At 71.7% G+C, this 52,966-nt stretch carries 48 protein-coding genes, 7 tRNA genes and 2 pseudogenes (1 of these 57 running past the window's edge); 16 read left to right on the top strand and 41 right to left on the bottom strand.

Translation table 11 applies throughout. The features are described 5' to 3' along the window. Window positions 1-108: 108 nt before the first annotated feature. The 7 genes from ACWC2T_RS06660 to pgsA form a co-directional block, all read right to left on the bottom strand. A complete protein-coding gene (locus tag ACWC2T_RS06660) occupies window positions 109-861 on the bottom strand; it encodes a YebC/PmpR family DNA-binding transcriptional regulator (protein WP_228618861.1) in 753 nt (250 codons plus the stop codon). Between the two features lie 60 nt (window positions 862-921). Beyond that, on the bottom strand, window positions 922-1,518 hold the full coding sequence (gene pdxT / locus ACWC2T_RS06655; protein ID WP_450669344.1) for a pyridoxal 5'-phosphate synthase glutaminase subunit PdxT: 597 nt from the start codon (window positions 1,516-1,518) through the stop codon (window positions 922-924). 27 nt (window positions 1,519-1,545) lie between these two features. Continuing rightward, the gene (pdxS, locus tag ACWC2T_RS06650; RefSeq protein ID WP_450669343.1) at window positions 1,546-2,451 is read right to left on the bottom strand and encodes a pyridoxal 5'-phosphate synthase lyase subunit PdxS; all 906 of its coding nucleotides are present in this window, start codon (window positions 2,449-2,451) and stop codon (window positions 1,546-1,548) included. Between the two features lie 126 nt (window positions 2,452-2,577). After that, window positions 2,578-3,120, bottom strand: a complete 543-nt coding sequence (locus ACWC2T_RS06645; protein ID WP_450669342.1) for a hypothetical protein — start codon at window positions 3,118-3,120, stop codon at window positions 2,578-2,580. Window positions 3,121-3,457: 337 nt separating this feature from the next. Continuing rightward, entirely contained in the window at window positions 3,458-4,618 is a 1,161-nt protein-coding gene (locus ACWC2T_RS06640; RefSeq protein ID WP_450669341.1) for a glycosyltransferase family 4 protein, read from the bottom strand. Further along, window positions 4,615-5,523 (bottom strand): phosphatidylinositol mannoside acyltransferase, encoded by a 909-nt coding sequence (locus tag ACWC2T_RS06635; RefSeq protein WP_450669340.1) that lies wholly within the window; start codon window positions 5,521-5,523, stop codon window positions 4,615-4,617. The genes ACWC2T_RS06640 and ACWC2T_RS06635 overlap by 4 nt, the downstream gene beginning before the upstream one ends. Continuing rightward, complete coding sequence (pgsA, locus tag ACWC2T_RS06630) at window positions 5,520-6,236, bottom strand: phosphatidylinositol phosphate synthase (RefSeq protein ID WP_450669356.1); 717 nt, start codon at window positions 6,234-6,236, stop codon at window positions 5,520-5,522. Before pgsA ends, ACWC2T_RS06635 begins: the two co-directional genes overlap by 4 nt. A gap of 241 nt (window positions 6,237-6,477) precedes the next feature. Here pgsA and ACWC2T_RS06625 point away from each other — a divergent pair, with 241 nt between their 5' ends. Further along, a complete protein-coding gene (locus tag ACWC2T_RS06625; protein WP_450669339.1) occupies window positions 6,478-8,679 on the top strand; it encodes an elongation factor G-like protein EF-G2 in 2,202 nt (733 codons plus the stop codon). 212 nt (window positions 8,680-8,891) lie between these two features. Then, entirely contained in the window at window positions 8,892-10,538 is a 1,647-nt protein-coding gene (locus ACWC2T_RS06620; RefSeq protein WP_450669338.1) for a hypothetical protein, read from the top strand. A gap of 30 nt (window positions 10,539-10,568) precedes the next feature. Here the strand turns inward: ACWC2T_RS06620 and ACWC2T_RS06615 are convergent, their stop codons facing one another. Continuing rightward, window positions 10,569-11,126: an HIT family protein gene (locus tag ACWC2T_RS06615; protein ID WP_351211655.1), complete on the bottom strand. Its 558-nt coding sequence runs from the start codon at window positions 11,124-11,126 to the stop codon at window positions 10,569-10,571. A gap of 67 nt (window positions 11,127-11,193) precedes the next feature. Here ACWC2T_RS06615 and ACWC2T_RS06610 point away from each other — a divergent pair, with 67 nt between their 5' ends. After that, the gene (locus ACWC2T_RS06610) at window positions 11,194-11,850 is read left to right on the top strand and encodes a potassium channel family protein (RefSeq protein WP_450669337.1); all 657 of its coding nucleotides are present in this window, start codon (window positions 11,194-11,196) and stop codon (window positions 11,848-11,850) included. Between the two features lie 36 nt (window positions 11,851-11,886). Here the strand turns inward: ACWC2T_RS06610 and thrS are convergent, their stop codons facing one another. The 3 genes from thrS to ACWC2T_RS06595 all read right to left on the bottom strand — a co-directional run bounded on the left by thrS (window position 11,887) and on the right by ACWC2T_RS06595 (window position 15,770). After that, entirely contained in the window at window positions 11,887-13,863 is a 1,977-nt protein-coding gene (gene thrS, locus ACWC2T_RS06605) for a threonine--tRNA ligase (RefSeq protein ID WP_450669336.1), read from the bottom strand. Between the two features lie 99 nt (window positions 13,864-13,962). Beyond that, entirely contained in the window at window positions 13,963-15,207 is a 1,245-nt protein-coding gene (locus ACWC2T_RS06600) for a hypothetical protein (protein ID WP_450669335.1), read from the bottom strand. Continuing rightward, window positions 15,204-15,770: a DUF4365 domain-containing protein gene (locus tag ACWC2T_RS06595; protein WP_450669334.1), complete on the bottom strand. Its 567-nt coding sequence runs from the start codon at window positions 15,768-15,770 to the stop codon at window positions 15,204-15,206. The genes ACWC2T_RS06600 and ACWC2T_RS06595 overlap by 4 nt, the downstream gene beginning before the upstream one ends. Before the next feature lie 168 nt (window positions 15,771-15,938). On the opposite strand from ACWC2T_RS06595, the gene ACWC2T_RS06590 reads away from it, so the two are divergent. Next, complete coding sequence (locus tag ACWC2T_RS06590; RefSeq protein WP_450669333.1) at window positions 15,939-16,664, top strand: exonuclease domain-containing protein; 726 nt, start codon at window positions 15,939-15,941, stop codon at window positions 16,662-16,664. A 200-nt stretch (window positions 16,665-16,864) separates the two neighbouring features. Here the strand turns inward: ACWC2T_RS06590 and ACWC2T_RS06585 are convergent. From ACWC2T_RS06585 to ACWC2T_RS06545, 9 genes and pseudogenes are all read right to left on the bottom strand, one after another. Continuing rightward, window positions 16,865-16,936 (bottom strand) — tRNA-Val (locus ACWC2T_RS06585). Window positions 16,937-16,975: 39 nt separating this feature from the next. Further along, window positions 16,976-17,422, bottom strand: a complete 447-nt coding sequence (locus tag ACWC2T_RS06580) for an SRPBCC family protein (protein ID WP_450669332.1) — start codon at window positions 17,420-17,422, stop codon at window positions 16,976-16,978. A gap of 124 nt (window positions 17,423-17,546) precedes the next feature. Then, window positions 17,547-20,279: pseudogene (locus tag ACWC2T_RS06575) on the bottom strand (exo-rhamnogalacturonan lyase family protein). Between the two features lie 90 nt (window positions 20,280-20,369). Beyond that, a complete protein-coding gene (locus ACWC2T_RS06570) occupies window positions 20,370-20,960 on the bottom strand; it encodes a hypothetical protein (RefSeq protein ID WP_450669331.1) in 591 nt (196 codons plus the stop codon). A 10-nt stretch (window positions 20,961-20,970) separates the two neighbouring features. Then, on the bottom strand, window positions 20,971-21,834 hold the full coding sequence (locus ACWC2T_RS06565; protein ID WP_450669330.1) for a carbohydrate ABC transporter permease: 864 nt from the start codon (window positions 21,832-21,834) through the stop codon (window positions 20,971-20,973). Window positions 21,835-21,875: 41 nt separating this feature from the next. Further along, window positions 21,876-22,820, bottom strand: a pseudogene (locus tag ACWC2T_RS06560) (ABC transporter substrate-binding protein); the annotation flags it as partial. A gap of 213 nt (window positions 22,821-23,033) precedes the next feature. After that, window positions 23,034-23,333, bottom strand: coding sequence for a hypothetical protein (locus ACWC2T_RS06555; protein WP_450669329.1), 300 nt, complete (start codon window positions 23,331-23,333; stop codon window positions 23,034-23,036). A 294-nt stretch (window positions 23,334-23,627) separates the two neighbouring features. Beyond that, a tRNA-Val gene (locus ACWC2T_RS06550) sits at window positions 23,628-23,699 on the bottom strand. An 84-nt stretch (window positions 23,700-23,783) separates the two neighbouring features. After that, window positions 23,784-24,260 carry a TIGR02611 family protein gene (locus ACWC2T_RS06545; protein WP_450669328.1) on the bottom strand — a complete coding sequence of 159 codons (477 nt, stop codon included), beginning with the start codon at window positions 24,258-24,260 and terminating at the stop codon, window positions 23,784-23,786. A gap of 191 nt (window positions 24,261-24,451) precedes the next feature. Between ACWC2T_RS06545 and ACWC2T_RS06540 the strand changes: the two genes are divergently transcribed. Both ACWC2T_RS06540 and ACWC2T_RS06535 read left to right on the top strand, forming a co-directional pair. Further along, window positions 24,452-24,865 (top strand): SsgA family sporulation/cell division regulator, encoded by a 414-nt coding sequence (locus ACWC2T_RS06540; RefSeq protein WP_004002642.1) that lies wholly within the window; start codon window positions 24,452-24,454, stop codon window positions 24,863-24,865. Window positions 24,866-25,168: 303 nt separating this feature from the next. Further along, entirely contained in the window at window positions 25,169-25,729 is a 561-nt protein-coding gene (locus tag ACWC2T_RS06535) for a CGNR zinc finger domain-containing protein (protein ID WP_450669327.1), read from the top strand. Between the two features lie 149 nt (window positions 25,730-25,878). On the opposite strand, the gene ACWC2T_RS06530 is transcribed toward ACWC2T_RS06535, so the two are convergent. Together ACWC2T_RS06530 and ACWC2T_RS06525 are read right to left on the bottom strand one after the other, a co-directional pair. Next, the gene (locus ACWC2T_RS06530; RefSeq protein ID WP_165289388.1) at window positions 25,879-26,031 is read right to left on the bottom strand and encodes a hypothetical protein; all 153 of its coding nucleotides are present in this window, start codon (window positions 26,029-26,031) and stop codon (window positions 25,879-25,881) included. Between the two features lie 177 nt (window positions 26,032-26,208). Next, entirely contained in the window at window positions 26,209-26,649 is a 441-nt protein-coding gene (locus ACWC2T_RS06525) for a hypothetical protein (RefSeq protein WP_450669326.1), read from the bottom strand. A 238-nt stretch (window positions 26,650-26,887) separates the two neighbouring features. On the opposite strand from ACWC2T_RS06525, the gene ACWC2T_RS06520 reads away from it, so the two are divergent. Continuing rightward, on the top strand, window positions 26,888-27,412 hold the full coding sequence (locus tag ACWC2T_RS06520; protein ID WP_450669325.1) for a DsbA family protein: 525 nt from the start codon (window positions 26,888-26,890) through the stop codon (window positions 27,410-27,412). 13 nt (window positions 27,413-27,425) lie between these two features. Here ACWC2T_RS06520 and ACWC2T_RS06515 read toward each other — a convergent pair whose 3' ends face one another. The 3 genes from ACWC2T_RS06515 to ACWC2T_RS06505 form a co-directional block, all read right to left on the bottom strand. Further along, a complete protein-coding gene (locus ACWC2T_RS06515; RefSeq protein WP_450669324.1) occupies window positions 27,426-28,250 on the bottom strand; it encodes a GNAT family N-acetyltransferase in 825 nt (274 codons plus the stop codon). 72 nt (window positions 28,251-28,322) lie between these two features. Further along, complete coding sequence (locus ACWC2T_RS06510; RefSeq protein ID WP_450669323.1) at window positions 28,323-29,144, bottom strand: aminotransferase class IV; 822 nt, start codon at window positions 29,142-29,144, stop codon at window positions 28,323-28,325. Then, complete coding sequence (locus ACWC2T_RS06505; RefSeq protein ID WP_450669322.1) at window positions 29,141-30,196, bottom strand: chorismate-binding protein; 1,056 nt, start codon at window positions 30,194-30,196, stop codon at window positions 29,141-29,143. The genes ACWC2T_RS06510 and ACWC2T_RS06505 overlap by 4 nt, the downstream gene beginning before the upstream one ends. A gap of 178 nt (window positions 30,197-30,374) precedes the next feature. Here ACWC2T_RS06505 and ACWC2T_RS06500 point away from each other — a divergent pair. From ACWC2T_RS06500 to ACWC2T_RS06480, 5 genes are all read left to right on the top strand, one after another. After that, window positions 30,375-30,447, top strand: a tRNA-Gly gene (locus tag ACWC2T_RS06500). Between the two features lie 35 nt (window positions 30,448-30,482). Further along, a tRNA-Cys gene (locus ACWC2T_RS06495) sits at window positions 30,483-30,556 on the top strand. 1 nt (window position 30,557) lies between these two features. Beyond that, window positions 30,558-30,629, top strand: a tRNA-Val gene (locus ACWC2T_RS06490). A 47-nt stretch (window positions 30,630-30,676) separates the two neighbouring features. Continuing rightward, window positions 30,677-30,748, top strand: a tRNA-Val gene (locus tag ACWC2T_RS06485). Window positions 30,749-30,777: 29 nt separating this feature from the next. Beyond that, a tRNA-Val gene (locus ACWC2T_RS06480) sits at window positions 30,778-30,849 on the top strand. A 47-nt stretch (window positions 30,850-30,896) separates the two neighbouring features. On the opposite strand, the gene ACWC2T_RS06475 is transcribed toward ACWC2T_RS06480, so the two are convergent. The 3 genes from ACWC2T_RS06475 to ACWC2T_RS06465 all read right to left on the bottom strand — a co-directional run bounded on the left by ACWC2T_RS06475 (window position 30,897) and on the right by ACWC2T_RS06465 (window position 32,708). Continuing rightward, complete coding sequence (locus ACWC2T_RS06475) at window positions 30,897-31,187, bottom strand: TFIIB-type zinc ribbon-containing protein (RefSeq protein ID WP_351211691.1); 291 nt, start codon at window positions 31,185-31,187, stop codon at window positions 30,897-30,899. Window positions 31,188-31,267: 80 nt separating this feature from the next. Next, window positions 31,268-32,233: a phosphotransferase family protein gene (locus tag ACWC2T_RS06470; protein ID WP_450669321.1), complete on the bottom strand. Its 966-nt coding sequence runs from the start codon at window positions 32,231-32,233 to the stop codon at window positions 31,268-31,270. Between the two features lie 298 nt (window positions 32,234-32,531). Next, entirely contained in the window at window positions 32,532-32,708 is a 177-nt protein-coding gene (locus tag ACWC2T_RS06465; RefSeq protein ID WP_450669320.1) for a hypothetical protein, read from the bottom strand. 602 nt (window positions 32,709-33,310) lie between these two features. Here ACWC2T_RS06465 and ACWC2T_RS06460 point away from each other — a divergent pair. Beyond that, window positions 33,311-34,723, top strand: coding sequence for a protein kinase domain-containing protein (locus tag ACWC2T_RS06460; protein ID WP_450669319.1), 1,413 nt, complete (start codon window positions 33,311-33,313; stop codon window positions 34,721-34,723). A 28-nt stretch (window positions 34,724-34,751) separates the two neighbouring features. Here the strand turns inward: ACWC2T_RS06460 and ACWC2T_RS06455 are convergent, their stop codons facing one another. From ACWC2T_RS06455 to ACWC2T_RS06415, 9 genes are all read right to left on the bottom strand, one after another. Next, window positions 34,752-35,570, bottom strand: coding sequence for a TrmH family RNA methyltransferase (locus ACWC2T_RS06455; RefSeq protein ID WP_450669318.1), 819 nt, complete (start codon window positions 35,568-35,570; stop codon window positions 34,752-34,754). Window positions 35,571-35,658: 88 nt separating this feature from the next. Then, on the bottom strand, window positions 35,659-36,891 hold the full coding sequence (cobA, locus tag ACWC2T_RS06450) for a uroporphyrinogen-III C-methyltransferase (protein ID WP_450669317.1): 1,233 nt from the start codon (window positions 36,889-36,891) through the stop codon (window positions 35,659-35,661). A 152-nt stretch (window positions 36,892-37,043) separates the two neighbouring features. Then, window positions 37,044-41,153 carry a nicotinate-nucleotide--dimethylbenzimidazole phosphoribosyltransferase gene (cobT, locus tag ACWC2T_RS06445; RefSeq protein WP_450669316.1) on the bottom strand — a complete coding sequence of 1,370 codons (4,110 nt, stop codon included), beginning with the start codon at window positions 41,151-41,153 and terminating at the stop codon, window positions 37,044-37,046. 345 nt (window positions 41,154-41,498) lie between these two features. Beyond that, complete coding sequence (gene cbiE / locus ACWC2T_RS06440) at window positions 41,499-42,722, bottom strand: precorrin-6y C5,15-methyltransferase (decarboxylating) subunit CbiE (RefSeq protein ID WP_450669315.1); 1,224 nt, start codon at window positions 42,720-42,722, stop codon at window positions 41,499-41,501. An 89-nt stretch (window positions 42,723-42,811) separates the two neighbouring features. Further along, the gene (locus ACWC2T_RS06435; RefSeq protein ID WP_450669314.1) at window positions 42,812-43,450 is read right to left on the bottom strand and encodes a GNAT family N-acetyltransferase; all 639 of its coding nucleotides are present in this window, start codon (window positions 43,448-43,450) and stop codon (window positions 42,812-42,814) included. A gap of 158 nt (window positions 43,451-43,608) precedes the next feature. Further along, window positions 43,609-44,439, bottom strand: a complete 831-nt coding sequence (locus ACWC2T_RS06430; protein WP_450669313.1) for a MetQ/NlpA family ABC transporter substrate-binding protein — start codon at window positions 44,437-44,439, stop codon at window positions 43,609-43,611. A gap of 72 nt (window positions 44,440-44,511) precedes the next feature. Further along, on the bottom strand, window positions 44,512-45,249 hold the full coding sequence (locus tag ACWC2T_RS06425; protein WP_450669312.1) for a methionine ABC transporter permease: 738 nt from the start codon (window positions 45,247-45,249) through the stop codon (window positions 44,512-44,514). Further along, window positions 45,246-46,289 carry a methionine ABC transporter ATP-binding protein gene (locus tag ACWC2T_RS06420; protein WP_450669311.1) on the bottom strand — a complete coding sequence of 348 codons (1,044 nt, stop codon included), beginning with the start codon at window positions 46,287-46,289 and terminating at the stop codon, window positions 45,246-45,248. The genes ACWC2T_RS06425 and ACWC2T_RS06420 overlap by 4 nt, the downstream gene beginning before the upstream one ends. Before the next feature lie 356 nt (window positions 46,290-46,645). Continuing rightward, window positions 46,646-47,296 carry an HAD family hydrolase gene (locus ACWC2T_RS06415; RefSeq protein WP_450669310.1) on the bottom strand — a complete coding sequence of 217 codons (651 nt, stop codon included), beginning with the start codon at window positions 47,294-47,296 and terminating at the stop codon, window positions 46,646-46,648. Window positions 47,297-47,384: 88 nt separating this feature from the next. On the opposite strand from ACWC2T_RS06415, the gene ACWC2T_RS06410 reads away from it, so the two are divergent. After that, window positions 47,385-47,744, top strand: a complete 360-nt coding sequence (locus tag ACWC2T_RS06410; protein WP_450669309.1) for a hypothetical protein — start codon at window positions 47,385-47,387, stop codon at window positions 47,742-47,744. Window positions 47,745-47,751: 7 nt separating this feature from the next. After that, window positions 47,752-48,171 (top strand): hypothetical protein, encoded by a 420-nt coding sequence (locus ACWC2T_RS06405; RefSeq protein WP_450669355.1) that lies wholly within the window; start codon window positions 47,752-47,754, stop codon window positions 48,169-48,171. Here ACWC2T_RS06405 and ACWC2T_RS06400 read toward each other — a convergent pair. The 3 genes from ACWC2T_RS06400 to ACWC2T_RS06390 all read right to left on the bottom strand — a co-directional run bounded on the left by ACWC2T_RS06400 (window position 48,161) and on the right by ACWC2T_RS06390 (window position 50,478). Continuing rightward, window positions 48,161-48,658, bottom strand: coding sequence for a GNAT family N-acetyltransferase (locus ACWC2T_RS06400; RefSeq protein ID WP_450669354.1), 498 nt, complete (start codon window positions 48,656-48,658; stop codon window positions 48,161-48,163). The two genes, ACWC2T_RS06405 and ACWC2T_RS06400, sit on opposite strands and share 11 nt — an antisense overlap. A 45-nt stretch (window positions 48,659-48,703) precedes the next feature. Continuing rightward, window positions 48,704-49,210, bottom strand: a complete 507-nt coding sequence (locus ACWC2T_RS06395) for a sigma-70 family RNA polymerase sigma factor (protein ID WP_450669308.1) — start codon at window positions 49,208-49,210, stop codon at window positions 48,704-48,706. A 92-nt stretch (window positions 49,211-49,302) separates the two neighbouring features. Further along, window positions 49,303-50,478, bottom strand: coding sequence for a glycerophosphodiester phosphodiesterase family protein (locus tag ACWC2T_RS06390; protein ID WP_450669307.1), 1,176 nt, complete (start codon window positions 50,476-50,478; stop codon window positions 49,303-49,305). 365 nt (window positions 50,479-50,843) lie between these two features. Here ACWC2T_RS06390 and ACWC2T_RS06385 point away from each other — a divergent pair, with 365 nt between their 5' ends. Next, the gene (locus ACWC2T_RS06385) at window positions 50,844-51,515 is read left to right on the top strand and encodes a lysophospholipid acyltransferase family protein (RefSeq protein WP_450669306.1); all 672 of its coding nucleotides are present in this window, start codon (window positions 50,844-50,846) and stop codon (window positions 51,513-51,515) included. Window positions 51,516-51,602: 87 nt separating this feature from the next. Here ACWC2T_RS06385 and ACWC2T_RS06380 read toward each other — a convergent pair whose 3' ends face one another. Beyond that, on the bottom strand, window positions 51,603-52,966 hold the 3' portion of the coding sequence (locus ACWC2T_RS06380; RefSeq protein ID WP_450669305.1) for an MFS transporter. 160 nt of this gene lie beyond the right edge of the window; the window shows 1,364 of its 1,524 coding nt (coding positions 161-1,524); the start codon falls outside the window, past its right edge; the stop codon is at window positions 51,603-51,605.

Raw genomic sequence — 52,966 nt, 5'->3', positions numbered from 1 at the left:
CCTGCACCGCCCGGCAGCCCTCCTCGCCCACCGTCTGACCGCGCAACTGCCTCCGCCGCCGCCCATCCGAACTCCGGCCCGCCGGAAATCCGCTGAACCCGCGGAGCGTTACGCGTCGACCTTCTCCATGATCTCGTCGCTCACGTCGAAGTTCGCGAAGACGTTCTGCACGTCGTCGCTGTCCTCGAGCGCGTCGATCAGCTTGAAGATCTTCTTGGCGCCCTCCTCGTCCAGCTCGACCTGCATGGTCGGGACGAAGTTGGCCTCGGCGGACTCGTAGTCGATGCCGGCCTCCTGGAGGGCGGTGCGGACCGCGACCAGGTCGGTGGCCTCGCTGATCACCTCGAAGTTCTCGCCGAGGTCGTTGACTTCCTCGGCACCGGCGTCCAGGACCGCGCCGAGCACGTCGTCCTCGGTCAGCTCGCCCTTGGGGACGATGACGACGCCCTTGCGGTTGAACAGGTAGGACACCGAGCCCGGGTCGGCCATGGAGCCGCCGTTGCGGGTCATGGCGACGCGTACGTCGGAGGCGGCGCGGTTGCGGTTGTCGGTGAGGCACTCGATGAGCACGGCGACACCGTTCGGGCCGTAGCCCTCGTACATGATCGTCTCGTAGTCGGCGCCGCCGGCCTCGAGGCCACCGCCGCGCTTGATCGCGGAGTCGATGTTCTTGTTCGGCACCGACTGCTTCTTGGCCTTCTGGACGGCGTCGTAGAGCGTCGGGTTGCCGTCGAGGTCGACGCCGCCCATACGCGCCGCGACCTCGATGTTCTTGATCAGCTTCGCGAAGAGCTTGCCGCGCTTGGCATCGATCACGGCCTTCTTGTGCTTCGTCGTGGCCCATTTAGAGTGGCCGGACATCTGCCTGTCTCCTTCGCGTAACCAATCTCTGTACGAACGTCAGAGATCCTACAAGGACTCTCACGCTCGGTTGGCGCGCACCATGTCGACGAACAGGGAGTGCACGCGGTGGTCACCGGTCAGCTCCGGGTGGAACGACGTGGCCAGCGCGTTGCCCTGGCGGACGGCGACGATGTGGCCGTCGTGCTCGGCGAGCACTTCGGCCTCGGCGCCCACGGACTCCACCCAGGGGGCGCGGATGAAGACGCCCTCCACAGGATCGCCCGTGATGCCCTTCACGTCGACCGCGGCCTCGAACGACTCGTTCTGCCGGCCGAAGGCGTTGCGGCGCACGATCATGTCGATGCCGCCGATGGTCTCCTGGCCCGAGCGCGGGTCGAGGATCTTGTCGGCAAGCATGATCATGCCCGCGCAGGTGCCGTAGACGGGCATGCCGTCGGCCACGCGCGCGCGGAGGGGCTCCATCACGCCGAAGAGGACGGCCAGCTTGGAGATGGTGGTGGACTCGCCGCCGGGCAGGACGAGGCCGTCGACCTCGGCGAGTTCCTCGGGGCGCCGCACCGGCCTGGCCACGGCGTCGGCCGCGGCCAGGGCGATGAGGTGCTCCCGTACGTCGCCCTGGAGGGCCAGGACGCCTATGACGGGTGCGTCAGTCATGTGTTTCGTGCAGTCCTCTGGGTGGGATTACCAGCCGCGGTTCGCGTAGCGCTCGGCCTCGGGAAGGGTGTCGCAGTTGATGCCGACCATGGCCTCGCCGAGGTTGCGGGACGCGTCCGCGATGATCTTCGGGTCGTCGTAGAAGGTGGTGGCCTTCACGATGGCGGCGGCGCGCTTGGCCGGGTCACCGGACTTGAAGATGCCCGAGCCGACGAAGACGCCCTCGGCGCCGAGCTGGCGCATCAGGGCCGCGTCGGCCGGGGTGGCCACGCCGCCGGCGGAGAACAGCACCACCGGGAGCTTGCCCAGCTCGGCGACCTCCTTGACCAGCTCGTACGGGGCGCGCAGCTCCTTGGCGGCGGCGTACAGCTCGTGGTTGTCGAAGCCGCGCAGGCGGGCGATCTCGTTCTTGATCTGGCGCAGGTGGCGGACGGCCTCGACGACGTTGCCGGTGCCGGCCTCGCCCTTGGAGCGGATCATCGCGGCGCCCTCGGCGATGCGGCGCAGGGCCTCGCCCAGGTTGGTGGCACCACACACGAACGGGGTGGTGAAGGCCCACTTGTCGGAGTGGTTGACCTCGTCGGCCGGGGTGAGGACCTCGGACTCGTCGATGTAGTCGACGCCGAGGGACTGCAGCACCTGGGCCTCGACGAAGTGGCCGATGCGGGACTTGGCCATGACCGGGATCGAGACGGCGTTGATGATGCCCTCGATCATGTCCGGGTCGGACATACGGGCCACGCCGCCGTCCTTGCGGATGTCGGCCGGGACCCGCTCCAGGGCCATGACGGCGACGGCGCCCGCGTCCTCGGCGATCTTCGCCTGCTCCGGCGTGACGACGTCCATGATCACGCCGCCCTTGAGCTGCTCGGCCATGCCGCGCTTCACGCGCGCGGTGCCGGTCTCGGGAGCCTGGTTCTCGATGGTGGACACGGGTGACCTCACTGATGGGAAAGAGGGTTTTCTGCACCGACGAGGAAACGCGAGCGGACCAGGCCACAGCAAGGGCCAATGGCAAGCCGGTGGATCCTTTTCGTCCAGGGAGGGTTCCCCCGGGGTTCAGGAGGCCCGCTCCACCAGGGCCGCGGGGGGCTCGTCGTCCATCTCGAAGGCCAGCGGGAACGGGGCGTGTCCGGCCAGCCGGAACCAGCGGACCTTGCGGTGTTCGCGGAGCCTGCGGGCGGCTCCCACGGCGTCGTTGTGGAAGCGCCGGGCCATCGGGACCCGTCGGACGGCCTCGGCCAGCTCACGGGCCGCCTCCTCCCCTCCTGGGGCCTCCCTGACGGCCTCCACCTGCGCCGGATCCCCGAAGACCGCGCGCAGCGCCTGGCTCAGCTCGCTCTCGGCGACCTCCCGCTGCTCCTCCTCGGCCTGCCGGGCGGCGTGTGCGGCCTCGTACAGCACGATCGAGGCGGCCGGGTCCAGCACGCCCGAGGTGGCCAGTTCCTGCGCGACGGAGGCCCGGCGCAGCAGCTGCGCGTCGAGCGCGGCCCGCGCGGCGTCCATCCGCACGTGCAGCCGGTCCAGCCGCCCGGCGGTCCAGCTCAGGTACACGCCGATCGCGACGAGTGCGACGAGGATCCAGATGAGGGTTGCGGTCACGGCCGAAGGCTATCGGGCCACGGCACTGGGCCCAGCGGCCCCCGACGGGCCGGCGGCCCACTCCCCCACGGGCCCCCGCCACCCAGTCCCGCACCAGCCCGAACCGCCGTTGCCGGCCCGCTCCCACGCGCGACCACGCCCCCTGCCCTGCTGGACGACCTGCACGAGTCCCGAGCACGAACGGGCCTGCTCACCGCCCGTCCACGCCCCAGCCCCGCCACCCAGTCCCGCGCCAGCCCCAACCGCCGTCACCGGCCCCGCGCGCACACGCGACCACGCCCCCTGCCCTACTGGACGACCCGCTCGGGTCCCCAGGGCGGGCTGCCCGCCTCGCCGCTCAGTCCCGCGCCAGCCCGAACCGTGCGCGCAGGCCGGTCCGCTCGTCCGTGGCCACCGCCGCCGTGCCGGTCGTGACGGTCTCGTACACCGAGAGGATGTCCGCGCCGACCGTCGACCAGTCGAAGCGCCGTACGTGGGTGCTGCCGCGGTCGCGCAGCTCGGCGCGGCGGGCCGGGTCCGCCAGGAGCCGTACGGCGGCGTCGGCGAGCGCGTCGGCGTCCTCGTTGGCGAAGACCTCGCCCGCCTCGCCCTGGTCGAGGACCTGTACGAAGGCGTCCAGGTCGGAGGCGAGGACGGGGGCGCCCGCCGACATCGCCTCGACCAGGATGATGCCGAAGCTCTCGCCGCCGGTGTTGGGCGCGACGTACAGGTCGACGCTGCGCAGGAAGCGCGCCTTGTCCTCGTCGCTGATCATGCCGAGGAACTCGACGCGGGAGCGGAGCTCGCGGGGCAGTTCCTCGACGGCCGCCTCCTCGTCGCCGCGGCCCGCGACCAGCAGCCGGGTCTGCGGGCGGGCGGCGAGGATCTTCGGCAGGGCCTTCATGAGGACCGGCAGGCCCTTGCGGGGCTCGTCGATCCGGCCTATGAAGCCGATGGTGTCGCCCTGCCACTCCGGCTTCGGCTCGGCCTTGGCGAAGAAGTCCACGTCGACGCCGTTGGGGATGACCACCGCGTCCCCGCCGAGGTGCTCGACCAGGGTCCGGCGCGCGTACTCGCTGACCGCGATCCGGGCGCTGATCTTCTCCAGGGCGGCCTGGAGGATGGAGTACGCGGCGATCATCGCGCGCGAGCGGGGGTTGGAGGTGTGGAAGGTGGCCACGATCGGACCGGAGGCCGCCCAGCAGGTCAGCAGGCCCAGCGAGGGCGAGGTCGGCTCGTGGATGTGGACCACGTCGAAGGCGCCCTCGTGCAGCCAGCGCCGTACCCGCGCGGCCGACAGGAAACCGAAGTTGAGGCGGGCCACCGAGCCGTTGTACGGCACCGGGACCGCGCGGCCGGCCGAGACGACGTACGGCGGCAGCGGGGTGTCGTCGTCGGCCGGGGCGAGGACGGAGACGTCGTGGCCGAGCCGGAGGAAGTACTCGGCGAGGTCGCGGATGTGGAACTGGACGCCGCCGGGCACGTCCCAGGAGTACGGGCAGACGATCCCGATTCTCACGAGGGTCCCTTCGCGGGGTCGAGGTCGGCGAGCCACAGCCGCTGCAGCATGTGCCAGTCCTCCGGATGGTCGGCGATCCCGGTGGCGAAGGCGTCGGCCAGCGCCTGTGTCATGACAGACGTCTTCTCGGCCCGGGTACCTGACTCGGGTACCTCGACCGGCGGGTGGACCTGGCCCTGCATGACGGGCGAGTCGTCGTACCAGAGCGTGACGGGGAGCAGCAGCGCGCCGGTCTGCTGGGCGAGCAGGGCCGGGCCCGCGGGCATCCGGGTCTTCTCGCCGAAGAAGTCGACCTCGACGCCGGAGGCGGACAGGTCCCGGTCGGCGACCAGGCAGACCAGGCCGCCGTCGCGCAGCCTGCGGGCCAGGGTGCCGAAGGCGGAGCCACCGCTGTGCGGCAGGACCTCCATGCCGAGGCCCTCGCGGTAGGCGACGAAACGGTCGTAGAGGGTCTCGGGCTTGAGCCGCTCGGCGACCGTCGTGAACGGCGTCTCCAGCTTGGTCGTGACCCAGGCGCCGGCCAGGTCGTAGTTGGCCATGTGCGGCAGCGCGAGGATCACGCCCCCGCCGGCGGCCAGTCCGTCGGTCAGGAAATGTATGTCCTTGGGGTCGAAGCCCGACTTCACGCGCTCCTGGCTCCAGGCGGGCAGCCGGAAGGACTCCATCCAGTAGCGGAGGTACGAGCGCATGCCCGCGCGCGAGAGCTCGGCCAGGCGCTCCGGGCCGGCGTCGGGCAGCACGCGCGCGTAGTTCGACTCCAGGCGCTGTACGCCCTTGCCGCGCTGCTTCCAGGTGAGGTCGGCGATGGTCCGCCCGAGCCGGACCGCGACCGGCTCGGGGAGCTTCTTGACGGTGCTCCAGCCGAGCCCGTACAGCGCGTCGGTGAGCCGTTCGCCGGCGCTCACTTCGCGGCCTCGGCGTTCTGCTGGGCCGCCGCCTCCGCCTCGGCGGACTCGCGGCGGACGGTGACGACCCGCTGGATGAGCGTGACGAGGCTGCCGACGGCGACGATCCACAGGGCGATCGGCAGCAGCCACTGGATGCCGGGAACGCCGAACGTGTGCATGCCCGCCAAGCCGGCCGCGACCAGCGAGATCACCAGCCGTTCGGCGCGTTCCACGAGGCCGTTGACGGCGACCGGCAGCCCGATCGACTCGCCGCGTGCCTTGGTGTACGACACCACCTGGCCGCTGGCCAGGCAGAAGATCGAGACGGCGCACAGCGCGTTGTTGTTCCCGTTGCCGGCGTACCAGAGCGCGAAGCCGCCGAAGATGGCGCCGTCGGCGACCCGGTCGAGGGTGGAGTCCAGGAAGGCGCCCCAGCGGCTGGAGCGGCCCAGCTGACGGGCCATGTTGCCGTCGACCAGGTCGGAGAAGACGAACAGGGTGATCACGACCGTGCCCCAGAAGAACTCGCCCCGGGGGTAGAAGACCAGTGCACCCGCGACCACACCGGCCGTGCCGATGAGCGTGACCGTGTCGGGGCTGACGCCCCGCCGGATGAGAAACGCGGCGAACGGTGTGAGGACACGCGTGAAGAATGCACGCGCGTACTTGTTCAGCATGGCCTTCCCGACGGTCGGTGTCGCCGCGGCCCTGGTGGCCTCCGGCTGGCCCATCGTAGCCACGCGCGCGTGCGCGTGGCGGGCGGGCACCCGCAGCCCGTGGTGCGAACCGGCGCGCGCCGCCGTGCGCGGGGCGTGCGTGGCGCGATCGGCGTGTGCGGTTGTCGTTCGTATGGACGCAGCGTGACGGGAGTGGAAAGCTCGAATAACCGCGGGCGTCGCCGGAGCCGCCAGTGCACGCGGGTCCCGCGTGTCCGCGCCCACAGTGACCTCACCGTGCACGGGAGGCAGGATCATGGGCGACAAGACTCAGACACACCACCCCGGGGCCGCCGGCAGGGCTCTTGAGGCCGACCAGCCCGCATCCGTACGGAACGTGGTGCTGGTCGGCCACTCCGGTTCGGGCAAGACGACTCTGGTGGAGGCCCTCGCGCTGACCGCGGGGGCGGTGAACCGGGCGGGCCGCAAGGAGGACGGCGGCACCGTCTCGGACTACGACGAGATCGAGCACCGGCAGCAGCGCTCCGTACAGCTCTCCCTGGTGCCGGTCGAATGGGACGGCATCAAGATCAACCTGCTCGACACCCCCGGATACGCCGACTTCGTCGGGGAGCTCAGGGCCGGTCTGCGCGCCGCGGACGCGGCCCTCTTCGTCGTCTCGGCCTCGGACGGCGTGGACGGCTCCACGCGGATGGTCTGGGAGGAGTGCGCGGCCGTCGGCATGCCGCGCGCGATCGTGATCACGCACCTGGAGGCCGCGCGCGCCGACTTCGAGGAGATGACCCGGATCTGCGCGGAGGCCTTCGGCGGCGAGGACCCCGATGCGGTACTGCCGCTGTACCTGCCGCTGCGCGGCCCCGAGGGCCCGGACGGGCACGCGCCCGTGACCGGGCTGGTCGGGCTGCTGTCGCAGAAGCTGTTGGACTACTCGACCGGGGAGCGCAAGGAGTCCGAGCCCGGCGAGGACCAGCTGCCGGACATCGAGGAGGCCCGCAACCGGCTGATCGAGGGGATCATCGCCGAGAGCGAGGACGAGACCCTCATGGACCGCTATCTCGGCGGTGAGGAGGTCGACGTCAAGACGCTGATCCAGGACCTGGAGCGGGCCGTCGCGCGCGGCACGTTCTTCCCCGTCCTGGCCGCCGCCCCCGCCGCCGAGGGCGCCAGGCACGGCCTCGGCACGGTCGAACTGCTGGAGCTGGTCACGGGCGGCTTCCCGACCCCGTTCGAGCACCCGCTGCCCGAGGTCACCACCATCGACGGCAAGGCCCGCGAGCTGAAGCCGTGCGACACCGGCGGCCCGCTGGTCGCCGAGGTCGTCAAGACCTCCTCCGACCCCTATGTCGGCCGGGTCTCCCTGGTCCGTGTCTTCTCCGGCACCCTGCGCCCCGACCAGACGGTGCACGTCTCCGGGCACGGGCTGACCGACCGCGGACACGAGGACCACGACGTCGACGAGAAGGTCGGCGCCCTGTCCATGCCGTTCGGCAAGCAGCAGCGGCCGGTGACGCACGCCGTCGCCGGCGACCTGGTGTGCGTGGCCAAGCTCGGCCGGGCCGAGACCGGGGACACGCTCTCCGCGAAGGACGACCCTCTGCTGATGGAGCCCTGGCGGATGCCTGACCCGCTGCTGCCGCTGGCCATCCAGGCGCACAGCAAGGCCGACGAGGACAAGCTCTCGCAGGGCCTGGCCCGGCTGGTGGCCGAGGACCCCACCATGCGGCTGGAGCAGAACCAGGACACCCACCAGGTGGTCCTGTGGTGCCTGGGCGAGGCCCACGCGGACGTCGCCCTGGAACGGCTGCGCAGCCGCTACGGCGTCCAGGTCGACGTCGTCCCGCACAAGGTCTCCCTGCGGGAGACGTTCGCGAACAAGGCCACCGGGCGCGGGCGGCACGTGAAACAGTCCGGCGGGCACGGTCAGTACGCCATCTGCGAGATCGAGGTGGAGCCGCTGCCCGGCGGCTCGGGCATCGAGTTCGTGGACAAGGTGGTCGGCGGCGCCGTGCCCCGCCAGTTCATCCCGTCCGTGGAGAAGGGCGTACGCGCCCAGGCCGCGAAGGGCGTCGCCGCCGGATATCCGCTGGTGGACGTGCGGGTCACGCTGCTGGACGGCAAGGCGCACTCGGTGGACTCCTCCGACGCCGCCTTCCAGACCGCGGGCGCGCTCGCGCTGCGCGAGGCCGCGGCCGACACGAGGATCCATCTGCTGGAGCCGGTGGCCGAGGTGTCCGTGCTGGTCGACGACGACTACGTGGGCGCCGTCATGAGCGACCTGTCCAGCCGCCGCGGCCGGGTGCTCGGCACCGAACAGGTGGGTTCCGGGCGGACGCTGATCAAGGCGGAGGTGCCCGAGTTCGAGATCGGCCGGTACGCCGTCGACCTGCGCTCGCTGTCGCACGGCACGGCCCGGTTCGACCGCGCCTACGCCCGGCACGAGCCGATGCCACCGCAGATCGCCGAACGGATTCGTGAACAGGCAGGTGACAACGGGTAGTTCAGCACCCGCGAGCCGGGTGCGCGGGCGGACGGCTTCGGCCGTCCGCCCGCCGGTTGTCGGTGGCGGCGGATACGCTGATCACCTGATCGCGTCGTGCCGCAGTCGTCCGGTTGTGACGGGTAATCGGCGCGACGGCCTGTTCAAGAGGTGTGCGGGACGAGGAAGTCGGGAAGGCCGCAGAAGCGACACCGGCGGCGATGGGGGCGGGAATGTCGTTGGGAACGGAGTGGGACGGGCCCCAGGTGCCCGTCGCGGGCGACGCGAGTCAGGCGGCGACCGCCGCGCTGGCCTCCGCGGCGTACCGGGACAGCCCGATGGAGGAGATCAAGAAGGCCGACAACGAGTGGCACGAGTCGACCCTCAAGCCCGGCAGGATCGCCCTGCTGCGGCCCAATCTCGGTGAGGCGTTCTCGCGGGCCGTGGTCGCCCGGATGCTCGCTCCCGGCCGCAAGCCGCTCATCCAGTCCTTCGGGTCCGAGCCGCAGTTCGTCGTGGAGCACTGCCTCGCGGCCAACAACATCCGCCGGGAGCGCGACAACCGCCTGACCGCTGTGACACTCCTGTGCGGAGTGCTCTTCCTGCCCGGGCTGATCGCCTGGCTGCTCGTCTTCCAGCTGCGCACGTTCATCGCCACCCGCGAGGACAGGCGCGCGGGTGCGCTCGCCACCGCCCTGCTCCTGGGGGTCGGCCTGCTCGCCGCGCTGTTCCTGATCAAGATGCCGTTCACCGGCTTCTGGGCGTGGTACGCCCGGGCGTGCGTCGTGGTCCCGGTGCTCGGCTGGTTCTGGGCCAAGCAGATCTGCGAGCGCACGGCCAAGGATCTGCGGGCCCGCTGGGCCGGCCTGCTCTCGGGCACCAGCGTCGGTGCCAAGGTCCCCGAGGCGGTGCCGCGCGGACCCAATCAGACGGCGGCCGAGGAGCTGCGCCAGTCGCTGGCCCGGCTCAGCGCCGAGCAGCAGTCCAACTCGGTCTTCTACGCCGGCCCCAAGGGCATACTCGGCATGGGCACCCGCTGGGGTGCCTGGCAGCTCGCCGAGGATCTGGTGCCCGCCGACCCGACGCGGGAGATCCACCCGTTCCGCAGCTGGGACGTCATACGCGCGATCCACGACCAGCTCGCCCTGCTGGAGCGCGGCCCGCTGAACACCGGCGGTTTCCCCAAGCCGTCCATCAAGCACTGGATCGTCACGCCGATCGGTGAGAAGGCCGGGGAGGTGTCCCGGCCCGAGGGCACCGACGTCGAGGCCTTCCAGGTCAAGCCGCACGCGATACAGGAGATCTGCAACAAGCAGCAGTTCGGCAGCGGCGACCGGCACTACCTGGGCGTGCAGTGGACGCTGTGGGACGGGCAGCTGGTGCTCACCATGCTGATCACGGTGACGGTGCTGCACGAGACGCTGCGCATCGAGGTGACCGGGCACGCTCTGGGACCGGTGAACTCTCTGTTCACCTCCAAGCCGGAGCCGCCGAGCAAGGAGGTCGCCAAGTCCCTCAAGCCGTGGGAGACCAGGAAGATCATGCTGCCGCTGGTCACCACGGACGAGGTGGTCCGGCTCGCCACGCGCGCACCGCTGAGCTGGTACCCGCCGCTGCTCAACTGGCTCGGCGGCTCGCTCGTCCTGCCCGAGCCGTTCGGTCTGCGGCACGCCTGGGCCGACCAGCCCTGGCGGCACCGCTTCATGGCCGACGACGCGCTGCGCGCGGCCACACCGGTGCTGCGGGTGGTGCACTCGGCAGCGATCAGGGTGCTGGAGGAGAACGGCGTGAACACGGAGAAGTTCGGCACGCGGTCGGGCGTCCTCAGCGGTCTGGTCCAGGACCCCACGCCGAAGAAGGCCGACCTGTACGACGCGTGAGCGGTGCCCTCGGCAGAGGGCACCCCGCGGCTACGCCGGCCAGGCCTCCGCCAGCATCTTCCGGGTGTCGGCCAGGAGCTGCGGCAGCACCTTCGTGTGGCCGACCACCGGCATGAAGTTCGTGTCGCCGCCCCAGCGCGGCACGATGTGCTGGTGCAGGTGGGCGGCGATGCCGGCGCCCGCGACCGTGCCCTGGTTCATGCCGATGTTGAAGCCGTGGGCGCCGGACGCGGTACGCAGGGCCGTCATCGCCTGCTTGGTCAGCTCGGCGAGCTCCGCGGTCTCCGGGCCGGTCAGGTCCGTGTAGTCGGCGACATGGCGATACGGGACCGTCATCAGATGGCCGCCGTTGTACGGGTAGAGGTTGAGCACCGCGTACACGTGCTCGCCGCGGCGGACGATCAGTCCGTCCTCGTCGGACTTGGCCGGGATCGCGCAGAAGGGACAGCCGTCCTCGGCCCCGGGACCGCTCGGCTTGCCCTCGCCCTGGATGTAGGCCATCCGGTGGGGCGTCCACAGGCGCTGGAACGCGTCCTGCGTCCCCACTCCGATCTGCTGCTCCGGCTCACTCGTCATGCTAGGCAGCATATGGCTTCGCCCGTTCGCGGCGTGTCGCCGGGGCGGCGGGAAGAAGGCCACCGGCCAAGCTGGGCCGGTGGACGACGACAGCCGTTCGGTGCGCTGGACGCAGCGCACCGAGATCCCCCTGTTCGTGGCGTCGCTGGTGTTCCTGGCCGCGTATGCCACGCATGTCCTGGCCACGGCCATGCCCGCCTTCTGGCATGTCGTGTGCCTGTCCGTGATGCTCGTCCTCTGGCTGCTGTTCGCCGCGGACTACGCGGTGCGCTGGCGGCTCAGCGGGCAGGGTCTGCGGTTCGTCCCCACGCACATGCTGCACACGGTGGTGGTCATCCTGCCGCTGCTGCGCCCGCTGCGGATCGTCCCGCTGTACGACGCCGTTCAGCGCAAGGCCGGGCAGCCCCGGCTCTCCCTGCACGCGCGCGTGATCTCCTACGCCGGCCTGTCCACCATGCTGCTCGGCTTCTCCGGTGCGCTCGCGGTCTACCAGGCGGAGCGCGGGGCGCCCGGCGCCACCATGCGCACGTTCGGGGACGCCGTGTGGTGGGCGGCGTCGACCCTCACCACGGTCGGCTACGGGGACATCACCCCGATCACCCCGATGGGCCGGACGATCGCCACCGGGATGATGATCGGCGGCCTCGCCCTGCTCGGCGCGGTGACGGGCTCGTTCTCGTCCTGGCTGATGCAGACCTTCACCCGCGAGGGAGACGAGAGGCCCCCGGGAAGGTGAACCTCCCGGGGGCCTTCGCACGAAGCGGTTGCCCGATCAGACCTGGGCGCGTTCCTCGACGACCTGCGCGATCTTCGCGATGGCCTCGTCGAACGGGATGCCGTTCTCCTGCGAGCCGTCGCGGTAGCGGAAGGACACCGAGTTGTTCGACATGTCCTCGTCGCCCGCGATGACCATGAAGGGCACCTTCTGCTTCTGGGCGTTGCGGATCTTCTTCTGCATACGGTCCGAGGAGGAGTCCACCTCGACGCGCAGGCCCTTCTTCCGGGCCGCCGCGGCGAACTTCTCCAGGTACTCCACGTGCGCGTCGCCGATCGGGATGCCGAGCGCCTGGACCGGGGCCAGCCAGGCCGGGAAGGCGCCCGCGTAGTGCTCCAGGAGCACGGCGAAGAACCGCTCGATGGAGCCGAACAGCGCGCGGTGGATCATGACCGGGCGCTGCTTGGAGCCGTCGGGGCCGGTGTACTCCAGGTTGAACCGCTCGGGCAGGTTGAAGTCGAGCTGGATGGTCGACATCTGCCAGGTACGGCCGATCGCGTCCTTGGCCTGGACGGAGATCTTCGGGCCGTAGAAGGCGGCGCCGCCCGGGTCCGGGACCAGCGGGAGGCCCTGCTTCTCGGCGACCTGGCGCAGGGTCTCGGTCGCCTCCTCCCAGACCTCGTCGGAGCCGACGAACTTCTCCGGGTCCTTGGTGGACAGCTCCAGGTAGAAGTCGGTCAGGCCGTAGTCGCGCAGCAGACCGAGGACGAAGGTGAGCGTCTTGTCCAGCTCCTCGGACATCTGCTCACGGGTGCAGTAGATGTGCGCGTCGTCCTGGGTGAAGCCGCGGGCACGGGTCAGGCCGTGCACGACGCCCGACTTCTCGTACCGGTACACGGTCCCGAACTCGAAGAGGCGCAGCGGCAGTTCGCGGTAGGAGCGGCCGCGCGCGTCGAAGATCAGGTTGTGCATCGGGCAGTTCATGGGCTTGAGGTAGTAGTCCACGCCCTCGTCGAGCTGCATGGGCGGGTACATGCCCTCGGCGTACCAGTCCAGGTGCCCGGACGTCTCGAAGAGCTTCCCCTTCGTCGCGTGCGGGGTGTAGACGAACTCGTAGCCCTCTTCCTCGTGGCGGCGCCGCGAGTAGTCCTCCATGACCCGGCGGATGATGCCGCCCTTGGGGTGGAAGACGGCGAGGCCGGAGCCGATCTGCTCCGGGATGGAGAAGAGGTCCAGCTCGGTGCCCAGCTTTCGGTGGTCGCGCTTCTCGGCCTCGGCGAGGAAGTCCAGGTACGCCTTCAGCTCGTCCTTGGAGGGCCAGGCGGTGCCGTAGATGCGCTGGAGCATCGGGTTCTTCTCGCTGCCGCGCCAGTAGGCGGCCGCGTTGCGCATCAGCTTGAACGCCGGGATGAGCCGGGTGGAGGGCAGGTGGGGACCGCGGCAGAGGTCCTTCCAGCACAGCTCGCCGGTCTTGGCGTCCAGGTTGTCGTAGATCGTCAGCTCGCCGGCGCCGACCTCGACGTCCGCGCCGTCGTCGTGCGACGCCGAGCCCTTGAGGCCGATCAGCTCCAGCTTGTACGGCTCGGCGGCCAGCTCCTCACGGGCGGCCTCGTCGGTGACCACGCGGCGGGAGAACTTCTGCCCCCGCTTCTGGATCTCCTGCATCTTCTTCTCGATGGCCTTGAGATCCTCGGGCGTGAACGGCTTCTCCACGTCGAAGTCGTAGTAGAAGCCGTCCTTGACCGGCGGGCCGATGCCCAGCTTGGCCTCGGGGAACAGCTCCTGCACGGCCTGCGCCATGACGTGCGCGGTGGAGTGGCGCAGGATGTTCAGGCCGTCCTCGGACGAGATCTCGACGCCCTCGACCTCGTCACCGTCGGACAGCGCGTACGCGAGGTCCTTCAGCTCGCCGCCCACACGCGCGGCGATGATCGAGCGCTCGCCCGCGAAGAGGTCGGCGGCCGTAGTGCCCGTCGTCACCACGCGTTCTTCCCGCTCGGAATCGCGTTGGATGATCACACGGACGTCTGACACCGGTCTCTCCTGACTGAAGGTGGGGTGCGGCGCCATACCAGGAGCGCGCGCACAGGCGATCGTACCGACCCGGCGGCACCGACCGCGAAACGGTCACCCTCAGTCCTCGTCCCCGTACTCTCCTGGATCCCTGTCGCCGCAGGCCTCCTCGAAGAAGTCGAGGTTCTCCTGCAGGGACTTCAGCAGCCGGTCCCGCTCGCCCTCGTCCACCTGCACGGGTACGACCCCGGAGGCGCCGGTGAGCCGGCGGAAGCCGCCCCGGCGCTCCAGCCGGCCGTGCACGCGCACCGGGAGCCCGACGAGGTGGGCGTGGCCGGCGATGCGGTAGTCCTCCTCGTCCAGGGTGACGCGGACATGGGGGACGTCGGCGCCGGCGAGGACGCGCAGCCGTACGGTGCCCTCGCCGCCCGGTCCGGAGCGGCGCATGCGGACGACGGCGCCGGTGATGCGGACCGGTACGGAGGGTTCCTCGCGCAGATAGCGGGCGGCGGCCTCGCGCAGCACGGGCAGGTCGCCGGGTGAGAACTCGACGGGTTCGGCCGAGGGGGCGCAGCCCTCGGGGACGCCGGCGCCGGGCGCCCAGGCGACGGCTATCCGGGCACCCTCGGTGCCCCGCACGAGCGCGGCCAGCGCCTCGGCCAGTTCGCGGCTGACGCCGGCCTCGATCGCCCCGTCGAAGGCGTCCATTCCCCCGGTGGCCCGCTGGTAGTCGACGGCCTCGCGGGCGGCGTACAGGGCCTGGTGCAGGCGGACGGCGAGCGGGCGGCCGAGGGGCACGGGCACGAAGGCGGTGAGGTGCCGGCCGTCGGCGGCGGGCCCGATGAGGACGTCCTCCAGCAGAGCGGCGGCGGCGCGGCGGTGCCGGGCGCCGTAATAGCCGGCACGCGCGCGTGTGGCGAGCGCGGCGGCGAGCAGCATCTGCCGGGCGGCGCCGCGCAGTTGCTCGTCGGCCGTCCAGGGCGCGGAGCCGACGGGTCCGCCCGGGGTGTCGCGCCCCCAGCGGATCTCGTCGCTGGGCACGGCGAGGGAGATCAGCACCTCACGGGCGGCGGGCGTCCCGCTGCGGGCGAGGGCGTCCAGGGCCTCGCCGAGCAGGTCGTCGCTGTCGGGGAAGGCGCGGGTCTCCGGCACCAGCAGGCTGGTCCCGCCGCCCCCGGGTCCCGGCGGGGTCCAGCGGCCGTAGCGACCGGGGGCCCCGCCGCGCCGCTGCCAGCCGTGCCGGTGCAGCAGGGCGCCGAGCACGGCGGGGTCGACCTCGGCGGGCTCCGGGGGCCGGTTCCAGGGGAGGTCGTCGGGATGCGGCCGGACCTGGCGCGGCAGCTCCTCGTACGGACGGCTCCTCATGGCCTGCCTCCCGTTCCGACCCGCGTCATGATCTCGCAGAGCGCCCGGTCGTCGAAGATGCGCGTGGTCGGGATCCGCACGGTGGTCCGGTGCCGGCCGGTGATCGGGTGGCCGGCCAGATTGACCCAGTAGCAGCAGTGCCTGAGGTCGAGCCGGTCGTGGCTGGCGCGCAGCCAGTCGTCCTGCGCGCGCGGGACGAGCATGACGACCAGGATCTTGTGCACCGAGACGGGTGTGCGGGCGAGCTTGCGCAGATGGTCGTTGTCGAGGGTGAACGAGAAGGTACGGCCCGGAGGGTTCGGCGCGACCTGGTACGTGGCCTTGAGCTGCACCTTGATGGTGACCTCGTCGTCGACGGTGTGTCCGGGCGCGCTGTGGCTGACGTGCCAGTCGATGCCGTTGTCCGGGAAGGGCTGGGACAGCGAGCAGCCGGCCGCGGCGGCGACCGCGTGCAGATAGCCGACCTGCAGTGTCTCCATGCAGGCGGTGGTGGCGAGCGTGCCGCGGAGGGGGCCCGTGCGATCGGGCAGCAGCCCGCCCCGCTCGGGCTGCACAGTGGCCATGACCAACAGCCTTCCAAGCCAAGAGTTTCCCCGCTGCGGGCCGCTGAACAGCAAAGACCCGTACTCCTGTTGTCTCCTCCCGGCGTACGGCGCAAACGGCCCGGGTATCACCAAACGGGCAGAAGACGGAACGTCACCTGCCCCGGGTGAACGAGGAGTTGGGTTGGGATGACGTACTGGTACGAGGGGCCGCTGGCCGCCTTCGACACGGAGACGACGGGCGTGGACGTCGAGACCGACCGGATCGTGTCGGCCGCCGTCGTCGTCCAGGACGCGCCGGGGACCCGGCCCCGGGTCACCCGCTGGCTGGTGAACCCGGGCGTCCCGGTGCCCGAGGAGGCCACGGCGGTGCACGGGCTGACGGAGGAGCACCTGCAGCGCAACGGCCGCTGGCCGGCGCCGGTGGTGTACGAGATAGCCGAGCAGCTCGCGGAGCACGCGGCGATGGGCCGCCCGCTGGTGGTGATGAACGCGCCCTTCGATCTCACCTTGCTGGACCGGGAGTTGCGCCGGCACCGGGCGTCGTCGCTGGACCGCTGGTTCGAGTCGACGCCGCTCAAGGTGCTGGACCCACGCGTGCTGGACAAACACCTGGACCGCTACCGCAAGGGCCGCCGCACGCTGACCGACCTGTGCGAGCACTACGGCGTGACGCTGCAGGGCGCGCACGACGCGGCGGCCGACGCACTGGCCGCGCTGGACGTCGTACGCGCCCTGGGCCGCCGTTTCGCGACCCGGCTGGAGCGCCTGACCCCCGCCGAGCTGCACACCCTCCAGGCCAACTGGCACGCGGCGCAGGCGCGTGGGCTGCAGGCGTGGTTCGCGCGCAGCGGCTCGGACGAGATCGTCAGCACGGACTGGCCGCTCAGGCCGGAACTGCCGGCCGCGGCGTAGCCCGGCCGCGCCCTCCCCGCCAGATGTCGCGACCGCCCAGGCCGTGCGGAGCCGCACCTGGCCGTCGTCGAGCGGTTCGGGGGCGGTCGGGGCGGACGGATCGAGCGCGACGAGCGGGCCCTGCGCACGGAAGCCGCGCCACGACGCCCCCCATGGCAGCAAAAGAGCCGGTCCGCTGCTGCGGACCGGCTCTTTCCCGGTGGGCGATACTGGGTTCGAACCAGTGACCTCTTCGGTGTGAACGAAGCGCTCTCCCACTGAGCTAATCGCCCGGGAACGCACTGAACAATACAGGTCCCGGCGACGATCCTTCAAACCGCTTGCAGACGGCGCAGCAACCCGCGCCGCCCGGACCGCATCATCAGGCGGTGGTTGGCGCGGAAGACCGGGCGGCCGGGTACGGCGAGCCGGCGGAGCAGCGGCTTGTGCACGTTCACTTCCTGGTCGTAGCGGGCCAGGGTCCCGGAACCCTCGGCGGTGACCGTCCAGCGCGCCCAGCCCTCGATGTCACCGGACAGCGTGACCTCCAGCACACCGGCCTCGGGGTCGCGGTGGATCTGCCGTGCCGTGAACGTCATGGCGTACGGCAGGACCGACCGGATGGTGATCACCCCGGTGTCGCCGTCGAGCCTCGTCACCGAGCGGACCTGCGGCCACCAGCCGGGATAGTCCTCGGGCCGCTCCAGCACCGCGTACACGGCGGCGGGCGGGGCGGGCAGGGACCACAGGCTGCGGAAGCGGTAGTGGGTCCAGTCCATGGGACGAGTCTGCTCCGGTCGGGCGCGGGATCTGAGTACGCGTACTCATGCGCCGCACCGCACGCCGGACCAGACTCGGTGGGCGAGCGCCGCCGCCCGTGCGACGGCGCTCCCCCAGCTCGGCCTAGGGCATCCGGTCGCCGAGCAGCGCCAGGTTCTCGATGGCCGCGAGGCCGTAGAGCGCGGTGTCGTTGCTGGACACCCAGCTCGCCTCGCCGCCCTCGACCAGGGTGACCGGGCCGGTCAGCTTCTCGGTGCTCCACGGCGAGGACTCGGTGTAACCGTCCGAGCCGTAGAACTTGGTCCAGGCCCGCTTGGCGAGCGTGGCGTCACCGGTCTGTACGGCGGCGTAGGCGTCCAGGCGCGAGTGGCCCTGGAAGAGCAGCAGGGTGCCGAAGTCGGAGCCGTAGCGGGCCATCTGCTCGGCCTTGGTGGCGTTGAAGTAGCGGCAGTAGTCCAGGTAGACCTCCTTGAACTTGGGCATGTCGACGAGGTGGATCAGCTCTGCGCACAGTTCGTTGAGACCGAAGACCGCCGAGAGGTGGGACACGGAGACCACCGGCTGGTCCGCGACGGCGAACTTGCCGGTGTCGAGGTCGTAGAGCCCGCTGCCCTGGACGAAGCCGTTGGGCTGGGCGGCGATGCCCTCCATCGTGGACAGCACGCGGGCCCTGGCCTTCTCCCACTTTGGGCCCTTGCGTTCCCACTCGGTCAGCCAGGCGGACACCAGGCCGCTCCAGTCCGTGCCGAAGCCGATCGACAGGGCGTGCCGGTCGGGGGTGTAGGGGGTGGTGCGGACCTTGCGCTGGGGGTCGAGGACGAGGAAGGTCTCGTCGGAGTCGACGTTGGCGTGCATGAGGTCGCCGACGCGTTCGTCGGCGGTGAGGAAGTAGTAGAAGCGCCGGTAGGTGGTGTTGGCGATGCGCTGCTGTTTGGCGCTGTCGCCGAAGTGCTGCACACCGTGCCGGGTGCCGAGGCCGGCCCACTTGCCGAGGTGGTAGACGTCGACCTCGCCGGTGTCGGGTGAGGGCCTCGGCGAAGCGGAAGAGGTCGGAGCGGCCGCTTCTGAGGTACGCGTACCAGAGCCACAGGTCGGGCGAGAGCTCGGAGTTGTCCCGGGCGTAGCCGCCGACGTCGTAGCGCCACTGGTGGCGCACGGTGTCGTAGGTGTGCATGAAGTCGCCGTAGTCCCAGAAGCCGTACCAACGGCGTTGCTCCACCTGGTCCTTGTAGTAGGTGAAGAGGAAGTCGAGGTGGTCCTCGATCTTGGCCTTGGCCGGGGTGGAGCGGTCCGGCTCGGCGAACAGGCCGGGGCCGAAGACCTTGGCCTTGATCAGTTGCCCCGGTGGGGCCGCGAGCTGGGGCAGCACCCGTACGGCCTGGACCTGGCCGGCGAGGGTGTCGGCGTCGGGTGTGGAGTCGTTGGCCCAGAAGAGGAGTTCGGAGGTGCGGGCGATGCCGTAGGGGGTGCCGAACTCGGGCTCGTAGTCCTCGTAGGTGATGTTGAGGCCTTCGAGCTGTTTCGCGTAGGTGTCCTGGCCCATGCCGTCGTGGTAGAAGCGCAGGTCCATCGGCTGGGCCTCGGGCGACCAGAGCCAGAGGGTGACAGTGGCCTCGTCGGTGTGGGCGTCGCGGATGTCGAGCTGGGCGGGGAACTTCTCCCAGAAGTCGCGCAGCCCGAAGGAGAGCCCGCCGCTCGCGCCGCCGACGTACCCGAACCCGGAGGCGCGCCTGCCGCCGCCGGCGGCGATCCAGCCGTAGCCCTGCCTGGTGCGCTTGCGGACGGTGAAGCCGTCGGCGGAGAGCTGGGAGAGGGTGTAGTCGCCCCAGTGCGGGATGTACTGCAGGCGGGTGGTGACCCTCTGGTCCCAGGTGGCGGGGTCGGGCAGCTTCCTGCCCTCGTACTGGGCCGTCTGCACGGCGGCGCCCGGGTCGCGGCGCAGTCCGGTGATGCCCTGGACGGCCTCGCGCAGCAGACCGGTGCCCTCGCCGCCGATGCGGATGTGACGGTCGTACGCCGCGTCGCGCATCGGCACGGTGAAGCGGACGCCGAGCCCGCGGATGAAGTCGCCGGACGCTTTGCCGGGTTCCTGGGTGCCGTCGTAGGTGATGGTGTGCACCATGCGGAAGGATTCGGCGCCCGCGTAGAAGTACAGGCGGACGGAGAACGGCAGCCAGCCCCGGTCACCCTTGCGGTGCTCGCCGTCGATCCGCACGACCGCGCGGACCGGGCCCTCCTGTTCGACGGTCACCTCGTCGATGGCACCGTCGAACCGCTCTGTCTTGACCGTGCCCTGGTCCTCGTCCTCGATCCCGGGCTGCCGGAGGAGGACGAGCCTGCCGTTCTTCGCGATCTCGGTCGAGCCACGGGTGACGACTTGATCAGTGTGGCGCCGTCCTTGCCGATCTTCGCGGTGATGACCCCGGTGGAGACGTCGATGGTGCCGCCGCCGGAGTCGACGGTGACCTTCTTGTCCGGTGCGGCGGGCGTCCCGGGGCTCAACGTCAGCTTGCCGCTGCCCGAACTCACCGCATGCGCCGTCCACTTGAGGGATCCGTCGGGCCAGTAGGCGAGCGGCCAGGTCTGCACGGGGACGGCCTTGCCGCCTTCGTCGGTGAGCGCGAAGGTCTGGTCCTCCTGGTGGGCGCCCATGGGCCAGGGGACGCCGACCGTGGAGCCGGGCGCGGCGCCGAGGCCGCCGTCCTCCAGCCAGTCGAGGGTGACGGGGTCGGCGCCGTCGGCCGCGGCGGCGGGCGCGGCCTGCGCGTTCTGCGCGCCGAGCGCCCAGCTGACCTGGGTGGCGGCGCCGACCGCGGCGGCCGCCTTGAGGAGGGATCTGCGCGGGATGGGAGACATGGCTTTCCTTCCAGTGGGCGGATGGTCAGGGGCATGACAGAGAAGGGCCGCGGCGCTCAGGCGCCGGCCTTGAGTGCGGGCACCGCCGGCTCAGCGGCGCCGGTACCGCTCCTCCACGGCGACGGCGGCCGCCGCGACGGCCCCGAGCACGGGGACCGCCAGCGGCGCGACGAGCAGGGCGGAACAGACGACGAGGACCGCCCCGCCGACCAGCAGGAAGGATCCGGCGGGGTCGCGTACGGTACGGCGCCCGGCCGCGGCGAGCAGGGCCCGCCAGCGCTCCCCCGGTGCCCAGACGGCCGCCGCGCGCAGCCCGGCCACCGCGAGCCCGATCAGCGCGAACAGTCCCACGGCCGCCATGAGCGGCCCGCCGGGCAGCCCGGCGCGTACGGCCTGTACGTCCACCCGGGCCAGCCCCGCGAGGACCCAGCCGGCGAGCCCCACCGCCCAGCCGCCGCGCACGGCGGCCCGGAAGTCGGCGGCGAACTCCCGCAGGCCGCCTGCCCGGTGGCCGGTGCGGCGGCGCAGATGCCGGGCACCGGCGGCGAAGGCGGCCGGGTAGGTGACGACCCCGAGGGAGGCCACCGCGATCAAGACTCCGGTGAGCAGACACTCGGCGAAGATCCCGAACCGGTCGGCGAACACGGACTCCTTGCGTGCCTTCACACGTGCTTCGGCCATGCCGCTCGCCTCAGCCCTTCAGTCCCGAGGTCGCCATCCCGTCGATCAGATAGCGCTGGAAGGCGAGGAAGAACAGCAGCACGGGCAGCAGCGCGACCAGGGACATGGCGATCATGCCGCCGTAGTTGGCGGCCACGCCGTCGGAGTCGCGGAACATCATCAGGCCCAGGGAGACCGTGTACTTGCCGGGCTCGTTGAGGTAGATCAGCGGGCCCATGAAGTCGTTCCAGGCGTTGATGAAGGTGAAGATCGCGCTGGTGATCAGCGCGGGCCGGCACAGCGGCAGCACGATCGACCAGTAGATGCGCAGGTGTCCGCAGCCGTCGAGCCGGGCGGCCTCGTCCAGTTCGCGGGGCAGGTTGCGCATGAACTGCACCATCAGGAAGACGAAGAACGCCTCCGTGGCGAGGTACTTGCCGATCAGCAGCGGGGCGTAGGTGTTGATCCAGCCCAGCTTCTGGAACATCACGTACTGCGGGATCAGCAGCACGTGGTACGGCAGCAGGAGTGTGCCGATCATCAGGGAGAACAGCAGGTTGCGCCCGGCGAACCGGATGCGGGCGAACGCGTACGCGGTCAGCGAGCAGGAGATCAGGACGCCGACGACGGCACCGACGGCGTAGAGGAGCGAGTTCTGGAAGAAGGTCCAGATCCTGATGTCCGCGATGCCGTCGGCGAGGCCCTTGAAGTTGGACAGGATCGGGTGGTCCGGGAACAGCGTGAGGCTGTTGATGATGTCCTTGCCGGGCTTGAACGAGGCGCCGATCACCCAGATCACCGGGTAGAGGATGACGGCCAGGATCAGCAGGGCGCCCAGGTGCCAGGCGAGCGATCCGGTGCGGCGGCGCGTCAGGGCAGGTTTGACGGTGCTCATCGGGTGTCCTCCTCGTAGTGCACCCACTTCTTCTGGGACCAGAAGGCGCTGAGCATCAGGGAGGCGAGGTACTGCCCGGTGTGCTTGCCGTCCGTGGTGGGGATGGGGGCGAGGCCGTAGGTGCTGTTGCCCTCGCTCTCGTAGCGGACGGTGAAGTTGTCCCAGGTGAACTCCGAGGCGCCGTGGCCGGCGGAGAGCGAGGACTTGGGGTTGTCCTGCCGCACGACCTTCGGATCCGTGACGATGCCCGCCTTGACACGGTTGTAGCCGTCGGTCCACCACTCCGCCAGATCGGCCTTGTCGAAGCCGAGTCCGTCCTTGGTGTAGAACGCCTTGCCGTTCTGCCTCAGATAGAGGTCGTACAGGTACATGATGGTGAAGTAGCCGGTGTCCCCGGGGACCTGGGTCCTGTCGTGGATGGTCTTCAGGGCCTTGAAGTAGTCGTCCCAGGTCCATCCCGTGTGCGGCTCGACGCCGGCCTTCTGGAACACCTTCTTGTCGACGACGAGCGCCATGGTGTTGGAACCGACGGGAATTCCGAGCTGCTTTCCGTCGACCTCGCCGACCTTCGTCACGCCGTCGCGGAAGTGATCGAGGGTCAGATTGCCTGTCTGCACCTGGGACTTGAGGTCGAGAAGAATTCCCCGCTTGTCGTACTTCCGGAGAAAGGTGACGGCATATTGGAAAACGTCCGGTGGATTTCCGCCGGCGGCCTGGGTCTGGAACTTCTCCCAGAAGGACGCGTACGTCTGGAAGTCGGTCTTCACCTTGATCTTCGGGTACTTCTTCTCGAAGAGGGCGATGGTCTGGTTGATCTTCTTGGCCCGCTCCTCGGCACCCCACCAGGAGTAACGGATCGTCACCGTCCCGTCCCCGGAACCACTTCCGCCGCCGCACCCGGTCGTCGCGGCGAGCCCGAGCGCGGCCGCGGAGGCCCCGGCGGCCTTCAGGATCGTACGCCTCTCCAGATTCCAGCTGGTTCCCATGGTGGGGCCCTCCCGCAGCGTCGTCGCCGTCGTCATGAATCGTTTCAAGTAAGCGCTTGCTGGCACAGGCAACGGAGGGGCTCGGGGTGCGTCAATGAGTCGGACAGGATTTTCTTGCGGGCGGGGCGGGCCCGGAGCCGACCCGTCGGCCGTTCGCGCAGGTGAGCGGGGTGCGGCCGACGGACCGAACGGGACGGATACGGTGAGCGGGAGTCAGCCGGGCGGGGCGGCGAGCCGAGCCAGTCCGGCAGCCACGCCGGTTCGCGCCAGGCCCTGCACGTTCAGGGTCTCCGCGAAGAATGCCTGGTTCTCGCTCGTCAGCTTGCGGGACCGCTGGTGAGGCACGTTGCGGCACGCACCCGCGACAGCGGGGGGCCGCAGCCGCAGGTGCTTGGGGACGGCGATGCGCGAGCCGTCGGTGAGGACCGCGCAGCGGGTCAGGGCCAGGTCGATGGCCTGGGCCTGGTCCCCGTCCACGGACGGAAGGGCGTGCGGCGCGGGGGCGGTCTCCACGACGAAGACGACCTGGTACCGGTCGGACCAGTCCTTGATCAGCGCACCGACGACGGTGCGGACGGCGGACCGCAGTCCACTTCACCCGTACGTCTTCACCCGCACGTCGACGATCTTCGGCGGCCTCGGCCGTCTGCTGGAGATTCTGCGCACCGAGTCCGCACGAGACGCCGCATCGCCGCGGCCTGTTGGGCGGAAGACCTGCTGCCGGCTCGCTGATGGGTGCGGGGACGCATCCACCGCACACACGCCGACGGCCCACCTGCTGTCTCGCAGGTGGGCCGTCGGTCCGGGTGGGCGATACTGGGTTCGAACCAGTGACCTCTTCGGTGTGAACGAAGCGCTCTCCCACTGAGCTAATCGCCCGGGCGCAGGAAGAACATTACCCCATGTCAGGGGGTGCCTCCGACCACAGGCCGGCGCGACCGGCGACCGGGTGGCGGGGCCGGGTCACTGATCCCTGATCTTCCACGGCATGACGAGGCCGAAATTCCCCACGTAGATCCCGACCAGCACAACCACGATCACCAGCCCGATCACGGTCAGTGCGATGTTGCGGCGGCGCACCTTGGGGTCGAGGGCCCGCTGGGCGGCCTCGGTGACCTTGCGCTTCGTCCAGCGGAGCACCAACTGCGCCCAGACGAACTCGGTCGCCCAGATCGCCATGCCGCCGAAGATCACCACCCAGCCGGGTCCCGGCAGCGGCAGCATGATGATTCCGGCGACGACGACCGCGAGGCCGACCACGAAGACGCCGACCTGCCAGCTCAGGTGCAGCAGCCGACGTGCCCTGACGAATGCCGGCGCCCGGGACCCGAGCCCGTCACCGGTCCCGCGCACGGTGCTCTGCCCTGGTTCGTGCCGGTCCGTCCTCGCCCTGTCCGCCTCCATGACGACCTCGCCCGGCTCGTCACTCCCCGTATTCATCCAGACAAACCCTACCGGAGCGAATCCAGTCACCGGAATGGTCGTAGATCTCGTACGAGTTCTCGGCCGGAAGAGTTACGTAAAGACACGCAAAACCCTCAGAGGGGTTTACAACGGCACCGTAGGTGGCATGTCGATTTCGCCGACGTGCGAATCCCCGAGCGCACACTGAGCGAAAGGCCCTGGCGCTTATGAACACCACGGTCAGCTGCGAGCTGCACCTGCGCCTCGTTGTGTCGAGCGAGTCCTCCCTGCCTGTCCCCGCAGGCCTGCGGTACGACACGGCCGACCCCTACGCCGTGCACGCCACCTTCCACACCGGAGCCGAGGAGACCGTCGAGTGGGTGTTCGCCCGCGACCTCCTCGCCGAGGGGCTCCACCGGCCCACCGGAACCGGCGACGTCCGTGTCTGGCCGTCGCGCAGCCACGGTCAGGGCGTCGTGTGCATCGCCCTCAGCTCCCCGGAGGGGGAGGCCCTGCTCGAGGCCCCGGCGCGGGCCCTGGAGTCCTTCCTGAAGCGAACCGACGCCGCCGTGCCCCCCGGCACGGAGCACCGGCACTTCGATCTGGATCAGGAGCTCTCGCACATCCTGGCGGAGAGCTAGGTCGCGGCCGAAAGCAGCCCGGCGCCGTCCACTCGGGGAGACGGCTCGGGCCTAGACAACCGCATACGGCACAGCCCGGCGCCGTCACCGTGAGCGATTCACGCGCGACGGCGCCGGTCTGTGCCCGAAGGTTCCGTCGTGGGCATGACGTGCACGCAGGGCCGCGGGCGGGAACCACCCCGGGCGCGGGGGCGTTCTACGGGCAGCGAGGTCGGGCGGAGGCCGGTGCGGTGGGCGGGGTTGTCGCTACCATCGGCCACCATCGGCGGGCGTCGGCCCGACCCTCAGGCCAGGGAGCGAAACGTGCTGATCACCCACGACACCCGGTGCGCCCTCGACACCGTGGTGGATCTGGTGAACACCGCGCCGGAGGACGACGCGGCGGCCGACGGACTGCCCGATGTCCCGGCGCTCGCGGATTTCGTACGAAACCACGAGATCAGTGATGTCGGTGTGCTGTCGGAGTTCGATCTCTCGGCGGTGCGCAGGGTCCGGGGGCGTTTCGCGGCGGTCTTCGCCGCGCCCGACGCCCGCTCCGCCGCCGGGCTGATCAACGAACTGGTCGCCGCGGCGGGCACCACCCCGCGCCTTACGGACCACGACGGCTACGACTGGCATGTGCACTACTTCGCCCCCGGCGCCTCCGTGGCCGACCATCTCGCCGCCGACTGCGGGATGGCCCTCGCGTTCTTCGTGGTGGCCGGGGAGCAGGAGCGGCTGCGGCGCTGCGAGGCACCGGACTGCCGGCGTGCCTTCGTCGACCTCTCCCGCAACCGCTCGCGCCGCTACTGCGACAGCCGCACCTGCGGCAACCGGCTGCACGTGGCCGCGTACCGGGCGCGCCGCAAGGAAGCGACGGGGTGATCGCCCGGGAGAGCGCCGCAGGCGTTGCTGCGGGTGCCGAGCGGGGGTGCGTTGCGGCTGGTCGCGCCCGTGTTGCCGGCCCACCGCCGTCGGCCGGAGTCTGGGCGACGTCGGTCCCGGCGGGTGGCGCCGGGACGGACGTGTACGGCTCACAGCAACAGCAGGTCGTGCAGCGCAGCCATGAGGAGCAGACACCCGATCACCGCAAGGAAGATCATCAGCGGTGGCTGGGATAGGGCGAAGAGGCACCCGCGCGGCTCGTCCTTCGGCGGCGCGGCCTCGCTCTGTCTCGTGTCCAGCATCTCGCCGCAGATCATGGCGCAGGAGAGGCCCCTTGCGCGATCAACACACTCGCGTGATGCGGGAGTTGCCGTATAACGCGCCGTACCGTCCGACTTGCTTCGGGTTGTGAACGCTTCCGGACGTCCGCGCGACGCTCTGTGTCGTTTCAGTCCGAGAGGGTTACATCAGGCACGACGTCATATGCCGTGCTTCTTGAGGATGGCCTCGATGTCGCTGAAGTCCTCGGTCGAGCCCTTGGCCTGCGGGGCGGCGGAGCCCGTCGCGGGGCGGATGCCCGGGCCCAGGGACGGCGCGGAGGCCCCCGGGGCCACGGCCGCGGACCGGTCGTCCCGGGCCGCCTTGCGCTCGGCGCGGGTGCCACCGCGCCGGCGTTCGACCGCCCGGGTGCCCGCGAACAGGAGCCAGGCCGCGCCCAGCACCCCGAAGCCCGCCCAGGCGGTGGGGCTGAAGGCGGTGTCGGCGAGCCAGCCGACGACCCCGGTCATCACCAGGCCGACCGGCACCAGTGAGTAGGCCGCGATGCGGGTCGCCGCGAGGAAACGCCTGCGGTAGGCCGTGACCACCGCGATGCCCAGGCCCGCCGCGGACACGGCGGAGCAGACGGTCTCGGCAATCATCCGGTCCTCCTGGCGGGCTCGGTCGGGTGGAAGGCGCGTCCGGCGGACGCGGCACACCGGCACGGCGCACCGCCTCCGTCCCCTCCATCCTGCCCCGACCCGTCCTCGCGATGCCACGCCCCCGGGCGGACATCGGGGACATCTCCGGGTCGTCTCCTACTGGAGTGCCGGTGCGGTGCCGTACGGTCCGTGCCGTCCCGATTGGGTCGCCCGCGTCCGGCCTGGAAGACTGGTCGGCATGAGCGACTCCTCCCCCGCACGCACCGATGCCCTGGTCCTCGACGTCTGGTGCGAACTGCAGTGCCCCGACTGCCGCACCGCCCTGGACGACGTCCGCGCCCTGCGGGCCCGCTACGGCGACCGGCTGGAGCTGCGGCTGCGGCACTTCCCGCTGGAGAAGCACAAGCACGCCTTCGCCGCCGCGCAGGCCGCCGAGGAGGCGCTGCAGCAGGGCAAGGGCTGGCCGTACGTGGAGGCCGTGCTGGGGCGGGTCGAGGAGCTGGACCGCAAGGGCGAGCCGTTCCTGGTCGAGGTGGCCCGTGAACTCGGCCTGGACGCCGAGGAGTTCGACACCGCGCTGATCGACGGGCGGCACATCCTGATCGTGGACGCCGACCAGGCCGAGGGCAAGGCGATCGGGGTGACCGGCACGCCGACGTACGTCATCGGCGGCGAACGCCTCGACGGCGGCAAGAGCCAGGAGGGGCTGCGGACGCGCATCGAGGAGATCGCCGACCGGCTGCTGGGCGAGCAGGGAGCCTGACCCTTCGGGACTCCTACAGCAGGGGCTTGGAGAGGGCGTGGGTCGTCGTCTCGTAGCCGAGTGACTCGTACAGCCGCTCGGCCGGGGCGTTGCCCGCGAACACATTGAGGCCGAGGACCGGCCGGCCGGCCTCGATCGCCTGGCGCTCGGCCAGCAGCATGAGCGTACGGCCGTGCCCCCGGCCGCGGTGGGCCGCGTCGGTCTCGACGTCGAACACGAACGCCTTGTCGTCCCGCAGGGCCACCCACAGCGTGCCCACCCGGGCCCCTTCGTGCTCCAGGACGCTGAAGACCATGCCGTCGGTCGCGAGACCGTGCGGCAGCAGTGTCTCGTGGTCGCGGCGGGCCTTGGCGCGGGCCGTGGCCTCGGGGATGCCACGCTCGATCCACATGCGTGCGTAGTGCTCGCTCTCGTACGCGTGCCACGCCTCGTACTCCGCCGCGGTCATGGGCCGCGCGCTGCTGCCCGGCGGCAGTGCGGGCGGGGTGGCCCCGAGGCGCTTCTCCATGCCGCGGTTGCGCAGCGTGTAGCCGAGGGCGCCGAACAGGCGCAGGGCTATGGCGGCCGAGGCGGGGACGAGGGTCTCGATCTGCGTGCAGCCCCAGCCGCGCGCCACCTCCTCGGCGGCGAGCGCGGCCACCGTGCCCCGGCCGCGCCGCCGGTCGGGCTCGGCGATCCGCAGGTCGATCACACGGGCCACCGAGTCGCCCAGCGACGGCGAGGTGCCGAGGTGGACCTCGCCGACGGGACGGCTGTTCACGCACACCTGGTAACGGCGGGACCGAGTACCGTCGGGGTGCTGCTGCAGCGGCTCGACCGGCCGCAGGGTCGTGGTCATCCCTGGTGTTCTACCCTCAGCCGACCACCGAGTCAGCCCGTTTTTCCGCGCCTCCGTCGGCCCGTCCCCGGCTCAGGGGTCCAGGTCCTGCCCTGCACGCTCGTCGAAGATCTGCATGGCCTTGGCGGTCACCGGGCCCGGGGTGCCGGACAGCTCGCGGTCGTCCACCCGGTGGACGGCCTGGATGTCGCGCAGGGTCGAGGTGAGGAAGACCTCGTCGGCGCGCTGCAGGACGTCCAGCGGCAGGTCGGTCTCCCTGGCGCCGGTCCACTCGACGGTCAGCGCGCGGGTGATGCCGGGGAGGCAGCCGGAGGCGACCGGCGGGGTGTGGATCTCGCCGTCGAGGACGACGAAGACGTTCGACCCGGTGCCCTCGCAGAGCTGCCCGACCGTGTTGCCGAACAGGGCCTCGGACGCGCCGTGTTCATGGGCGCGGGCGAGGGCGACGACGTTCTCGGCGTACGAGGTGGTCTTCAGGCCGGTGAGGGCGCCGCGCTCGTTGCGGGTCCACGGGACGGTGATCACGGCGGTGGAGTCCGGGCGGCGGGTGGTCTCGCCGACGGCGACCACGAGGGTCGGGCCGTGCTCGCCGCGGTCGGAGCCGAGCGGGCCGTGGCCGCCGGTGTAGGTGATCCGCAGCCGGCCGAGCGGCATCGGGTTCGCCTCCAGGACCGCCGCGCAGGCCTCGCGCACCTCGTCGTGGTCGGGGTCGGGCAGGCCGAGGCCCCGGGCCGAGCGGGTCAGCCGGTCCAGGTGCCGGGTGAGGGCGAACGGCCTGCCGTGGACCGCCTTCACCGTCTCGAAGATGCCGTCGCCGACGGTCAGCCCGTGGTCGAAGACGGAGACACGGGCGGACTCCAGGTCCCGCAGCCCGCCGTCCAGCCAGATCCTCATGCCAACACCCCTCCGCTTGCGTCGTACGCCCCCGACGCTACCGCGAGCAGCCGGGAGGCCTTCAGCTCGGTCTCCCGCCACTCCCCCTCGGGGTTCGAGCCCCAGGTGATGCCGGCGCCGGTGCCGAAGCGCAGCGTCCCGGTCGCCCGGTCGATCCAGAAGGTGCGGATGCCCACGGCCAGCTCGCCGGTGCCCCGGTCGGCGTCGACCCAGCCGATGCCGCCGCAGTACGGGCCGCGCGGCGCGGTCTCCAGGGCCCCGATGATCCGCAGGGCGCTCGACTTGGGCGCACCCGTCACCGAGCCGGGCGGGAACGCGGCGGCCAGCAGCTCCGGCCACCCCGCCCCGTCCCGCAGCTCGCCGCGCACCGTGGAGACCAGGTGGACCAGGCCCGGGTGCTTCTCCACCGCGCACAGATCGGGAACGCTCACGCTGCCGGTCGCGCAGACGCGCCCGATGTCGTTGCGGACCAGGTCCACGATCATCACGTTCTCCGCGTAGTCCTTCTCCAGCAGGTCCGCCTCGGTGCGCCCGGTGCCCTTGATCGGCCCCGACTCCACCACACGCCCGCACCGGCGCAGGAACAGCTCCGGCGAGGCGGTGGCGATCTCCACGCCGTGCTGCGGCAGCCGGATCGTCCCGGCGTACGGCGCCGGATTGCCCCGGGCCAGCAGGGCGGTCAGCGCGTCGACATCGGCCTCCGCGGCCACCGGCGCACCGAGCACCCGGCACAGGTTGGCCTGGTAGACCTCCCCGGCCGCGATGTGCTCCCGTATCCGGCGGACACCGGCCGTGTACGCGGCCCGGTCCAGGGACGAGGTCCACTCCCCCACCGCCGGGCCCCGCCAGCCACCCGGCACCGGCGCGGGCACCGGCTCCTCGCGCACGTCGGCGAAGCGGGCGCAGGTCAGCCGCCCCTCGAAGTCCGCGCACACGGCCCAGAAGCCCGCGGAGTCCAGGGCGGCCGGGTCACTGGTCACGTCGAGCAGGCCGGTGGCGACGCGGTCGCCGAAACGGGCCAGGGGAGGGAGGTTGGAAGGGTGGTGAAGCACGTGGTCGAGTCTAGGTCGGGTGTCCGACAGGTGGCCCTGGGATGTCCCGAAGCGGACTGTGACCACGGGGTCCGCCGGGGGCAGCGCAGCACGCTGCGCAAACGCGTTTTTGTACTGGCCCGGGAATCCGCTAGAGTTCAACACGTCGCCGGGACGCGGAAGCGGTCCGAAACGACAGGCGGACGTAGCTCAGTTGGTAGAGCGCAACCTTGCCAAGGTTGAGGTCGCGAGTTCGAGCCTCGTCGTCCGCTCGAAGGAAGGGGTCCTCCCGACCCCCTACACTCCTGGTGGAGTGGCCGAGAGGCGAGGCAACGGCCTGCAAAGCCGTCTACACGGGTTCAAATCCCGTCTCCACCTCCAAGGACGATTAGCTCAGCGGGAGAGCGCTTCCCTGACACGGAAGAGGTCACTGGTTCAATCCCAGTATCGTCCACTGGATCTTCTCGCAGGATCCATGGATCTTTTCGAAGATCCCCACCCGCGCGATTAGCTCAGCGGGAGAGCGCTTCCCTGACACGGAAGAGGTCACTGGTTCAATCCCAGTATCGCGCACTGCCTGTGACCCCCGGGTCACGGCCTGCGGACGATTAGCTCAGCGGGAGAGCGCTTCCCTGACACGGAAGAGGTCACTGGTTCAATCCCAGTATCGTCCACACACCAGGAAGCCCCCGGTCGCGCGACCGGGGGCTTCTCCGTGTCCTCAGCTGGAGAAGAGCATGTGCGCCCAGCTCTTGTGGTGGCCGTGATGGTCGTAGTGTCCGTGGCCGCCGTGGTGACCGCCGTGGTGCCCTCCGTGCGGGGCGCCCCAGGCGGGCGCGGGCGGCGCCGGGTAGGCCTGCGGGGCGGGCTGGGACCACTGGGCCTCCAGCTGGGTCAGGGCCTCCAGCTCGCCGTAGTCGAGGAAGATGCCGCGGCAACCGCTGCACTGCTCGATCTGGACGCCGCTGCGGTTGTAGGTGTGCATCGGCGCGTGGCACTTCGGACAATGCATGGTCGGCTCAACTCCTCGCCGGTCGGTCCCGCTTCGTGTTCTCCCAGGACAGACTCCGTCCGGCCCCGGTCGGTTGCAGCCTAGTACGGGGCTTCGGGCGCCAACTGGTGTGGAATCGGGGCCATTCGGGCACATGCGTCGACGACCGCCTGTTCCGCCTCGTCCAGCGGCCGGCCGCCCGCGAGGGCCTTGGCGACGGCGAGGGCGGCCGTCTGCACGGTCAGCGCGCGGGCGGGGACGTCCAGGGCGGGCCAGGGGTCCCCGGCGGCGGGCACGGCCGGGCCGCCGGCCCGCTGGTACGCACCGAGGAAGCGGGTCCACTCGTCGGGCGGGAGGAGTCCGCAGGCGTACCAGGCGGCCGGACGGGCGAGGTCCCAGGCCGGGACGCCGTTGCCCAGGTCGTCGACGTCGATCAGGAGCCACGGGCCGTCCGGTGCCGGATGGCGGACGAGCTGGCCGAGGTGCAGGTCGCCGTGGCAGAGGGCGGGGGTGCCGGGCATGGGGGCCTCGGCGCGGGCCCAGGCGGGGAGCGCACCCCAGGCGGCGAGTACCGGGCCGGCCGCCGGATGGGGCCCGGCTGCGGAGCGCAGGGCCGAGTGCAGCCGGGCGACCGCGCGGGCGGCCTTGACCGGGCCGCGCATCGGGGGCAGGCCGTCGGGTGGGGGCGTGCGGTGCAGACGGGCGAGGAGGGCGCCGGTGGCCTCCCAGGGCGCCGCGTCCGGGGCGCCGGGGTCCACGGGAGCGCCGTACGGCCAGAAGGTCACCAGGCGGTCCAGCACGGGGGTGGGGGCCGGGGAGAGCGGGGCCAGGAACACGTCCGGGAGGCGGGCGGCCAGGCCGAGGCGCCGGGTCAGCTCGGCGGGGTCGGTCCGGGGCACGTGGGCCTTGGCCACGGCGTCGGCGTGCCGTACGACGGTGGCGTCTGGGCGGTCGGCGAGGGGGGTGCTGCCGCAGGCGCAGGGGGCTCCGCCGGTGCGGTGCGGGTGGGCGACGGCTGTGACCTCCGCGGTGAGCGCGGGTATGAGGGCGGGGGTGTCTGCGGTCAACGGTGCCTCGGGACGGTGGGCTGCGCTGGTGAGGGTACTGGTGCCGCCGGGGGGCGGGGTCGGTTTCCCGCGCCGGCAGGATGCCGCGGGTCGTACGGCTGCCGCTGCCAGGCATCCGCACCCGACAATGCACCGCACCCCCACGGTGAGACCCCGCTTCGGCGGCCCGAAACGGCCCATGCCGGCGCAGCTCCCCAGCTGCGCCGGCATTTGTGCCGTCCGCCGCACCCCCGTCCCCACGGGGTTTCCTGGATGGATGTCCCCGCCCGGACCGCTCTTCCGGGCCTGGGGTCGCCGCTCAGCGCCCCAGCATCGCACCCACGGACGACGCCTGTGTGGCCACCGTGTCCCAGCCGTCGAAGACGAGCAGGAGCAGGGCCGCCAGGGGAAGGGCCATGAGCGTCGCCACCAGGGGGTGGCGGCGGCCCGTGCGGCGCGGTGCGAATGCCGGGCGCCGCGGTGCCGTGTGGGCCATGGTCCCTCTCCTGACCGTGTCGGTTGTCATCGGCAGCGGCGGGTGTCTGACCTCGGGGGACGAGTGCTGCACCCGCCGCTTGACCTCAAATCTAGGCGCGGGGCGGCTGCCGGGCGTCATGCCTTCGTACCGATTGCCGGGCCTCCCCGAGGATGAGCGGCGACTCAGGACGTACTCCCCTGGGTGGAGACGCCGGTCGGGGTCTCGGGGTCTTCCCGGAAGGGGCGCCCGCTGTGTCCGGTCATTTCCGAAGCGTCCGACGGTCACGAGGAGTGACTTCGATCACTCCGGACGGGTGGGGGAGATGCGTCGTGCCCGGTGCACGGCCCGTTCCGCGCACCGGTCCGCGGCCGTTCCCCGGCGGGTGCCGGACGGCTGCCCGGACCGGTATCACCTGCCCTCTTGTGACCTCAACACCGGGATTATGACGACGGGTTGGTGGTGACGACGGCTCAAGGCCCCCGTGCCGGTCCGCTTCCTGACCGTGTTTCATGCCGTACGGGCGGTCGGCGCAATCCGTCCGGCCCGGAGGGCGCGGCCTCTGCGCGCAGGCGGCCGTGGAAACGTAAGCTGTGCCACGTCACAGGGACCGGGCAGCGGGGATGAACATGGCGATGATGCGCCTGAGGCGCGAGGACCCGCGCGTCGTCGGCTCGTTCAGGCTTCACCGACGGCTCGGCGCGGGCGGGATGGGCGTGGTCTACCTCGGCTCCGACAAGAAGGGGCAGCGGGTCGCGCTGAAGGTGATCCGGCCCGATCTCGCGGAGGACCAGGAGTTCCGGTCGCGGTTCGCCCGTGAGGTCTCGGCGGCCCGGCGGATCAGGGGCGGCTGCACGGCCCGGCTGGTCGCCGCGGACCTGGAGGCCGAGCGGCCCTGGTTCGCCACGCAGTACGTGCCCGGCCCCTCCCTGCACGACAAGGTCGCCGACGAGGGCCCGCTGAGCGCGGCCGACACCGCGGCGGTCGGCGCGGCGCTCTCCGAGGGCCTGGTCGCGGTGCACGAGGCCGGGGTGGTCCACCGGGACCTGAAGCCCTCCAACATCCTGCTGTCCCCCAAGGGGCCGCGGATCATCGACTTCGGCATCGCCTGGGCCACCGGCGCCTCCACGCTCACCCACGTCGGCACGGCGGTCGGCTCCCCCGGCTTCCTCGCGCCCGAGCAGGTGCGCGGTGCGGCCGTCACCCCGGCGACGGACGTCTTCTCCCTGGGCGCGACCCTCGCCTACGCCTCCACCGGCGACTCGCCCTTCGGGCACGGCAGTTCCGAGGTGATGCTGTACCGGGTGGTGCACGAGGAGCCGCAGCTGTACGGCGTTCCGGACGCGCTCGCCCCGCTGGTGCGGGCCTGCCTGGCGAAGGACCCCGAGGACCGGCCCAGCACGCTGCAGCTGTCGCTGCGGCTCAAGGAGATCGCGGCCCGCGAGGCGCAGGGCCTGGGCGACGTACGGCCGCCGGCGCCCCGCGCCGCGGAGGCGGACCGGCCCACCGGGCGGCTCGTCGAGACCTATCCCGAGCAGCAACGCACCCAGCGGCGCACCGCCCCCGGCACTCCGGTGCCGCGCGGCGGTGCGCCCGCCCGGGGCGGCGCGTCGGCGCGGGGCGGGGCGTCCGCTCGGACCGGCAGCGGCCCGCGCGGCAACGGTGCGGGTGCCCCGGCACGGCCGGGTTCGGCGCGCCCGACCCCGCCGCCGCGCGGTGACCGGCGCTCGGGCAACGGGACCCGTCCGGCCCAGCGCAACGGCTCCGGGCGGCCGGTGCAGCGTACGACCGGCACCGGACTGCGGCCGGCCAATCCCCGGCTGCTGCGCCAGCGGCTGTTCGTGTTCGTCGTGGTGACGCTGCTGGTGGCGCTGGGCATCGCGGTGGCCCAGGGCTGCCAGGGTCCGGCCCGCGGCCTCGGCGGCGACGGCGGCCTGCGCCGGCCCCACGCGCAGTCGAGCCGCCCGGCGGCGGACGCCGGCCGGCCGATGGCCGACCGGTACGGGTCGGTGCCGGGCCAGGACGTCCGGGGGTGACCGGCGGTCGGGAAGCCGGCCGGAGGGGTCAGGCCTGCGGGCGGCCGGTGGTCACCGCGTAGAAGGCGACCGCCGCGGCCGCGCCCACATTGAGCGAGTCGACGCCGTGGGACATCGGGATGCGCACCCATTCGTCGGCGGCGACCAGGGCCTGGGTGGACAGCCCGTCGCCCTCGGCGCCGAGCATCAGGGCCACCCGGTCCATCCGGTGCGGGGCGGCGTCGTCCAGACTGCGGGCCTTGTCGTCCGGGGTGAGCGCGAGCAGGGTGAAGCCGGCCTCGCGGACCGAGTCCAGGCCCTTCGGCCAGGTCTCCAGGCGGGCGTACGGCACCGAGAACACCGCGCCCATGGAGACCTTGACGCTCCGGCGGTACAGCGGGTCGGCGCAGTCGGGCGACAGCAGGACCGCGTCCATGCCGAGGGCGGCGGCCGAGCGGAAGATCGCGCCGATGTTGGTGTGGTCGTTGACCGACTCCATGACCACGACCCGGCGTGCGGAGCGCAGCAGTTCGCCGGCCGTGGGCAGCGGCTTGCGCTGCATGGAGGCGAGCGCGCCGCGGTGCACGTGGTAGCCGGTGACCTGCTCGGCGAGCTCGGGGCTCACGGCGTAGACCGGGGCGGGGAGTTCGTCGATGACGTCGCGCATGACGTCGATCCACTTGGCCGAGAGCAGCATGGAGCGCATCTCGTAGCCCGCTTCCTTGGCCCTGCGGATGACTTTCTCGCCCTCGGCGATGAACAGGCCCTCGGCGGGCTCGCGCTTGCGGCGCAGCTCGACGTCGGTCAGGCCTGTGTAGTCGGAGAGGCGCGAGTCGTCGGGATCCTCGACGGTGATGAGATCGGCCACAGGGTGATACTGCCTTGTCCTGGGTGTGCTGCCAACGGGTGGGAACGAGTAGGTTACCCCGGGTTACGCGTGATCAAGCGGTGAATGATCAGGCGCCGGGCTGCGGGCCGACGGTCACGACCGGGCCGATGACGATGACCGCCGGGGGCTTCACTTCCTCGGTCCGTACCGTCTCGGCGACCGTGGCGAGGGTGGCGTCGACGCGCCGCTGCGCGGCCGTCGTGCCCTCCTGCACCAGCGCGACCGGGGTGCCCGGGGACTTGCCGTGCGCGACGAGCGTCTCGGCGATCTTCCCGATCTTGTCGACGCCCATCAGGATCACGAGCGTGCCGGTGAGCTTCGCCAGCGACGGCCAGTCGACCAGCGAGCGCTCGTCGTCCGGGGCGACATGGCCGCTGACGACCGTGAACTCGTGCGCGACGCCCCGGTGGGTGACCGGGATGCCGGCCGCCCCCGGCACCGAGATCGAGCTCGAGATGCCGGGGACCACGGTGCAGGGGATGCCGGCCTCGGCGAGCGCCTGGATCTCCTCCATGCCCCGGCCGAACACGAACGGGTCGCCGCCCTTGAGCCGGACGACCGACTTGCCCTGCTTGGCGTGCTCGATCAGCGCGTTGTTGATGGCCTCCTGGGCCATGAACCGGCCGTACGGGATCTTCGCCGCGTCGATCACCTCGACGTGCGGCGGCAGTTCGGCGAGCAGGTCGCGCGGGCCGAGCCGGTCGGCGATGACGACGTCCGCCTCGGCGAGCAGCCGGCGGCCGCGGACCGTGATCAGGTCGGGGTCGCCGGGGCCCCCGCCGACCAGGGCGACGCCGGGGGTGCGGGTGCGGTGATGGGGTGCGACGAGGGTGCCGTCCCGCAGGCCCTCGACGACCGCGTCCCGGATGGCGGCGGTGTGCCGGGGGTCGCGGCCGCGTACGTCCGTGGTCAGTACGGCGACGGTGACGCCCTCGCTGTGACCGGTCGCCGGGGTCCACGCGGTCGCCTGGTCGGCGTCGTCCGAGCGCACGCACCAGACCCGGTGGCGCTCCGCCTCGGCGGAGGCGGCCGCGTTGGTCCCGGGGTCGCTGGTGGCGATGAGGGCGTACCAGGCCTCGGCGAGGTCGCCGTCCTGGTAGGGGCGCCGGACCCAGGTGATCTCGCCCGCTTCCGCCATGGCCTCGACGGAGGGGGTCGCCTCGGGGGACACGACCACGACGTCCGCGCCCGCCGCGATGAGTGCCGGGAGGCGGCGCTGGACCACCGTGCCGGCGCCGAGGACGACCACGCGGCGGCCGGAGAGGCGGAGGCCTACGGGGTAGGCGGGGTGTTCGGCCATGAGGGACGGCTCCTCGTGCAGGGCGGTGCGGTGGGCGCGCTGCGGCTCCGGAGCGGCCCTGACGTGCGGATTTTAGCTGTGCACAGGGGTGCGGGCACGGGGTGGTCCGGCTGTTGGAACGCCGGACCACCCCTGCCGTGACCCCGTGACCTCTACTTCTCGGTGACCCCGGCCGAGTCGAACGTGGCCACCTCGTGCATCGCCCGGGCCGTGCTCTGCACCAACGGCAGCGCCAGCAGGGCACCCGTGCCCTCGCCCAGGCGCAGGTCGAGATCGACCAGCGGGCGCAGGCCGAGCTTGTTGAGGGCTGCCACGTGGCCGGGTTCGGCGCTGCGGTGGCCCGCGATGCAGGCCGCCAGCACCTCGGGGGCGATGGCGCGGGCGACCAGAGCCGCGGCGCCGGCGCTGACGCCGTCCAGGATGACCGGCGTACGCAGGGAGGCGCCGCCGAGGAGCAGGCCGACCATGGCCGCGTGCTCGAAGCCGCCAATCGCGGCGAGGACGCCGATCGGGTCGGCCGGGTCCGGCTGGTGGAGCTCCAGGGCGCGGCGGACGACCTCGGTCTTGCGGGCCAGCGTCTCATCGTTGATGCCCGTGCCGCGACCGGTGACCTCGGCCGGGTCGGCACCCGTGAAGACCGAGATGAGGGCGGCCGAAGCCGTGGTGTTGGCGATGCCCATCTCACCGGTGAGCAGCGCCTTGTTGCCGGCCGCCACCAGGTCGCGGGCGGTCTCGATGCCGACCTCGATGGCCGCCTTGGCCTCCTCGCGGGTCATCGCGGGGCCGGTGGTCATGTCGGACGTGCCGCCGCGGATCTTGCGGGGCAGCAGGCCGGGGGTGGCCGGGAGGTCGGCGGCGACACCGACGTCCACGACGCACACCTCGGCGCCGACCTGGCCCGCGAAGGCGTTGCAGACCGCCCCCCCGCCGAGGAAGTTGGCCACCATCTGGGCGGTGACCTCCTGCGGCCAGGGGGTGACGCCCTGGGCGTGCACGCCGTGGTCACCGGCGAAGATGGCGACGGCGGCGGGCTCCGGGATCGGCGGCGGGCACTGCCGGGACAGCCCGGACAGCTGCGCGGAGATGATCTCCAGCATGCCCAGCGCGCCGGCCGGCTTGGTCATGCGCTTCTGGCGCTCCCAGGCCTCCCCGAGGGCCTTGGCGTCGAGCGGGCGGATCTGGGCGACGGTCTCGGCAAGCAGGTCGTGGGGTTCCTCTCCGGGCAGGGCGCGGCGGCCGTACGTCTCCTCGTGCACCACCCAGGACAGGGGGCGTCGCTTGGACCAGCCGGCCTGCATCAGCTCGGGCTCGTCCGGGAACTCGTCGACATACCCGACGCACAGGTAGGCGATGACCTCCAGGTGCTCGGGCAGGCCGAGCGCGCGGACCATCTCGCGCTCGTCGAAGAAGCTGACCCAGCCGACGCCGAGGCCCTCGGCGCGGGCGGCGAGCCAGAGGTTCTCGACGGCGAGGGCGGCGGAGTACGGCGCCATCTGCGGCTGGGTGTGCCGGCCGAGGGTGTGCCGGCCACCGCGGGTGGGGTCGGCGGTGACGACGATGTTGACCGGGGTGTCGAGGATGGCCTCGATCTTCAGTTCCTTGAACTGCTTGGCCCGGCCCTTCGGCAGCGACTTGGCGTAGGCCTCACGCTGACGCATCGCCAGTTCGTGCATCGTGCGCCGGGTGTCGGCGGAGCGGATGACGACGAAGTCCCAGGGCTGCGAGTGGCCCACGGAGGGCGCCGTGTGGGCCGCCTCCAGGACGCGGAGCAGCACCTCGTGCGGGATGGGGTCGCCCCGGAAGCCGTTGCGGATGTCGCGGCGCTCGCGCATGACCTTCAGGACGGCCTCGCGTTCGGCGTCGTCGTAGCCGGGCGCGGCGGGGCCGGTGGACTGCGGTGCTTCCGCCACGTCGGCCGTGCTCTCTTCCTCCTGGTCGGCGGCCCTGGTCTGCAGGTCCTCCGCGTGCTGTACGACATCGGGGGCCGCCGCGGGCTCGGGCTCGGCCTCGCGGGGTGCCGGCACCATGGCCACCGGCTCCGGCGCGTCCTCGGTGGCGAGGACCAGGGGCTGCGGCGGGGTCGGCGCCAGGTGCGGGGTCGTGGGCACGTGGCCCTCGACCTGCACGAACTGCCCGATCGGCGGCTCCGGGTGCGCCGCCGGAGGAACACTGGACGCCAGCGGCTCGGCCTGCCCAGCGCTCTCCGGGTGCGCGGGGGCACCGTCGGCGGGGTCGGCCGGCATGGGCACGACCTCGGCGGCGGCCGGCGCCGGGGCGCCGTCGGCGATCGGCGCCTCGACGGCCTCGGCAGGCTGCGTCTGCGGGCCGGCGGGCGCGTCCAGGCCGTTCGCGGGGGCCGTCTCGGCGGCGGAGGCCTGAGCGACCGCGTGGACCGCGTCCTGCGCGACCGGCTCGGCCTGGGCCGGAGCCTGCTGCTGCGGTACGACGGCGGGCTGCACCGTGCCGGGCGCGGCCTCGGCGGTGACCGCGACGGGTTCCGCCACCTGGGGGCCCTGCGCGGGGTAGGGCTGCGGCTCGGGTGCGCCGGTGCCGTCGGCGGCGTCCGCTGCCGGTGCGGCGTCCTGTGCGGGGGTTTCCGTCCGGGCGGACTCCGCAGCCTCACCCGGAGTGCCGGGCTCGGGCACGGCCGCCGGCTCGGGCGCCGTGACGACTTCGGCGGCGGGTACTTGCTGGGCGGGGGCGTCGTGGGCGGCGGAGGCCGCGTCCTGGACAGCGGAGGGCTGACCGTCCACCATGCCGGGCTGACCCTGCACCGCGTCGGGGGCCTCCACCACTCCGGGGGCCTCCACCGCGCCGGGCTGACTTTCCATCATGTCAGGCTGACCCTCCGTCACGCCCGGCTGCGACTCCACGGCACCGGGCATGGTCGGGGCCGGATGTGCCGGTACGGCGGCCTCGCCCTGTACGGCGACGGGCTCCGCGGCAACCGTGTCCGCCTGCCCGGCATCGGCAACCGGCGCGCCCTCGCCCTGCTCCGCGGCCTCGCCGGTCTGAGCGGGGCTCAGAGGCTGAGCAGACGCGGACGGCACGGCGCCGTCGGCTGCCAGGGCGTCCTCCGGCATCCGACCGGGCACAGGCCCGCCCGGCACCGCCTGGACCTGGGCCGCATGAGCGGCAGCCGGATCGGCGGGGCTCACCGGCGCCGTCTCCGGCGCGTGGGCGGCGTCGGCCATCGGGGCAGCCCCAGCCGGGATGTCGGCATTGGCGTCGGCCACCACGGCAGCCTGCTCGGCGGCCGCCGCCTCGGCGACGAACACGCCAGCACCAGCGGCGCCCTCTGCGGCTCCAAGGGCGCCGTCCACGGCGGCCGTAGCCTCCACCGGCTGCGCACCGGGCATGCCCTGACCGGCCTCGCCGGAGAGCTGCTGGACACCCTCGGCGCCCTGACCGGGCACCGGCGACTGGGCACCCTCGGGGCCCTCGGCCACGGCGGGGTCGATCGCGCCCTCGGGCACCAGGCCCGCAGGAGCCGCGTACACGCCGTCGTGGCCGTGCACCGGCTGCACGCCGTCATGACCGTGGACCACCTGCACGGTGCCCGGTGCCGGTGCGGCCGCCTGGTTGGCGAGACGGGCGACGGCGGCCTGGGCGGCGCCGGACGGATCGGCCTGGGCGGCGACGTCGGCGGAGACGGGGGCCGGGTCAACCGTTTCGGCGGCCGGCGCCTGCGTGCCGACCTGGGCCACCACGGGGGCGGGCGCCGCACCCCAGGGGGCCGCGCTCGGCGGCGCCATGTCGCGCGGCGGCTGGGCGTCGAGATGCTCGGCGCCGGTCGCGGGCGGACCGGGCTGCCGTACCGGTACTCCGGCCGGGCCGCGGTCGGCGAGGGAGCGGACCGGGCTGGCGGAGGCGTCGGGGATCGGCGGGCCGAGGTGCAGCGGACGGCGCGGCGCCTGCGCGGCGGCCGGCTGCTCCTGCTGGGCCGGGAAGGCCGGCGACGGCGGCACGGGCGCCGGGGACGGATTCGGCAGGCGGACGCCACTGAGGTCGACGGAGCCGCTGTCGCGGCCGGCCGTCTCGTGCGGGCCCGGCTCGTGGACGGCCTCGACGACCGGTTCCGGAGCGGGTGGCGCAACCTCGTTGCCCCACGCCCCCTGGGCGCCCGGCAGCAGCAGCTCTTCGTCCTCGGCGGGTGCCTCGGCGAGGTAGGTGTACGCACCGTGCGCGGCAACGCCCGGCTGCTCCACCATGCCTGCGCTCTCCGGCTGCCCCTCGGCCGGGACCTGGCCGGTGTCGGTCATGCGTACCCCTCGCCCATCGGTTTAGTGCTCCTACGACCAGCTCACCCGGAACGGCGCACCGACCGCCCGTAGTGAAGAACGAGCGTCCGTGCCCAGCGGCACGAACGACCCGCCGGAAAAGGCGACAAAGCCATTCAGTGGCATTGTCCCGGCCGTCGCGCCGTCGCGACAGCATGATCCGCGACAGCCCGCTGTGGACTGCGCCACGTTGCGCGTCCTCCGGTTCCGCAGTACCACACCCACCCCAAAACGGGCGTGCTTTCCGGATATTGACGAACGAAGTTCCGGGCCGCCCGGTGTGGCACAACGATCGGCCAGCCTACCGCGCGCAGTACGACAACAGGATCACGGGGCGCGATCCGGCAGCACGCCGCTGAGCAGGAACGCGACACTCCGCTCGGTCTCGGTCCAGGCGCGGGTGTCGAGTTCGACGGACTGCACCAGCGCGCACTCGACCCGGTATCCGTGCTCGGTCAGGTCGCGCCCGACGAGTTCGGCCGCGTCGCGGGTCGCGGCGTGCGTGACGATGCGCTGCGGGCGCCGGTCGGCGACCGCGGAGACCACGGCCGCTCCCCCGCCGCCGACCCGGACGACGTCCGGTTCGGGCAGGTTCTCCAGGACGTGCGGGGCGGTGCCCTGGACCACGTGGAGCTGGACGCCGTACCGGCGCGCGGCCGCCTCGGTGCGGAGGCAGGCGCCCGGGTCCCGGTCGACGGCGATGACGGCCGCTCCGGCGCGCGCGGCCTCGGCGGCGAACGCGCCCGAGCCGCTGCCGATGTCCCAGACCAGGTCGCCGGCCCGGGGCCCGAGGCGGGCGAGTTGGGCGGCGCGCAGCAGCTCCCTCTCGCCCTCGCCGAGGCCGCCACCGGGTCCGTCGCCGTACGACGCGTCGGGCTGCACCCAGCCGCGCGGGCCGGCGCCCGGGTCGCGCCCGGCGATCCAGCCGCCGCTGTCACCGGCCGCCACGGGGCCGCCGATGACGATGACCACGTTGGGGTCGCGCCAGGTGTGGTCGGCGGCCTTTTCTGACGTGACGACGGTGACCTGCTCGCGTTCGGTGCCCAGTTCCTCGCAGATGACGAAGGTCCGGTGGACGCCCTCCAGCAGGAGTCCGAGTTCGGCGGGTCCGGCGCCGGGTGAGGTGAGGACGGCGACCTTGGTGTGGGCGCGGCAGACGTTCACGGCCCGGCGCAGGGTGCGCGGGTGGGCGACGACCACCTGGGCGTCGTCCCAGGGCATGCCGGCGCGGGCGAAGGCGGCGGCCACGGACGAGACGGCGGGGACCACCTCGACCTCGAGGCCGAACTCCGGGGCGCGCAGGGTGCGTACGACGCCGAAGAAGCCGGGGTCGCCGTCGGCGAGCACGACGGCGGTGCCGCGGTGGGCGGCGATCCGGCGGGCGGCGAGCGCGACGCTGCCCAGGCGGATGCGTTCGGCGGTGGGTGGCACCTCGGGCAGCGCCAGGTGGTGGGCCGCGCCCGCCACGAGCGTGGCGGCGCCGAGGGCGGCGCGTGCCGCGTCGGTCAGCGGCGAGCCGTCCCAGCCGATCACCGTGACCCGGTCGGCCATCGTCGTATCTCTCCAGGTCTTCGCAGCTCGTCAGGGGGATGGAGCCCGTGTGCGGGCTCCGTGAGGGTACCTGGTGAGGCGCGGAGGGATCAGTTCCAGTCCGAGTAGGACGTGAAACCGCCCGTGTCGGCCGGCTGCTCGCCGGCCCCGGCCAGGTCCTCCGGCAGCAGGCTCCAGACGATGACGTCGGTGCGGACATCCGCCCAGGTGCCCTCGCCGGTCCTGCTGCGGGCTATCCAGGCGCCGCGCAGGACGCCTTCGCTGATGCAGCCGATCTTCTGGGCGACCTGCTGGGAGGCGGTGTTGTCGGCGGCGGTGCGCAGCTCCAGGCGTTCGAACTTCTGGTCGTGGAACAGCCACTGCGCGGTCGCCAGGGCGGCCTCGGAGGCGTAGCCCTCGCCGCGGGCCCATGGCGCGATGACGTAGGCGATCTCCGTCGCACGCACCCGCCAGTTGGTGTTCTGCAGATGGACGATGCCGACGAGGCGCTGGGTGAGGAACTCGTCGACGGCGAACACGATGCCGCGGCCCTCGGTGCGTTCGGCCGGGGCGAGTTCGGTGATCCAGTGCCGGGCGTCGGCCTCGGTGTAGGGCTGGGGGACGGAGGTCCAGGTGGTGACCAGTTCGTCGTTCATCATCTCGGCGAAGGCCTCGATGTCGGACTCCTCGAAGGGGCGCAGCACCAACCGCTCCGTGCTGATGGAGACGTTGGGAAAGGTGCCAGTCATGCGCCGCTCCGTAACTTCGGAAAACCTTCAGGGCCTGCGAACTGCCCAGCATGCAGCATGAAACCACTGAACCGCACGACGGGGTCCACCCCGGGTGAGGGAGTGGACCCCGTGCGTCACGAAACGCCGTATACGTGCCGTCAGAGCTGCCGGGCGGTTCAGAAGGACGGGATGACCGAGCCCTGGTACTTGTCCTCGATGAACTTCTTGACCTCGGGCGAGACGAGGAGCTTGGCGAGCTTCTCGACCCGCGGGTCCTTCTCGTTGCCCTTCTTCACGGCGAGGAAGTTGGCGTACGGGTTGTTCTTGGCGGACTCCAGGACGATCGCGTCCTTGGCGGGCTTCAGACCGGCCGAGATGGCGTAGTTGCCGTTGACGACGGCGGCGTCCACGTCGTCCAGGGAACGCGGGGTCTGGGCCGCCTCGACCTCCTTGAACGTGAGGTTCTTGGGGTTCTTGGCGATGTCCTGCGGGGTGGCCTCGTTGCCGGCGCCGGGCTTGAGGGTGATGAGCCCGTTGGCGGCGAGCAGCTTCAGGGCACGGGCCTCGTTGACGGCGTCGTTCGGGACGGCGATGGTCGCACCGCTCTTCAGGGCGTCGGCCTTCTTGACCTTGTGGGAGTACAGGCCGAGCGGCTCCAGGTGCACCGTGACGACGGGCACGATGTGGGTGCCGCGCTTGGCGTTGAAGTCGTCCAGGTACGGCTGGTTCTGGAAGTAGTTGGCGTCCACCGAGCCGTCCTCGGTCGCCGTGTTCGGCGTGATGTAGTCCGTGAACTCCTTGACCTGAAGGTCGAGGCCCGCCTTCTTCGCCAGCTTGTCCTTGACGAAGTTCAGGATCTCGGCGTGCGGGGTCGGGCTCGCGGCGACGACGAGCGGGCCGCTGTAGTCGTGGGAGGCGGAGGAGCTGCCGGAGCCGCAGGCGGTCAGCCCGAAGGTGAGGGCTCCGGCGGCGAGGACGGCGGTGGTGAGCTTGGCGGTGTTACGCACGAAAAGTGCCTTTCCTTAAGGGTGGTGCGACCCCGTGTATGGGTAAACGGGGAGTCTCAAAAGCGCCGCGGCTTACGCGGCCTTGCTGACGTCGGCCGCGGCGGGCTCCTTGGCCTTGAGCAGGCGGAGCCTGGGCGCCGGGCCGGAGCGGCCGCCGCGGCGGTGCAGGGAGCGGGCCGCGAAGTCGCCGGCGGACTGGATCAGGGAGATGACGACGGCGAGGATCGCGACGATGATCCACATCAGCTCGGTCTCGAAGCGCTGGTAGCCGTAGCGGACGGCGAGGTCGCCGAGGCCGCCACCGCCGACCGTGCCGGCCATGGCGGAGTAGCCGATGAGCGCGATGACCGTGGTGGTGGTGGAGGCGATCAGCGAGGGCAGGGCTTCGGGGACGAGGACCTTGCGGACGATCGTCCAGGTGTTGCCGCCCATGGACTGGACGGCCTCGACGAGACCGTTGTCCACTTCGCGGACAGCCGTCTCGACCAGCCGGGCGAAGAACGGGATGCCGCCGATGGCGAGCGGCACGATCGCGGCGGTCGTACCGATCGTCGTCCCGGTGACCCAGCGCGTGAAGCTCATCAGGGCGACCATCAGGATGATGAACGGCATGGACCGGCCGATGTTCACGATCTGGCCGATCACCTTGTTGGCGAGGACGTTCTGCAGCAGGCCGCCCCGGTCCGTGAGGACGAGGAGGATACCGAGCGGGAGGCCGGCGGCGACGGCGATCAGGGTGGACCAGAACACCATCTGGAACGTCTCGGTACACGCCTGCGACAGCAGCGGCTGCATCTCCGACCAGGTCACTTGGCACCTTCCTTCACCAGCACGGACTTCTGGCCCTCCTGGCCCACCACGTCGATCTGCAGGCCCTGTTCGCGCAGGAACCCGATCGGCACCACGTTGTCCTCGTAGCGGCCGGGCAGTTCGATGCGCATCCGGCCGATCTGCAGGCCGCCGACGGTGTCGATGGCGGCGCCGAGGATCGAGATGTCGATGTTGTAGGTGCGCGCGAGCTGGGAGATGACCGGCTGGGTCGCGGCCTCGCCGTGGAAGGTGACGTCGATGACGGTCCGGTCGTCGCCCGTGCGCTCACCGCTCACCGGGAACAGCGCGGCGGCCAGCTCGGAGCCGGGGGTGGCCAGCAGCTCGCTGACGGTGCCGGACTCCACGATCCGGCCCTTCTCCATGAGGGCGGCGGAGTCGCAGACCGCCTTCACGACGTCCATCTCGTGGGTGATGAGCAGGACGGTCAGGCCCAGCTGCCGGTTCAGGTCGCGCAGCAGCTTCAGGATGGAGCGGGTGGTCTCGGGGTCGAGGGCGCTGGTGGCCTCGTCGGAGAGCAGCACCTTGGGGTCGCCGGCGAGGGCGCGGGCGATGCCGACGCGCTGCTTCTGTCCGCCGGAGAGCTGGGCCGGGTAGGCCCTGGCCTTGTCGGCGAGGCCGACCAGGTCGAGCAGCTCCAGCGCCTTGCGGGAGCGCTCCTTGCCGGACTTGCCGAGGATCTCCAGCGGCAGCTCGACGTTGTCCTGCACGGTCCGCGAGGAGAGCAGGTTGAAGTGCTGGAAGACCATGCCGATGCGGCTGCGCGCCCGGCGCAGCTCCTTGCCGGCGCGCGGGCCGCGGCCGGCGAGGGCGGTGAGGTCCTGCCCGGCGACGGTCACGGTGCCGGAGGTGGGACGCTCCAGCAGGTTGACGCAGCGGATGAGGGAGGACTTGCCGGCGCCGGACTGGCCGATGACGCCGTAGACCTCGCCTTCGCGGACGTGGAGATCGACGCCGTCGAGGGCGGTGACCTCACGGCCGCGGGAGCGGTAGACCTTGGTCAGGCCCGAGGTGGTGATCACAGGATTTCCGTCACTGTCGGTTGCGCGGGCGTGGGTGTGCCCGGGCACGTGTGCATGCGGTCAGGCATGAGGAGTGGATGTGCGTCTCGTACGGAGCGTGTCGTACGGATGCGGCGCACGGACATGCCACGGCTCTCGCTTCGGGGCGCGAGGCTCAGCTGATGCGGGGGCCCTCTGGAAGGCTCACATTCGGCACATCAGGCGACACATACAACGAGCACCGGGCGTCATGGTCGCCTCGGTCGCAAGGGTGCGGCAGCTCGTCGTGGTCATGCGATCAGTAAACCAGACCCACGGTCCTGACCGGCCGCCGCTGTCCGGATAGTGGACAGCGGCGGACAGTCCCGTCCCGGCACTCAGCGGCGGACGGAGATCTCCACGCCCCGGTCGGTGACCAGTGCGGACAAGGCAGACAGGTCCTCCACCACGAGGTCGGCGTCGAGTTCCTCCGCCCGGTGGGTTGTGGCCAACGCCACGGTGGTCATTCCGGCGGCGCGACCTGCCTGGAGTCCGGCCGGGGCGTCCTCGAAGACGACGCAGTGGGCGGGGTCGACGCCGAGTCGCCGGGCGGCGAGCAGGTAGGGCTCGGGGTCGGGCTTGCCGCGCGTGATGTCGTCGGCGGCGATCAGCGTCTTGGGCAGGATGCCGACGGCGTCCAGCCGGGCCTCGGCGAGCCGCCGGGTGGCGGAGGTGACGACGGCCCAGATGTCGGCGGGGAGCGAGTCGAGGAAGTCCTGCGTGCCGGGCAGCAGTCGCACACCTCCGCCGGGTACGTCGTCCACCTCCAGCTGCTCGACCCGGGCGACCGCCTCCGGCACCAGGTGGGCGGGCAGCAGGTCGGCGACTATCTCGGCGGCGGGCCGTCCGTGCAGTGCCACGCGGCCGAACTGCTCGGCGGTGATTCCGTACTCACGGGACCAGCGGGTCCAGCAGCGCTGGACGGAGTCGAGGGAGGAGACGAGGGTGCCGTCGTTGTCGAACAGGAGGGCGTGCGCGTGGATCGTCATGCCTGGACCCTACGATGTGGTCTAGACCCCATGGCCTTCGGGCGGGGTCGGCGGCCGGCGCCCGTTTCCGCCGTAATAAGGTCACCGCATGCTCAATGCCCTGACGCTGGTGACCGGGGTCGCCGCGCTGCTGCTCGCCGCCTGGTGCGGCTGGGCCGCCTACCGGGACCAGCCGACCAAGGACTGGCACTTCATCGGCATGGCCGTGGTGTCGGTGCTGGCCGTGGTCCAGCTGGTGGTCGGGATCGTGCAGCTGGCGCGGGGCGAGAAGCCGGCGCAGGGCACGACGATCTTCGTGGCGTATCTGCTGGGCGCGTTCGCGTGCGTTCCGGCGGCGGGGTTCATGTCCCTCGCCGAGCGGACCAAGTGGGGCTCGGTGACCGTCGCCGCGGGCGGTGTGGTGCTGGCCGTGCTGGAGGTGCGGCTCTATGACATCTGGGGAGGCTGAGGCCGAGATGACGGCGGTGGAGGAGAAGCCGGCCCGGTTGATCAGCGGGCCGGGCATGCTGCTCGTCTGGTTCTACGGCGTGATGGTGGTGGGCGCGGTGTCGCGTTCCGCGTACCAGATCAGCACGGAGTTCGACCGGGCGCCGCTCGCCTATGCGCTGTCCGCGGTGGCCGGTGTCGTGTACGGGTTCATCACGTACACGCTCATCCGGGGCGGGGAGACGGCCCGGCGGGCGGCGTTGGTGTGCTGCGCCGCCGAGCTCGCGGGTGTGCTGATCGTCGGTACGTGGACGTTGGCCGACCGCTCGGCGTTCCCGGACGCGACCGTGTGGTCGTACTACGGAGCCGGGTACATCTTCATCCCGGTGCTGCTGCCGGTCTCCGCCATGTACTGGTTGCGGAAGGCCCAGAGCGCCGTCACGCCGTAGCCGCGTACGTCCCCGCCTGCTTTTCGAGGACGATCAGCTCGACTCCGTCGGCACCCTTCGACCGGCCCACCGTCTCGTAGCCCGAGCGGCGGTACAGGCGGAGGCTGCCCTCGCTGCGGTGGCCGGTGAAGAGGCGGAAGCGGGTGGCGCCGCGCTCCTCGGCCAGCGCCGCCTCGGCCGCGCGCAGCAGCCGCGCCCCGATGCCGTGGCCCTGCAGGCGCGGGTGGACACAGAGCTTGCCGATGGCGGCGGCGCCATCCTCGGTGACCTTGCCGCGCACCGAGCCGACCACCTCCTCGCCGAGCCGGGCGACGAAGACGCAGTCGGAGGCGACCTCCTGGCGGACGGAGTCCAGGGTCTGGACGAGCGGGTCGATGCGGTAGTTGCCGTACAGCGCCGCCTCGCTCTGGAAGCACAGGTACTGGAGCCTGAAGATCTGCTCCGCGTCCTGCTCGGTCGCCACCGAGATGGTCACGCTCATGCCCATGTGCGCACGCCTCCCGCTCACCTGATCACCTGTCGTCCCTCACTCCTATCCCCGCACTTCGCGGGCCGCAACCTCCGGCGTGAGCAATCGGCGCAGACATCCCAGACATCTGGAGCGTTCCGGACCGAGACTGCCCTGTGAGATACCCAACTCCCCCGCGATCTCCCGGTATGTCAGGTCCTTCGGGGACAACAGGGCCTCGATGAGCCGGGGGCAACGGCCGGGCAGCCGGCGCACCGCGTCGCGCAGCGCGCGGTACCGGGCGGCGGCGAGGACGTGACTCTCGGGATCGGTACGGGCGTCGTCGGCCGGCTCGGCGCCGTACGGGCACTCCCGGCGGGTGGTACGGCGGCTGCGGCGGGCCTCGGCCCGCACGGCCCGGCGCAGCCAGCCCTGCGGGTCCGGCGGCGGCCCGTCGGTCTCCAGCCGCTCCAGCAGGCGGAGCCAGACGGCCTGCTCCAGGTCGCCCGGTTCGCTCCCGGCGGCATATGCCTCGGCCGAGGCCTCGGCGGTGAGCAGCGGACCCAGGGTGGCTACCAAGTCGTGCGTCATATGCGGAACGACGCGCCGCCCCGGCAGCGGGTTTCCGGGGCGGCGCACAGTCACCCCGAACGAGGTGACAAAAGGACTGTCGGTTGACGTGGTCAGCCGGCCAGGAAGTCGCCGCGGGCGAGCACGCCGGTGTCGGCGTTGTCGGTGAACACACCGTCAATGCCGGTCGCGAAGTACGTCCTGAAGGCGCCGAAGGGGTCGCCGTAGCCGTCGGCCGTGCTGCCCTTGCGGTACTCGGCCGGGAGGAAGGGGTTCTCGTTGCGCATGGTGTAGGGGTGCAGGACCAGGCCCACCTTGTGCGCGTCGGAGACCAGGGTGGTCGGCTTGGTGAGGTTGCCGTTCGCGTCCTTCGGGATGATGAGGTCCAGGGTCGGGCCGATGCCCTGGGCATAGCCGGCGATCTCCCTGAGGCCCTTGGGTGTGATCAGGTCGGCGACCGTCCGCGGGTCGCCCGCCTCGACGAAGTCGTAGGGGCGGCTGTCCGCCGAGGAGAGCAGCACGACGAGCGGGTTGTCCACCAGTTGGTTGAGCTTCTGGATGCTGCTGGGCTCGAAGGACTGCAGGATCACGGGCGAGTTCCGGCCGCCCTTGCCGTACTTGTGCAACAGCTTCGCCACCCGCTCCTCCAGGCCCAGGCCCAGCTTGCGGAAGTAGGTGGGGTGCTTGGTCTCGGGGTAGATCCAGACCTGCTTGCCGCGCTTGCGGGTCTGCTCGTCCTGCCACTTCAGGACCTCTTCGAACGTGGGTATCTCCCAGCGCCCGTTGTAGAGGGCGTTGTGCGGCCGGTTGGCCGGGATGCGTTCGACCGCGCGCAGGGTCTTCAGCTCGGCGAGCGTGAAGTCCTCGGTGAACCAGCCGGTGGTGGCGACCCCGTCCAGCATCTTCGTGGTCTTGCGGTCGGCGAACTCCGGGTGCGCGGCGACGTCCGTGGTGCCGCCGATCTCCGGCTCGTGCCGGCACACCAGATGGCCGTCCTTGGTGGGCACCAGGTCACCGGCCTCGACGACGTCGGCGCCCAGGTCCAGGGCCAGGTCGTACGAGCCGAAGGTGTGCTCGGGGCGGTAGCCGCCGGCGCCGCGGTGGCCGATGATCGTCGGCACCGGCAGGCTCTTCAGGCCCCGGCCGCCCGGTCCGGCCGGCCGGTTCTCGGCGGCCTCGGCCGCGCCCGGCAGCCCGAGGGCCGCTCCGCTCACGCCGAACACCGCCGCGCCGAGGATCGCCCGCCGCCCGGCGCCCTGGGTCTTCTGGTTCTCCTGGTCGCTGCCCATCAGCGCCCTCCTGCCGTCCGCTCGTGCATGCGGGCCGATCGTAGGAGCGTGCACATGACCGAAGGGAGTCCCTCGCCGGAACACCCGGGTGACGCCGTATGTCCTGTGGGAGCCGGGTGGTGACGGCCCGTCGTACCCGCGGGAAGGGCGGGGCGGCCGAGTGGGTGAGGGCTTCGCGCGATCTCCGTCACACCGTCTCCGCGGTGTTACGGCCCGTCCCCGAGGCGTCACCGCAGGTAAACCCGCGTCAACACTTCGTAAGACCTCGGTGAACCGGCCGTACCCGATGTGCGCCGTGCCTGGGGCCGCGAGTAATGTCCTCACCTGCACAGACTCATATCGACCCCTCGACATCGGAGGACCCGTTGTCCCGCTTCGCGCTCATCAAGGCAGTGCTCGGACCGATCATGCGCCTGATGTTCCGCCCACAGGTGGAGGGCGTGGAGAACATCCCGGGGGACGGCCCGGTCATCCTGGCGGGCAACCACCTCACCTTCATCGACTCGATGATCCTGCCGCTCGTGTGCGACCGGCAGGTCTTCTTCATCGGCAAGGACGAGTACGTCACCGGCAAGAGCCTCAAGGGGCGGCTGATGGCGTGGTTCTTCACGGGCGTCGGCATGATCCCGGTGGACCGGGACGGCGGGCGCGGTGGTGTGGCAGCGCTGATGACCGGGCGGCGCGTCCTCGAAGAGGGCAAGATCTTCGGCATCTATCCGGAGGGCACGCGGTCTCCCGACGGCCGCCTCTACCGTGGCCGCACCGGCATCGCCCGTCTCACGCTGATGACGGGCGCGCCGGTGGTCCCCTTCGCGATGATCGGCACGGACAAGCTGCAGCCGGGCGGGGCGGGGATGCCGCGGCCCGGCCGCGTGACCGTGCGGTTCGGTGCGGCGATGGAGTTCTCCCGGTACGAGGGCATGGACCGGGACCGGTACGTGCTGCGGGCGGTGACCGACTCCGTGATGGCCGAGGTCATGCGGCTGTCGGGGCAGGAGTACGTAGACATGTACGCGACGAAGGCAAAAGCCGCCTAGTCGCCGTAGAAGTTCCCGCCGGCTTGCGAGTGCGGGTGAGTGGTCGCTTCTCGCGCAGTTCCCCGCGCCCCTTTCGGGGCGCTTCACTCACCCGGCTCCTTCCAGCTTCTGCCCCTTCAGCAAGAACCACGCCGCAATCGCCGTTCCCAGCAGGACCGCCGCTCCCGCGCCCGACGCCAGATGCAGGCCGTGGACGAAGGAGTCCCGGGACGCGGTCAGGAGTGCCTCCGCCGTGTGCGGGGGCATTCTTGTTGCCGCCTCCACCGCCGCGCCCAGTGATTCGTGTGCCTGGGGCGGGGTGCCGGCCGGGCCGGTGAAGTCGCGGTAGGTGCCCGTGACGATGGAGCCGAGCAGGGCGATGCCCAGGGCGGCGCCCAGTTCGTACGCCGTCTCGGAGACCGCCGAGGCGGCGCCCGCCTGTTCCTTGGGCACGCTGGAGAGGATCACGTCGGCGGTGACCGTGAAGGAGAAGCCCGCGCCGATGCCCACGACCAGGAGCGCGGCGCCGAGTACGGGGTAGCCGGTGGACCGGCCGAGTGCCGTCAGCGCGGCCAGGGCCAGGCCGACCGCCGCGAGGCCGCCCGAGACCACCGCGCGGACCGAGAAGCGGCGGGCCGCGCGGCCCGCGACCAGGCCGGCCGCCACCGCGCCGACCGCGGCGGGCAGTTCGGCCAGGCCCGCCTCGAACGGGCGCCTGCCCTGGACGAGTTGCAGGTACTGGGAGAGGAAGAACACCAGGCCGGACATGCCGAGCACGGTCAGCAGGTCGGCGAGGACCGCCCCGCTGAAGCCACGGCGCCGGAAAAGCCGCATGTCCAGCAGCGGGGTCGGCATGGCGAGCTGGCGGTGGACGAACCCGTACAGGGCCGTCGCGCCGAGCAGTGCCGTGGCGAGCACCGGCCGGGTGAACCCGTGCGTGGCGGCCTCCTTGACCGCGTACACGACGGCGATCATGCCGACCAGCGACAGGACGACGCTGATCAGGTCCCAGGGGCCGGGGTTCGGGTTGCGGGACTCGGGCAGGGTGCGGATGCCGACCAGGACCAGGACCGCCATCACCGGCAGGTTGATCAGGAAGACCGAGCCCCACCAGAAGTGCTCGAGGAGGAAGCCGCCGGTGATCGGGCCGACGGCCGTGCCGGCGGAGGCGGTCGCGCCCCAGATGCCCACCGCGAGGCTGCGCTCGCGCGGGTCGTGGAAGAGGTTGCGGATCAGGGCGAGGGTGGCGGGCATCAGGGTCGCGCCCGCGACACCGAGCAGCGCCCGCGCCAGGATCATCAACTCCGGTGTGGTGGCATAGGCGTTGAGGACCGATATCGCGCCGAACGCGGTGGCACCGCCGAGCAGGATCCGCTTGCGGCCGATGCGGTCGCCGAGGCTGCCCATGGAGACCAGCAGGCCGGCGATGACGAAGGAGTAGACGTCGCCGATCCACAGGAGCTGAGTGCCGG

Source organism: Streptomyces sp. NPDC001393, assembly GCF_053597455.1.
This window is presented reverse-complemented; position numbering and strand designations above follow the sequence as displayed.

Bases quoted from the DNA above. Each gene is read 5' to 3' on its own strand.
- ACWC2T_RS06625 (WP_450669339.1), top strand. From the start codon at position 6,478: ATGGGCGACAAGACTCAGACACACCACCCCGGGGCCGCCGGCAGGGCT.
- pdxT (WP_450669344.1), bottom strand. From the start codon at position 1,518: ATGACTGACGCACCCGTCATAGGCGTCCTGGCCCTCCAGGGCGACGTA.
- ACWC2T_RS06460 (WP_450669319.1), top strand. From the start codon at position 33,311: ATGAACATGGCGATGATGCGCCTGAGGCGCGAGGACCCGCGCGTCGTC.
- ACWC2T_RS06615 (WP_351211655.1), bottom strand. From the start codon at position 11,126: ATGCTGCCTAGCATGACGAGTGAGCCGGAGCAGCAGATCGGAGTGGGG.
- ACWC2T_RS06545 (WP_450669328.1), bottom strand. From the start codon at position 24,260: ATGAATACGGGGAGTGACGAGCCGGGCGAGGTCGTCATGGAGGCGGAC.
- ACWC2T_RS06435 (WP_450669314.1), bottom strand. From the start codon at position 43,450: ATGACTGGCACCTTTCCCAACGTCTCCATCAGCACGGAGCGGTTGGTG.
- ACWC2T_RS06580 (WP_450669332.1), bottom strand. From the start codon at position 17,422: ATGGACTGGACCCACTACCGCTTCCGCAGCCTGTGGTCCCTGCCCGCC.
- ACWC2T_RS06620 (WP_450669338.1), top strand. From the start codon at position 8,892: ATGTCGTTGGGAACGGAGTGGGACGGGCCCCAGGTGCCCGTCGCGGGC.
- ACWC2T_RS06475 (WP_351211691.1), bottom strand. From the start codon at position 31,187: ATGCATTGTCCGAAGTGCCACGCGCCGATGCACACCTACAACCGCAGC.
- ACWC2T_RS06660 (WP_228618861.1), bottom strand. From the start codon at position 861: ATGTCCGGCCACTCTAAATGGGCCACGACGAAGCACAAGAAGGCCGTG.
- ACWC2T_RS06600 (WP_450669335.1), bottom strand. From the start codon at position 15,207: ATGAGGAGCCGTCCGTACGAGGAGCTGCCGCGCCAGGTCCGGCCGCAT.
- ACWC2T_RS06595 (WP_450669334.1), bottom strand. From the start codon at position 15,770: ATGGCCACTGTGCAGCCCGAGCGGGGCGGGCTGCTGCCCGATCGCACG.
- ACWC2T_RS06465 (WP_450669320.1), bottom strand. From the start codon at position 32,708: ATGGCCCACACGGCACCGCGGCGCCCGGCATTCGCACCGCGCCGCACG.
- cobA (WP_450669317.1), bottom strand. From the start codon at position 36,891: ATGGCCGAACACCCCGCCTACCCCGTAGGCCTCCGCCTCTCCGGCCGC.
- ACWC2T_RS06405 (WP_450669355.1), top strand. From the start codon at position 47,752: ATGACGGCGGTGGAGGAGAAGCCGGCCCGGTTGATCAGCGGGCCGGGC.
- ACWC2T_RS06590 (WP_450669333.1), top strand. From the start codon at position 15,939: ATGACGTACTGGTACGAGGGGCCGCTGGCCGCCTTCGACACGGAGACG.
- ACWC2T_RS06540 (WP_004002642.1), top strand. From the start codon at position 24,452: ATGAACACCACGGTCAGCTGCGAGCTGCACCTGCGCCTCGTTGTGTCG.
- ACWC2T_RS06390 (WP_450669307.1), bottom strand. From the start codon at position 50,478: ATGGGCAGCGACCAGGAGAACCAGAAGACCCAGGGCGCCGGGCGGCGG.
- ACWC2T_RS06565 (WP_450669330.1), bottom strand. From the start codon at position 21,834: ATGAGCACCGTCAAACCTGCCCTGACGCGCCGCCGCACCGGATCGCTC.
- ACWC2T_RS06410 (WP_450669309.1), top strand. From the start codon at position 47,385: ATGCTCAATGCCCTGACGCTGGTGACCGGGGTCGCCGCGCTGCTGCTC.
- pgsA (WP_450669356.1), bottom strand. From the start codon at position 6,236: ATGGGCCAGCCGGAGGCCACCAGGGCCGCGGCGACACCGACCGTCGGG.
- ACWC2T_RS06515 (WP_450669324.1), bottom strand. From the start codon at position 28,250: ATGACCACGACCCTGCGGCCGGTCGAGCCGCTGCAGCAGCACCCCGAC.
- ACWC2T_RS06570 (WP_450669331.1), bottom strand. From the start codon at position 20,960: ATGGCCGAAGCACGTGTGAAGGCACGCAAGGAGTCCGTGTTCGCCGAC.
- ACWC2T_RS06510 (WP_450669323.1), bottom strand. From the start codon at position 29,144: ATGAGGATCTGGCTGGACGGCGGGCTGCGGGACCTGGAGTCCGCCCGT.
- cobT (WP_450669316.1), bottom strand. From the start codon at position 41,153: ATGACCGACACCGGCCAGGTCCCGGCCGAGGGGCAGCCGGAGAGCGCA.
- ACWC2T_RS06525 (WP_450669326.1), bottom strand. From the start codon at position 26,649: ATGATTGCCGAGACCGTCTGCTCCGCCGTGTCCGCGGCGGGCCTGGGC.
- ACWC2T_RS06395 (WP_450669308.1), bottom strand. From the start codon at position 49,210: ATGACGCACGACTTGGTAGCCACCCTGGGTCCGCTGCTCACCGCCGAG.
- cbiE (WP_450669315.1), bottom strand. From the start codon at position 42,722: ATGGCCGACCGGGTCACGGTGATCGGCTGGGACGGCTCGCCGCTGACC.
- ACWC2T_RS06530 (WP_165289388.1), bottom strand. From the start codon at position 26,031: ATGCTGGACACGAGACAGAGCGAGGCCGCGCCGCCGAAGGACGAGCCG.
- ACWC2T_RS06400 (WP_450669354.1), bottom strand. From the start codon at position 48,658: ATGGGCATGAGCGTGACCATCTCGGTGGCGACCGAGCAGGACGCGGAG.
- ACWC2T_RS06520 (WP_450669325.1), top strand. From the start codon at position 26,888: ATGAGCGACTCCTCCCCCGCACGCACCGATGCCCTGGTCCTCGACGTC.
- ACWC2T_RS06415 (WP_450669310.1), bottom strand. From the start codon at position 47,296: ATGACGATCCACGCGCACGCCCTCCTGTTCGACAACGACGGCACCCTC.